Genomic DNA, 45867 nt, shown 5'->3' with positions numbered 1-45867 from the left:
TTGTCTACATAGGTTTGTAATGACTTTAACTGCGCAATATTTACAGCATCAGTATCTGCACTACCCGCTGCAACTCCACCAATTTGCCGTGTTTTCTCCTTAGAGACATCACCAACACTGACTGCACCGTAAGTACTTGTCCATGCAAAAGTATCATCTGTTGCTGCTTTATGTAAAAGAGGGTCATAGCCTTTAACACCAGCCGCAACGTTAGCTATAGAATCAGCACCTAAAGCAATAGCGTGATCTGCATTTGCCTCTGAAGCCACACCAATAGAAATGCTGCCATCCTCTTTTGCCGTTGCTTTATATCCCATAGAAATAGAATATTGTCCCAATGCGTTTGAACCCGCACCAAAAGCAGCTGCATATTCTTTCCCAGCAGTTGCAAAATCTCCCACAACGGTTGTAAAATTAGCCTCTGCTTTTGTAATGCTTTCACCATCATTATATTTGTTACCTATTGCGATACTATTTGCCCCCAAAGCTTGCGCTCCATGGCCTATAGCTATGCTATCTACTCTTGTCGCCTGTGCCTTATGGCCAATAGCAACACTTTCCTGTCCTGCTGCATTTGCCAGCCCACCTAAAGCAACAGAAGAATCTCCCGTTGCTTCTGATCCTACACCTATAGCAATGCTTACCTTTCCAGCTGCAAGCGCCGCAACACCAAAGGCTTGTGACCCTCCCGTAAGGGCCGTTGCATTTGCACCAAATGCTGTTGAATAACTCCCCTGGGCAGAAGATCCGCAACCGGTGGCAAAAGAATAAACACCAAAAGCCTCAGGCAATATATTCGTATCACCACCAGTCACAGATCCCATATAACCGATATTCCCACTGGTTTGCCCATCCTCAGTCCAAACTTGTTTATTATTACTCTTACTATAAGGAGAAAAATTTCTAAACTTTACTTCTTCGAGAAATCTCCGATATTCTTCTTCTGCAGTTATTTTTTTTCCCTTACGTTTCTCAACTCCTCCCCGACCAATAACATTATCCGCACCGCAAAAATCATCATCACCAGACAAAACAATACTGCCATGACTACCTTTAGAATAAGCTACTGCTGGAGAATTCTGACTGATAACCTTTGCTGCTGTTATCGCCAGATTCGAAGCAAATACATGTGAAATATTTGGTAAAAATATAGCAGCCGTACTCAATAAAAAAACTTTAACAAAAGAAAAACGAGAGACTTTAAAATTACTCGCTTTTTGTATGGCATACAATTTTTTCATAACAAACTTTCCCTCCAATGTGAAAATCTGAAAACACATTCCAAAACATAAAAAAGACATATTTTTCTGCTAGTTTTTCTCTTAGGTGAGATTTGTGACCTGAGAGAAGTTATTCGAATAAAAGTCTTTTTCTGTGTTGTGTTTGTCCTTTCTGTAATGACGTCTAAATTGTGTGAGTTAGTGATATGCTTATAGGGACATAAAAAGACACATTTAGAGTCTAATAAGTATTTGTTAAGTTTAAAAGGATTTCTACGGTTTTGGTATTAAAAGCATTTTACTTACTAGATGTTTGGTCTTAATAAAAGCTTCCAGAAAGGGTTATATTCCGTGTGGTTTTGTTTCATATTTTTATGAAGCAGTGCTATCTTTTAGTTAATTAAATGAAAAGCTAATATTAAAAAATATCATTTTTTTAGAGATATGAGTTCTCTAGAGTTAATTTGTTATCTTTTTTGACGTGATGCAACAATGTAAATATGTTGTTAGTCTTTTTAATTTCTATACGTTACTTATTTATCTCCCTTTTAAATTTTTTTCAATCAAAATGAGTCTTATTGAATCATTATCGCCTATCCAGTATAATAGCAAGCAAAAATACAACTTTTAGCAAAATGGATTCTAACTGTGTCTTTTTTTTCAACAAATGAAGATTAAAATGTTTTTATAATACTTAGAGCTCGTAGTAGTATAATTAAAGTTTATAATTACTTATAGCTCAATAATATTGTTTGGATCTATAGAGCCGTCGCCYTTCTTAAAAAAGAAGAGCGAAGGATGTTTTTGATAAAAGAAGTGCTTTCTATCTTTAATTTAATGTGATCCTAAATCCAGCACCTACGCCCCAATGACCTCCAGCACTTGTGATAGATAAATTAGAACGCATCTTTCCGCTTTCAGACATATAACCAGCACCAACAGCAAAGGCAGACTGGCTACGCCATATCCCTGTACCAAATGAGAAGCTCAATTTTCCAGGTGTATCATCATAACTTAAATTTGACACTGCTAAACCAATGGCAGCTGCCTKTCTGGCTTCCTTGCGAACATCCGCAATGKCATAACTTAACGTCTCAAACTTCATATCTGTATAGGACTTCGACTCTTCAATACCTTTGTTCACTATACTATCAAMATGCTCATCCGTATATTTCTTCGATTCATCAAGAACTAATTTCATCTGCTGCTCCGTATAATCATGCAATTGACCGCCTGTAACAGCTTCTTTCAAGCCTTCTGATATTTTCCACCATCTGCTACATGCTTAATTTTACTGTCTTGTCCTTTATGATGCGTGTCATAAGCTTTTTTGTATCCCTCCAATTTAAACCACTCGAGAAAATACTCTGTTCAATATCATGGATACGATTATTGATATTTGTCATGCTTTCTTTAACACCTTCAAATTCAGATAATGCATTTTGTTTTATTATTCATCTGCTTGTGATGTTTTTCATTAAGATAAACTTTCGCCCCTGTTTTAGTTTAAGACAAGGGCGAAATGATTTTGCTCAATGTATTTTGTTGATTATCAATTCAATGTCATATTGAATCCCGCACCTATACCCCTGTGACCACCAGAATTGGTGACAGATATATTAGACAAAAGGGATCCGCTCTCAGATGAATAACCAGCACCAAAGGCAAATGCAGATTGGTTACGCCATAAGCCGGTACCAAATCCAACACTTAATTTTCCAGGTGTTTCATTATAGCGTAAGTTCGCCACTGCTAAACCAATAGCCGCTGCTTGTCTTGCTTCTTTTCGCACACCCTCAATGCTGTAATTTAAAGCCTCAAACTTCATATCCGTATAAGATTTCGCTTCCTTAATAACATCACCCATCGTGTTATTTAGAATGCTATCGAAACGCTCATCCGTATATTTTTTCGCCTTATCAAGAACTAGATCCATCTGCTGGTTTGTCTTCCAAAGTTGATCACCATTAACAGCTTCTTTCGAACCTTCTTCTACCTTACCATCCGCTACATTGTCTAACACTACTGGATCACTTGCACTCACACCAGCTAATGTAACTTTATTGATCTTTTCACCCTTTTCAGTTTTATCATATTTAACTGCATCATTCATAACCGTATTTTCAATATTTTTTACCTGTTTATCAATATCGTTGACATGGTTTTCAATCTCTTCAATTTTCTGGTTCATCTTCCAAAGTTGACTACCATTAACGGCGTCTTTCGAACCTTTTGAAACATCTCCATCAGCTACATGCGTAATCTTACTGTCCGTTCCATTGTGACGAGTGTCATAAGCTTTTTCTGTCTCGTTCCAATTTAAACCACTCGATGAAACAGTCTGTTCAACATCATGAATACGATTGTTGATATTTGTCATGCTGTCGTTAACACCTTCAAATGCTGATGCAACATTCTGATATTTTTTCCTCTGCTGTGCCATCTTTCTTAACTGTCTTAAGCGTAAAGGTTGGAGCAGTCCATATGCCATCCTTATAGCCTGCATTACCACCAAAATAACTAGCAAGCTGGTTGCTCATGAGATAAAGCTGGTTACCCGTAATCGCATCGATTGAACCTTCAGAAATGTCACCATCCAAAAGATGCGCAATCTTGCTATTGGTTTTTGCGCCATCATTTTCATGTTGAGCACTAAAAGCTTTATCAGTTTCGCTCCACAATAAGGAATCGCCTTTTACCGTGGTAATCGTATTATTAACCTCTTTGGTAATCTCATTTTTAAGGTTCGTGAAAGAACTACCAACTCCTCTCAAAGCATCAGATACATTATGATAAGTCTCACTTTTTTCCTTACCTTCAGCGTCAACTGTATTAACTTTAAAGGTAGGAGCGGTCCATGCGCCATCTTTATATTCAGCACCACCGCCTAAGTAAGAAGCAACTTTATTATTTGTCTCAAAAAGCTGTGAACCAATAACGGCTTCATTTGAATCTTCAGAGAGCGTACCAGCTTTTATGCCTGTAAGAGTACACTTATCATTTTTATTGTTAGCAATATCGATTTTATCACCACCTGTATCCTTACCAATGGTGATGTGTTGCGTCTCAGCGTCTTGTTTTACGAAGCTAGTGGCGGCTACTTGTTCTTTGACATCTTTTTCAATTTTTTGCAGTTGTCCAAAATTCACCGCATCGGTCACATCAGTACCAGCTGCAACTCCTGTCATCTTTTTACCGCTAGCATTAATACCCTCAGTCGTTATTTGAGGACCATTTGCGATTTTCAAGCCTTTTGTATCTAAAATATTCTCACCTACTGTTACACTATCCAGCGTAATGTTTTTTGCGAGATCAAATTTTACCTTATTATCGCCTTCGCCTTTGGTAATTTGGAGATTTTCACTGCCAGCAGAAAGATCTACCGTATCCTCTATCCCTACAACTTTAGCATTTTTACCATCAACAGATAGTTTCCAGCCTTTGTCTACATAGGTTTGTAATGACTTTAGCTGTGCAATATTAACGGCATCGGTCTCTTCAGTACCTTCTGCGACTCCACCAATTTGTCGTGTTTTCCCCTTAGAGACATCACTAACACCAACGGCGCCGTAAGTACTTTTCCATGCAAAAGTGTCATCTGTCTCTGCTTTAAGAGGATTATAGCCTTGAACACCAGCTGCAACGTTAGCTATAGAATCAGCACCTAAAGCAATAGCGTGATCTGCTTTTGCTTCCGAATAAAATCCTATAGAAACAGCGTCCTTTTCTGATGCATATGCACGATGACCAACAGCAGTTGCCCCCTCTGCCAATGCCTTAGAAACTGCACCCAAAGCTGTTGAATAGTCACCACTAACAGTGGTATAATCATTTTCCCCGTGTCCTTTTTCATTATATTCAGAACCAAATGCGGTATTGCTTTTCCCCAAGGCATGCGCCATGCGGCCTATAGCTATGCTATCTTCTCTTGTGGCTTCTGCCTGATCACCCATAGTTATGGCGAATTTTCCTGCTGCTTTTGTATTCGCACCAATAGCAATCGCTTGCAATGCTTCCTTCGTTGCATATGCATTGTACCCCATAGCAATTGCCTGATTCGCATAACTATGCGCTTGAGTACCGAAAGCTATTGCAAACTTAGCACCTGCAACTGTTTTAGTTTTTTCATCTTCAGAAAAGACTACAGTAGAACCTATCGCAATACTATTCTTACCCCCAGTAGATAAAGCAGTGAAACCAATAGCCATCCCCTGTTCAACTTTAGCCTCTACTACTAGCCCTACAGCGATACTATCATGAAGCTTTGCATGCGAATTAAAACCCAACTCAAGAGGGTGACCAGCGTCATATTTTTTAGAATTTATAGCTCTTGAAATCACTCTTTTCTCAGAAAGCATATCGTTTAAAAAATTTTTATCATCCACAGAAGCATTTACTTTTGGTGTCAGTACCGTATTCAACACTGTTAAATAGTCTTGTGATACATTAATAGTCCCTAAATAACCGCTAGAGTCATCATAAACAGAGATAACACTTTGTGGAAACACCCAAACAGTAGCATCCTTTATGTTTATAGAAACTTCCTCTTTTGTTTTGGAAAAAACAGGAGAAACACTCGATAAAATTGCTACTATTGAAGTCAATGATAAGACTTTAATAAAAGGAAAACGAGAAAATTTTGAATCATTTCCCGCTAATTTTGTATATAATTTTTTCATAAAAAAATCCCCCAATGAAAAAAATTAACTATAAACACAAAAAAGACACATTTAAACGCTAGAGTTTTTTTGAGTTTAGTTTTTTGCATATTCAAGATATGATTGAAAAAGTAAAGAAACTACGTGCTTAGATGTTACAATGAATGCGTTTTGCTCTTTGTTATCTTTCATAAGATAAGTAAGGTTACTTTTTCGTATATTGGTTAAAATTTGTTTAATTTTTACACTCATTAATTATTTTTTTCAAGAAGAATACTGTTTTCTTATTTTTGGTTTCCTTATTTCGTTTAAAAAGCAAGTGTTGGAATGATGGAAAAGAAGGGGCTCTTTCTATTTTTGCGGAGTGCTAAAGCAAGATGTATTTTGCGTAAAATGAGTGAATTTATAAGATGGGGAATTGTCTTGAAAATGCCTTAAGATGGGGGGTGATCGATTTTATCTTGATAAAAGCCTCCGGTCACAAAAGGTAACCAATAATGAAATAAGTTACTACAAGCCGACTTAATGTATCATTTTTGTCACTACCTTCAGTAAAATTAAAAATATATTTTTCCTCAGAAGAGAATAGCTGGTAAATTAATTTTGTTGAGAATAAAGAGGAATTCATTTTTCCTGCTTATGGAGTTGTGGAATTTAAAAGTAGAAAATAATCAACACGTAATTTGTAAAAAATTGCATTTTTAAAAGTTCATTTGCTTTACTGAGGTCTTACAAGTTTTTTCTATTTTTTAGACCTATCTTTACCTATCGATTTATAGCTTATAGCGTATTTTCTACAGACGTAAAAAAATCCACCCCTGTCTCATAAGACAAGGGTGAATAAAATTTTTCGTGTGTTTGGTTTATTATTATCAGTTCAGGGTCATATTAAATCCTGCACCTACACCCCAATGACCGCCGGAAGTGGTGACAGATACATTAGACCGAATATCTCCCTTCTCTGATGTATAACCTGCACCAAAAGCAAAGGCTGATTGACTGCGCCATAAACCAGCACCAAATCCAACGCTTAATTTTCCAGGAGTATCATTGTAGCGTAAGTTAGATACTGCTAAACCAATAGCTGCTGCTTGTCTTGCCTCTTTGCGCACACCTTCAATGGTGTAATTTAAAGCATCAAACTTCATATCGGTATATTGTTTGGACTTATCAACAGCTTCGTCAATCGCATCAATCCTAATATTATGGATCTTTTGATCTGTATACTGCTTGGATTCATCGAGAACAATTTTCATCTGTTCTTTGGTGTAGTCATGGAGTTGACTACCATTGATAGCTTCTTTTGATCCTTTCTCAATTTTACCATCAGCGACATTATCAATCGTAACAGGTTCACTAGGATCGCCACCTTTCAAAGTGATTTTATTGGTTTTTTCACCGTCTTCATCTCTGTCATAGCGAACAGCATCCTCCGCAATATCGTTGACTTTATTATTAAGATTATAAACTTTTTTACTAACATCGGTCACTATATTACCAATATCATTCACGGTATTGGAAATGCCATCAACCTTATTTGAGATTTTGTTAACATCTTCTTCAACCTTTGTAACACGTTCATTGGTTTTCCAAAGTTGTCCACCATTAACCGCATCTTTGGAACCTTCAGCAATCTCACCATCAGCTACATTGATAATTTTATTCGGCTCACCATTACGCTTAGCGTCATAGGCTCCTTCATCCTTATTCCACTTTAAAGCATCTGAATCGACCTTGTTGATGACATTCTTAATACTGTTGTTCATATTTGTCATATTTTTATTGACCTCATCAAAAGCATCAGCAACATTATTGCGCTTTATCTCAGCAGTCGTACCATCAACATTGATTTGAACAATCTTGAACGTAGGATCTGTCCATTTGTCATTTTCATATTTAGCACCACCACCGAAATAAGAAGCAAGCTTGTTGCTCATGAGAAAAAGCTGGTTACCTGTAATAGCATCAGTTGAACCTTTAGCAATTTCACCATCCAAAAGATATTTCAATTTGCTATTGGTTTTCTTGCCATCTTTTTCATGACGCGCAACAAATGCTTCTTCATTCTCATCCCACAGTAAAGCATCTTTAGAGATACCCTTTATGCTTTTATCAAGTTGAGCTTTATTAACAGCTTCATCGTCATTTTCTGCTTCCTTCACGCCAGAAATCTTGCGTGCTACCTTTTCATATCCTGCAATATTGATTTCAGTGCCAGCTTTATCCTTACCAATAGTGATAAGTTGCTGTCCTTCGTCCCATTTAACAAGACTATTTTCTTTTAAATCAGAAATCTTATCATTAATCTTATGGATAGAAACATTCACACCAGTGAAAGCGCTTGTAACATCATTATATTCTGTTCCATCAATAAGGAAGGCTGGTTTGATACCGTTCAGTACATCTGTACTGCCACCAAAATAATTTGATATATTTTGTGTAATATTGAAAAGCTGTGAACCATTTATGGCATCTGTTGAATCTTCTGAAATATTACCATCCGCAAGGAACTTAATCTTGCTCTCTGTCTTCTCTCCATTTGTTTTATGAAGCGCAACAAATGCACCTTCCGTTTCACTCCACAGTAAAGCATCTTGAGATAATTTATCAAATTTACCATCAAACTTCTGGTCTACATATTCTATATGTTTATTCACATTTCTGACACTTACATCAAGCTCTGTCAAAGCCGATCCAACATTAGTATGTTCCTTCTTTTCTACTGTACCATCTGTAGAAACTTTAGATACAATGTACGTTGGTCCTGAGAACTTGCCATTTTCAAATGCTGCATTCCCACCAAAAAAATTTGCAATATCTTTGGATATCTTATTAATCTGGCTGCCATTAATGACATCACGAGAATTTTGGGAAATTGTGCCCTCTTTTACACCTGTAATCTTTTCATTACCAGCATCAATACCATTTACAGTTATTTTAGGACCACCATCAACAAATCCAAAGCCACTATCATCCATAATGCTGTTGCCTGTCGTGACACTCGTCAATTCAAGTTTATCATTCAAAGTAAATGTGACTTTATTTTCATTACTTTTTTCAATTGTGATATTTTTGTGACCACCATCACCTTCAGCAGTAACAAAATCTACTGTACTACCAGCTTTAACATCTGTAGGATTTTTCCCATCAACAGAAAGTTGCCAGCTGCCCCCGTTCTGTTCTACATATTTTTGCAGCTGCCCAAAATTCACTGCATCGGTATCTTCTACCCCTGCCGCTACTCCTTTGATCGTTTTATCTCCAGCATGAATGCCTGTAACAGTTATGCTAGGCCCCTCACCATTTTCAAATCTAAAGCCAGCAGCATCCATAATGCTTTCTCCTGCTGTGACAGTCATTACATTAATATTATCAGCTAAATCAAATTCGACAAAGTCACTATTACTATCTCTTGTAATCCTGATATTTTCTTTACCTTCTTTATTAGCTGGCAGCAAATGCACTATACTATCTGGACCTATTTTCCTAGGAACTCCATTATCAACAGCAAGCATCCAGCTTGTTTGAGCTGCATCTCTTACAGCTTTTAGCTGTTTATAATTTACAGCATCGGTATCGCTAGTTGCATCTGCAACGTTTATGATTTTTTTATTACCAGCATCAATACCTTCCACTGTCATACTTGGAGTATTCTCACCATTCACATAAAAGCCCTTAACAGTCATGCTTGAACTGTTTTTACCACTATCCACAAAAAAACCATCACCACTCATATGGCTTTGTCCTGTAGTGACTTCAGTCAATTTAAGCTTATCATTCAAAGTAAATTCAATGTTATGCTCACTATCTGCAGCGTTTTTTGCAATCTTTAAGTTGTCTTTTCCTACTTCGTTTTCACTTTTCACTGAAAAATCTACGGTATTTCCTGCATTAACTACTGTATCATTGTTACCATCAACAGAAAGCTTCCAGCTGCCCCCGTTCTTTTTTACATAGTTTTTCATCTGGCTATAATTTACTGCGTCATAATCTTCAGTTGCATCTGCCACATTTGCAATGCCTTTATCTCCAGCATCAATACCATGAAAAGTCATTTTTGGACCATTCTTAAAAATAAAGCCTTCATTACTCATTCTGCTATTGCCTGTCGTGACACTTGTTACTTTAATATTCTCAGCCAAATCAAATGTGACATTATTATTACTTTTTGTAATCTTGATATTTTGTGTATTATCGGTGCCTTTAGCAGCAATAAGATCTACTGTACTACCAGCTTTAACATCTGTAGCATTGCTACCATTGACAGAAAGGCTCCAACCTTGTTCTGCAATTTTTTTTACATTATTTAACTGCTTAAAAGTCACTGCCTCATCATCTTCAGTTGCATCTGCCACTCCGGTAATGACTTGATTGCCAGCATAAATACCACCCTGAGTCATGCGCGGACCATTTTCTCCATCAAAAATAAAGCCATCATCACTCATTTTGCTCATGCCTGTCGTGACACTCGTTAACTTAAGATTATCATTTAAAGTAAATTCAATTTTATGTTTATTGTCTTCATTGCTTTTTTCAATCTTTAAGTTATCTTTTCCTTCATCTTGTCCATTTTTCACTGAAAAATCTACGGTATTGCCTGGCTCCACGTTTGTAGGATTTGCATCATTAGCAGAAAGTTTCCAAACGCCTGTAGCCAAATCTCTCACAGCTCTTAACTGCGCTACATTCACAGCATCAGTATCTTGACTTCCTGCTGCAACGCCTGTAATTTGCCGTGTTATTGTAGCATTACCACTCTTATCAACTTCACCAACGCTAACAGCCCCTGCAGTGCTTATCCATGCTTTACTAGAATCTTCTGACCAACCGTTTATTAGAGGATCATACCCCTTGGTTTTACTTTCTCTATTAGATAGAGAACCACCGCCTATTGCAACACCATCCTGAACAGTTACCTGTGCATTTGCACCAATCGCGATGGAATCTTCCATTTCAGCATATGTATGCGACCCTATAGCAATGGAATTTCTAGCCTTTGCTGTTGCTTTTCTTTGCGGATCCACTCCTTCTGTTCTTTCAGACTTGACGCCCCCTATTGCAATAGAACCTGACTCTAAAGCTTCAGCTCGTGCTCCTATAGCAATCGCATATTCCTTTTCTGCTTTTGCCTCTCCTCCTAAAGCAACAGTATCTTTACCAGAGGCTGTTGCAAGACCACCAAAAGCAATAGAAGATTCACCCGATGCTTCTGATCCTATGCCTATAGCAACCGTTGCTTTACCACTTGCAAGCGCGGAAACACCAAAAGCTTGTGAACCACCAGTCTTCGCAGTTGCGCCAGCACCAAATGCCGTTGAATAATTCCCCGTTGCAGAAGAACCACAACCCGTCGCAAAAGAATAAACACCAAAAGCTTCAGGCATAGCACTTTGAATCCCCTGAGTGGCTGTTCCCATATAACTAGCACTGTTGGTCAATACCCCATCACTAACCCAAGTAACCTTTTCAGTGGTCGTGCCATAAGGCTGACGACCACCGGATTCTTTCTCACCAACAAATCTTTCATATTGTTGCTCTGCAGTTATTCGTTGACTATCGCTAACGCTTTGCTGTTGCTTGCCACCACGTCCAACAACATTATCTGCACCACAGTAATTATCATCACCAGCTAAAACAACACTGCCATGACTACCATATGTATACGGAACAGTAGCACCACTGTCACTAAAATTAGCCGCTCCTGTAAAAGCAAAATTAGCAGCGAAAACAGGGGAAACACTGGATAAAAGTGTGGCCATTGCCGCACTGAGCGAGACAGCTTTAATTAAATTTGGTGTGGAATATTTTTTTCTCATAAGAACCTCCTCCAACAGAGCTCAACATCATTACAACGCGCAAAAACACCCATGACAAAGCCCTCGAGTTTGCGCACCCCAAAAAAACAATAAATTAAGATAAACTTACCCCTCCGATACCGATATTTATCGAGCATCAGCCTAAAATCTTTGCAACAACATCGAATCTAGAAAAGTCCCCAACCCTTTTAGCTAGAGGGATTCAAGCTAAAAATAAATAAAAACACAAGACTTTGAAAATATACTGTTATCTCCATTCAAAAACACTGCAATTTATCTCTTAACAAAAATAGTTTCACTAAAAAGCAATTCTACTTTTCAAATAAAGCGCTGCATCAAAATGGCAAGAGTGTAAAAAATAATTTTTTATAAATTTGCAAAAATACTTCTTAATAAAATAGCTGTTCTTATAAACATAAATTTATGATTTTTTTAACTTATAGTATAATGTAATAAATTATGATCATCATAACCTCACTCTTTGCTGCAAGGTAATCTACCTAAAAATATAGTGCAGCTTTAAAAGAGATCTTTCTTAATATGATGAGGCACGTTTTATGAAAAGTTTCAATGTGCTCATATCTCATCTTCATAAAAAGATAAAAGGTGCTATATATAAATGAACCTTTGTTCTTCTCTCTATATATGTCTGTTACTCTTCTATAGGAACCCAATATAGTCTCGGCGCCATAATGGGATTAAAGCTATATTGCCTTTTATGAACCATTTTATCTGTATCAGAGCAATATCTTGATTTATAATGATAATTTCTTTGTATAGTGAATAAAAGCCTCGAAGATCGTGAGATTTCCCCATTTCAAACCTACTCATATAGTAGAAAATCAAAAAAGTTCTTCTTTTTAAAAGGGCTGTTCGTTCGTCTCTTGTGAGGTTGCTCGATGCGCTTGCTCAACTTCGATTTTACGCTTTAAATGTAATTTTAAAAGTGGCAGGGTGGCTTCGACTTCTTCTATATCGTTGAGATTCTGAATAAGCTCTTGCAATTTTCCATAAAGCTCTGCTGCTAATTCCGCTACATCTTCAGGAGAAAGTGTTATGTTTGCATCATGGTAGGTTGTATAAGCTAAATGTCCAAGCTTTTTCATCAGCCCAACAGGAATCGTTTGCGGTTTTAAACCAGCTGCTTTCGCTTTTGCCATATCCGAAAACATCTCGCCATTACCCGTCACAAGCCAATCTAATGAAACACCACAAATTTCTTGATATTTGCAAAGCGCAGAGGCTGTAGGTTCACTGATCCCCGTTTCATAAGTTCCTATAGAGCCAGCAGTAATACCAAGATGTTCAGCAAACTGCTTACGCTCTGTGAAACCAAGAGCGTGACGCACGTCACGAAAACGTTTTGCTAACTCAGTTTTAGGTTTTGCTTCCGGACGAGCCAAAAAATTACTCCAAAACCAATATAATTGTTGGCTAAATAATTATATTGGTTTATATCTATCCTTACTGCTCCTTAAAAAAGCAGTTATCACATACATAACCCCACAAAAATGGATGTTGCAGCATCCGTTTAAGCAGGAGCGAAATTTATGACAATCACACAAAGAGAACAACCGCCATAGTATTTTGCCAAGATCCCCACTTTCATACCCCCCTAGGCAAAACGCGCGGAATTTTACCAAATATCAACCTCCAGTGTCAAAAACATTTGGGCCTATTCTCACGAAAAAAAGGCACCTGCCCTTGCCTATTATATACCTGTCGAGCAAAGTCCCATCAACCGCTCTCTCAAAAAGCACAATCATGTGTCTTAGAGCAGTAAAAGCTTAATACAGCTTTCTTCATTGCGTGCTGTATAATATACCATTGAAACCTTATTACAAAAATATGCATATGCAAATGCACTTCCTATATTTTTTATAAGATAAAAAGTTTATCAATCTCTAAAAATCAATATAAAAGTAGCAAAATAATTGCACTTCTACAAAAAATGAGATTATCATACATTCTTAAGAAACTGAACGTTTACAAACTGTGTCTGCTTATTGTAGATATTAATGACACTGATTTAGCTGTGATTGGCAATAGAGATTTCAGAGTGTTTTCTTTATCGTCAAAATATTCCTTCTCTACACAAATTAAAAGCCTTTTGGCAATGTATTTTAAATGCTATAAGTTCCATAGTAAACACATTGCCATCCATATTTACAATTGGGCACTTCAAAATCGTGGAGTGATAAAATTTTTAATAGACATTGATTTAAAAGCGCATATTTTGCAGAAAATTGATAAAACCATGAGGTCCGTATACATGGCAATTCTGAATAATGGTAGTGAAGTGATACTTAAACATACCAAAGCTGCACAAAAAACCACAACGTGGAGGAATTAGCATGACCTCTTTATGCGACAAAGAATTATCCGATACATTGGTAGGTCTTTATGACGACTATCAACGTGGTTTCGACATTGGAGAAGAGCTTAAATTGTGTGTGGATTTAGCTTTATCTCTTGAATTGGAACTCAGTATTCTCCGTTTAAGTGAAACAGATGCGCTTTTAAAAAAAGAGATTGTGCAAACCTTGCATCGTCGCAGAAATGCTCATTCCAATGAAGATGAAATTGATGCAATTTTTCGTATGGATTTTGAAAAACAAAAATAATGCAATACTCCCCCCGTATATAAGGTAAGAGAGCACTTTGATTTTCTGCTGTGCTTAAACCAAAAAAACTTTTAAGTTTTGCGTCTTTACCTTGTTATAAAAGCCAAATGCATTAAAGAAACGTATCATTCCTTTTTGGTTATCATCAAAAAATAAAGAGTATTTTATAACAATATAAATCTATGCTTGCTTCATTAAAAGCAGCAAAACTTTCACATTCCCTCCTTTAAAAGCAAAATATGAAATATGCCGCCTCGTAAATGTTTATAAAATAGCGTATAGTTTTACTAAACTTCAATGTAATTTATCGTTTTTCATATTTATAAAACAGTACGATAAATATTCCCACAAGCACAACAATGCTTTGAAGAAAATAGATCGATTGAGGTGATATGCTACTGCTATCGCTTGCCATAATGAGGATAAAACATCCAGACAGACCATTAAAACTTGCCTGCAATCTTCCTTGGCATTCAGGATCACAAGACAATTGTGATAAAGAAATTGAAAGAGCCCAACTCGAAAGTCCAAATCCAATTATAAAGTAAACAGGAAAAACAACAAAAGTATGTGTATTAACAGACAGAATGATAAGCCCAATAGCCATAAAAGCTAATAAAAGTGCCAATGTTTTTCTTATGGATAAAACTTTACAAAGCCCAGTTATCCGCGTTTAAGACCTCTTGTGTATAAGGAACCAGAATAACAGGAATTGTCATTAACAGCATCATAATAATCATTTGGCTTATATAAGGCATAAAAAGAACTGGATTCTGCTTAAAATAATGAAGAGCTGCTATATAATTTTCCCACCAGTTTTGCTCGCTTTGACTTTTAGACCTACGGGCTTTAGGTACTTTCATTGCAAAGTTAAACAAACCAGCAATAATAAAAAATATACTGCCTATCAGAAGTGTTCCTTTTGTTCCTGCATAGGCAAGTATAAATCCACTCAATCCTATACCCATGATAGTGCCAAGTTCATAGACCATATCAATAGTCGCATTTGCATTGACGAGCTGTTTTTTAGGAACAATACTTTGAATTAAAGGAATCGCTGATGGCATATAAAAAGAAATAAAAATACCCAAAAAAGCAGATAAGATCATCAAATCAATTGCTATACCAAAATGCCAAAGCATTACCCAACCCACAATTATAAAACCTCGCGCTAGGTTTGAAATGATAATCTGTCTTTACGATTATATCTATCTGCCAATATGCCAAAAATAGGTGCAAAAAGAATGCTAGGTGTCCAAAGAAAAAGCATCATTAACGCTACACCACGAATTGAATTCGTCTGATGGTAGGCAAGCCATGATAATGCAATATAATTGAGCCCATTTCCAAATGTAGCAAACAAACCGCTTAAGGTAAAATAAAGAAAAGTTCTATTCTCGAATAGAGTAGCGCGTTCTTTCAAATTCGCAACGAACATAAATCATTCCCTCATACACACTTCATTCAGCATGCAATATAATTATATTTTAAAATATATATTTAGCCCTTAGTTTTGTTCATTAAATCTAAGAAAACACTCTAGGTGTAATGTAGGGTAATCTTAAAATACTGAAGATTCATAAATATTTCTACCTTCATTGCGCGTTACACTAGCACCATAGACGTAAAAAATAGCGCTTAAATGAGTTATTTTAACTGTAACAACGACAAAGCGAATAGGAGATTTCATTTTTACGATAGAGTATTTGAGATTGGCGATCCCCGCAAGCAGGTTATAAATTTAATGCTCATAAAAGGCATTCAAGTGGTCATCGTATCAGAAGTGAGACAGATTTTTAAAGAAATGTATGGAATCTCGGAGTGATTTACGCAAAAAAATAGGCTTTTAAAATGCATCTTTTGAGGCAAAAAATTTAAATATCAACCCTATATAAGATGTCAAAGAGCATCCTTTCATTTAACTTTCTTTTAGAATTTATACTTGACATAATGGACAAAGGAGAGCTCCTTTATGTACAGCACAATTTGTGAAGGGACCACATCACATGCTACAAACCATTCAACCGCAAAGTAAAAAATTTGATGGATTAGCTGATGATTATGATCGCTATCGTCCACGCTATCCTCTCCCTTTATTTAAAACCATGCTGCTTCCCTTTAAAAACAAAAAGCATTTGTCTATCGTGGATGTAGGTGCTGGGACAGGCATTGCATTAGAGGGAATTGTTAAACTTCTAGGAAAGGAACACCAATATCATGCGATCGATGTATCAGCAGATATGATTAAACAGGGTCAAAGAAAATTTCCTTTTGTGCAGTGGTATCACGGTAAAGCTGAAAGTCTCTTGCCCCAAATCGGCAAGGTTGATCTTATTATTGCAGCGCAAGCGTTTCAGTGGATGGATCGCCCTTTGTTGCTTAGCACTATCTCAAGCCAACTTCGCGCTGGAGGTGCCATGGCGGTTATTCAAAACAATCGCGATTTTCAAAATAGTCAATTTCTAGCCGCTTATGAGACATTATTAGAGGAAATGAGCCCTCACTATTCGCGTTATTATCGTAATTTTGATTTTTTACAAGAAATGCGTGATGGTCTTCGAGTAAATCCAGAAAAGGTTTCTTTACATACACACAATTGGACGATGACAGTCCCATCCGAAGCTTTTGTAGGAATGAGCCGCTCTTCAACGCAAGCGCAACGTGCCATTGCCCACCATGGAGAAAAATATTTGCAGCAATTGGTTACACTGACAAAATAATATGAAGTGCAGGGAAATTTGGGACTTTTGTATCGAAGTGAACTCTACATTTATACAAAATAATCCTACATCTATGGTTTTCGCCATTATCTTTCAATTCATTATAACACTCCCAACAAATGAAGACAGCCTCCCCAAATGGTTGTATAAAATCCGCCTAAAACTGTACTCATACCCCTCAATCTAAGACCATAAATCATTTCTGCCTGATAATGAGGTTTTTGCCACCCTAAAATTTAAACTTATCGCAACAATGATCAAGAATAACCTCACCACCTTGAATTAAACAGGGTTAGCCTTGAGAATACAAAATATAGCTCCAAGCATAGTTGTGCTTATCATCTGGTAAAGTAATCCTTTATCCGCAAGTACACACTGCAAAATACTCGCCTGCCCCGTTACTCAAACCACTGAAAAAGACTATCATTACAGTAAATGTCAGCGTTCAAATTTTCTCGATCAAAAAACTTGACATGTCCAGTCATAAGTGTACTCATAATTCGTAAACATATATGCTGGTTTATAATACTGCGTATTTTAAAAGTGTCGATTTAGAGACGCAGAAATGGGGGGTAATGTGCGCAAACAGATGATGTTTCGCTTTTATGAGCTTGTTGTCCTGCTCTATCTTTCTGATATGGTTCTCTGCTTAAGTAACCTTTGGAATGCTTATCGCATAACATCCTCATCGATTTTCCTAGGTGTAACCATGGCTTTGAAACTCTTACACCCTATCTTTCGAAAAAAAGTGGCCTTGTACACATTAAAACCTCGCTGAGATTGAGAGATTTATACAAAAGACGCATCATCTATAGCCTTCTTTTGTTGATCGCTCTTTTTCATTATGTCGACTCCCCTTTTGGTTTTATTGCGGTCTCTATCTCTATTGGTTATCTCTCTCTGATTACCTTAAGTACGCTGGAGACTTATAATACTAAACTCGCGCTTAGTAGTTATATTAGCGCCCAAAAGGCTTCCCGCATTATGCAAACAGTGGTGCAGATTGGTGCCTTTTTGGGAGCAGCAGTAAGTGGCTATCTCTTAGAAGCCACCAACCCAAAAGGGGTAGCATCTGAAATCGGCTATAATGGTTTGATTGCCGTCATTTGCGTGTTTGATGTTATCGTAAGCCTTGTGGCCAGATATATTATCTTTCGTGATGAATATAGTTCCGAGTGCACCACGAATGTCTTGCCACCTATCATCGATAAAGAACCAATGCTTATACCGCAAGCAGATGGGCTTTCCCTAGAGCTTAAACTTTTATGCGTCTGCATAGGCCTTATTGGCTTTCACATTTGTGCCTATAATACACTGGTAACCATTCTTTTTCAGAGTGTGAAAAATTTTGGCTCTGAATATTATGGACTGTGCAGTGCGGTTGCGGGTGTAGGGGCTTTTTTGGCTGCTTTTATAAAAATCCCACGCTTTGAATTTATCTTCCCAGCCCTTATGTTGGGTTTAGCTGATCTTATTTTTAGTACCACACAATCGCCTTATTTGGCTGTGGTCTTTTGCTTTTTTATTGGCTTCTCGATGAAGCCCATGCGGATTAACGCCCGCAAACATATGATTGAAGCAACAAAAATAGAAACTCAAGCAGAGCTGGTGGGAAGCTATAGCGGCATGCTTTATACTCTCTCTCAATCGGCGGGTTATGTTATCCTTGGTTTTCTTACAAGCTCTACCCTTATGGGGCCTCAAGCAGCCATTTACCTTCTTCCCCTTATCGGGCTTATAATCTTTATTTATGTTCTTTTTCTTTCATCCCAGCGGACCAAAACATGAGCAAAACCATTCTTATTGTCGACCCTTTCTCCACGGCTGCCCTCTATCCCCCTGCTTTGCAAAAATTAAGCTATGCCTGTTACGGTGTTATCTCTCAACAAGCACCTTTTTCACACTATACGCTCTCTTATCAGGGTAAGGGCATGGCAGAAGCAAAACTTCATAGTGTCGATGAGATAAAACAGCGCTTTCCAGTCGGCACGATAAAAGCTGTGGTAGCAGGTGCCGAAGGAGGTATTTATTGCACAGAACAATTGGCCGCTTATTATGGTTGTCCTAGAAACAACCCCTTGACCACCGATTGGCGGCGGAAAAAAGCAGCAATGCAAAGGCGCCTTTGTGAAAAAGGTTTATCCTATATTCGATCAAAAATTCTTACAAAAGATGATTGTGCTCTTGATGATTTTGAAAGCTTCAGTAGCTATGTGGTAAAGCCAAACGATTCTGCTGGGAGCGATGGTGTTTTGTTTTTCTCTAGCCGTGAAGAAGTAGCAACGTGGGTCTCTGAAATTGATTGGACACAGAAAAATATTTTTGGCACACCTAACGAGGCTTATTTGCTTCAAGAAAGATTGGTGGGAGAGGAATACATCGTAGATGCCGTTGTAAAAGGAGGGATTATAAAGATATGCGCTTTATCGCGATATAAAAAGGGTATTCATAATGGAAGTGCCTTTGTTTATGAATCACTTGATGTGCTTGATGCTCAAGATCCCCTTTATGCCGCTCTTATCTCTTATGCAAAACAGTGTATTTGCGCGATGGGGATTGAATATGGACCCGCGCATATGGAAATCATGCAAACCGCTCTCGGTCCAGTGATGATCGAAGTAGGAGCCCGCCTCCACGGAGGAATTGCACCCACTTTGTTTGCGCATTGTTATGAAAATGATTTACTTGAAAGCTCCGTTAACCTTATTGCGGGGATGTTTTCGCAAACACAAAGTCGTTTTAAGAAAAAAGGGCGTATTCTCTTTCTTATCAACAAGATCAACGGTCATATCATAAAAGATGTTAGCCTGTGGCAACAAAAACTTCATTCTTGGGAAAATGTGGTTCATTCTATGCTCTTTTTTAAAGAAAATGAGCCTCTACCCTTAACCATCGATTTAAATACCTGCCCAGCCATTATAGCAATTTGGGGACAGAGTGATGATGAATTATCGGCTTTGGAAAGGATAATTCGTAGCAATCTCTTATAGAAAAAATATCAATTGAAAATAATAAAAAAGCCTAAAAATGTCGTATTTATAAGACTATGCCATCAAGATAATGGAGTTCATTTAAGGGTACAAGATAAATAAAAAAATAAGTAAAAATAATCAATGAAACAAAAATTCCCTAATTTTTATATAACCCATTGATTTTACGATAAATGGCGGAGAGAGAGGGATTCGAACCCTCGATATGGTTTCCCATATACACGCGTTCCAGGCGTGCGCCTTCAACCACTCGGCCACCTCTCCAGAAGTCTCGCACTATACCCAGAAAGAAATAACGTGCAAGCCTAAATTATACATTCAAAATTCAAAAAACAAATTTATTTATTAAAATAAAAGCTGATATCTATTGAATAACAAGCACATCCTTTCTTTTTAAGACAAAACTTTTTCCGTGGATAGTTATGTACAATACAAGAATGGGTATAAAAAGCTTATCAGCAATCATAAGCTTACTTACGCACCTTCTGCTTTATGAAAAAACATTGCTTTTAAAATTGACATACGGTCTATGCTTTCTTCACAACGAAAGAATTAAACATCTCTTGCCTACCAACTTTGATTGCCCCAATAATAAATAGAATAATAACGATATAAATTTCTTATATTTCTAACATTAAAATTGTTTCATCTAGATATGAATTTCATTTCAACAAAAATCATTTTCAACCTTCTTTTCTCCCCCCAAGAATGAGGATTCTTAACCACAACAAATCTGATTTAAAATTGCTCTCTCTTAAAATGTGATCTATCTGCTCATCACGTTTATGTTTCACTTTATAGGCAAAGTTTGAATTTATAATGATAAATTATTTTTACATCATTATACCCTCAAATAGCGTAAAGTTTTTTCTTCATTCACCTCTTTCATATTGAATGAATTAAAATCACTTGCTTGTACACCATAATAAGCGGGATGGTGGTATGTAGAAAAAAACATCTAAGAGAGGATAAATGCCTCTTGTGAATTTTCTCAAATAAAACAAGCTGTTACAATATGGGAGCTAGAAAATAGAGTGATGGTGCAAATTTGCTCCTTCATAAGCGTAAAGAGAGGAGCTTGATGGGCTTACCATTATACCATTCACCGACACCCACCTGAAATAGGCTTGGGTGTACGAATGTTTTTTTAACAAAACCATGAATGAGCAATCCAATGGCGTTTCATTTTACATAAAGGATGTGCCCCCATTAAAGACGTGAAAACAAAAGTGTGAGGCAATGCGTAATCTCCATTATTTTAAAAGATATTGCTTTGGACACTTTTGAAAGCCGTAAAACAAAATTAAAAGGTGATGGTAAAGATGTTAGTTTGCATCTTTACGCCTTCATCCCCTCACAAAATTAGATTGTCTGCCTGTTTTAGAGATTACACAAAAAATGCTCCACAATACTAAAGATCTAATGACTTTACACTATGAGCGCATTCTTTCTTCTTAACGTTCTTTACCACCGGATATCCTTGCTTAGAGCGCGTACAGCTCGTGCAGTTTCACATTGTAGTGCTTTTCGTGCTAAAATTTTCATATCTTCAAAACTATGAGTCTGCAAACACGCCTTTACTGGAGAAATATCGCAAGATATCATAGAAAGCTCATTAATTCCCAATCCAGTCAAAATCATCGCACCAAAAGGATCTCCAGCCATACCCCCACATACACTAACCCAACACTTATGTTGTGCTGCTCCCTGAATAGTCTGATAAATCATACGCAAAACTGCTGGATCAAGGCTATCAGCTTCAGACACAAGGTAAGGATTTTGCCGATCAACAGCCATTGTATACTGTGTTAAGTCGTTGGTTCCAATCGAGAAAAAATCAACATGGGCGCTCAACACATCTGCCATAATGGCCGCTGCTGGAACTTCGATCATAATACCAAATTTTAATTTTGGTGCATCAATATCATTGCGAATTTCTTCTGCAATCTTTTTTATAGTAATAATCTCTGAAACAGACATCACCATCGGAAACACAATCCATAGATCTCCGCCCTCTTTTGCTGCTCGATATAAAGCACGTAATTGAGGTACCAAAAGATCACGCCGACGTAATAAAAGCCGCGTTCCTCGAACACCTAAAAAAGGATTATCTTCTTTAGATAAATGTAAATGCGTAACCTGTTTATCCCCTCCAATATCGAGCACACGAATAATTAATGGCTTATCTCCTACAGCTGCAATCATGGCCCGATATATATCAAATTGGACTTCTTCATCCGGAATATGCGGATTCTCTAAAAATAAAAATTCTGTGCGCATGAGACCAACACCCTCTGCCCCCAAATCAAGTGCAATAGGAACCTGATTTGCATAATTGACATTAGCCATGATACGAATTCTTTGACCATCTGTCGTTTGTACTGGTAATCTATACGCACTTATCTCACTAACACGTTTCTGCGCAACAGTATCAATATGCCTTTGAGCATCTTCAACATCTTCAAGCGTAGGATCAAGGTAAATGAATCCGTTATCGCCATCAATAATAGCCTGAATATTAGACTGAACCGCTAAAATATCATCACCCGCAGCAACAACCATCGGAATATCAAGAGTACGGGCCAAAATAGCTGTATGAGAGAGCGGACCTCCCCATGCTGTTGCTATTCCTTTTACTTTTGTACAATCAAGTTGTGCAACATCAGAAGGAGAAAGATCATTTGTAACCAGAATAACACCACTTGGAATATCATTTAAAAAGAATGATCTATAGGATGGATTTATTTCACCTAAAACACGACGACCAACATCAACTAAATTAACAGCACGTACTGCTAACAAAGGATTATCCACCTTAGAAAACATATCTGAAAATTGCCGAACTGCTCTATCCCAAGACCAAGCAACACCATGACCTTCTGCTATGAAACGACAAGCTTGAGCTATGAGATTTTCATCTTCAAGCAAAACCATTTGTGCAGAAAAAATCGCCGCTGAATCCGCTCCCATACGCACTGTAATATCAGAAATAACAGATGCCATTTTTTGTTTTGTTTTTGTAAGAGCATTTTCAAGACATGCTGCACCAACCGAAAAATCAATTGGCTGGTCTATTATGGAAATATCATTTTGCTTTAAAACAAAAATCTTACCAAACGCTAACCCTGAACTTGCTCCAATACCAGAAATGCCTTTTTGCATGGAGCGTGGATACCAACCATGAAAAGTCTTTGTTTGAGATTCTATTTCTCTAACCACACATTTTTCACTAACACTCACTTTCTTTACAACAGAAATAGCATCCTGAAGAAGTTTTGCTCCTTCTGCAGCATCTGTGGAAAAAATCAGAACATCACCGTTTTTTGCGCCTAATTGTAATAAACCAACCAAATTTTTCATTTCAACGGCACATTGACCATGGCGAACTCTGATAGAGTTTTGAATCTTTTTCGCAAAATCAACCCAAAGAGAAGCTGGTCGTGCATGAAGACCACTTGGATAATCTAAAGCCCATTCCTGACACACCGAAAGATCACCAATAAAAGTTTTTTCTTCCTTTATATCTTGATCAAACAGAATTGTAACAATTTGCTGTTTGTCTGTAGTTGTTGCAAGTATTTCAAGTTGTTTTTTATCAAATAAAAGAGATGTCAATTTTTTACAAATTTCTTTATAACGATCTGGATATGCGGCAATGGCAATAACCAAATATGCTTTCTTTCCATCTTGCCACTCAACACCCGCAGGAACCTGTATAACAGCAACAGCATCCTTGATAATTAAATCACAATTTTCAACCAAACCATGAGGAATGGCTATACCATTCCCAAGCCAAGTATTCGTTATTTCTTCACGTGCAAGCATGCTTGCCAGATAACATTTGTCAACTGCGCCAACCTTCACAAGCAATTCAGCAGCAGCATAGATTGCATCATTTTTATGATTAAAAGCAGCTGCAAGTTGTACAGATTTGATAGACAAGATTTCACTCTCGGTAAAATCTACATTCATTGCTTCTGCTTTCTCAAATCCCATCATAAATTCAAACTGCCTCACATTTGAATACAAATATCCCTGATAAACTTTATTTCAAAGCCACATTTTCAAAAATACAAGATGTACACAACACTACGACTTTTTGTTTTACGTAATAGAGCTAAGTGAGGTGCTTAAATATATCAATATAACCGATAAAACAATTGGATATAATAATCCCGCGGATTGCTTAAAATCATCATAAGAAAATCTGACTCTTATATTCTTACTTTAAAAATACAAACTTTCCAAAGACAAAACCTCGATTTTCAAAGCCCCAATCATCTGAAAAACTAGTTTTAAAATGCTCCATCTCCCAAATTATTCAAAATAACTTGTCATTATTCTCCCTGTAAGAAAGCATTCTCCTCAATCATCTGTAACATCAGATGACATTTTAACTCTTCCTCCAAGTTGATTTAACTTACTGTCCCTCTTATAAATTTATTACACCATTTAAAATTGCTCTATGCAACTTACTCTCTTTAAAATTCTGTGTGGTTCACCCTACAATACTAATCCCTCAATCATATAACATTGATATATTTTAAGCTAATCCTTTATTTCAATCAATATCGTAAACACATAATGCTCTCTGTCGCACATTTGCAAAATATGCACATGTCCCAATACTATCATCAACCACTAAAACTCAAAAAAACTCTATAAATAATCTTACTTTCTAGACATTTAGACAAATGAGATAAATAAAGGACAAAAATGAAAAGCAATTATTGCTTTAACCTTAGCTCTTATGCTAGATGATCTTCGACTATACACAATAAATAGTGAAATTAGAAGAAATCCTCTCAAAGATTGCTTATTAGCATATTAGGTATTTTTATATCTTCAGCCATTCTTAAAATATAACTTCACTCTCGATTGATTGAAACGCTCTAATACATCTCCCTTTAAAGCAGCTTTAATCATTCAGTCTTATGGATTTTTATCCCTTCTTTTTTAAAGAATGTCCTCACCTGCCCCCATCACCCACACACATGGCTATAAAAGATTCATATTTATAAAATAATTGCATTAAATTTCTCAATAATTTTCCTAAAACAAATTGCCTCTTTTATAAATAAATCACTCAGCTCTTCTTTATGCATAAAAAGAAAGTAAATTCTTCTCACTATTATAATACATAAATTTACCAACAAATTCCATCATAACATCAATACCTTCAATGCAAACACAACACAGAACAAATTCTCCCCTTCACTGAGAAAATTCATTTCCCCAATTCTACCTTTTTCGTTTTTCGTATACTTTCTAGATTTATCATAATATCAACGCAAAAAGGGAAAGATAACATTCTATCTCTCCCTTAATGTTTATAAACCACAACTACAATTCAGTGAAATTCCAGTTGATTGCTAGAAAAAATGCTACAGATTACTCTGCTGCCTCTACCATAGGAATGACTGAAACATAGGAACGATTACCCGCTTTCCGTTGAAAAGAAACCTTCCCTTTCGATAAAGCAAAAAGCGTATGGTCTTTTCCCATGCCGACATTGTCGCCAGGATGCCAACGTGTACCACGCTGACGGATGATAATATTTCCAGCAATAACGGTTTCACCACCAAATTTTTTAACGCCTAGACGTTTCGATTCTGAATCGCGACCATTACGCGAGGAACCACCAGCTTTTTTATGTGCCATAGACGCTCTCCTTTAATCTTTCTTACTCTTTGATGCTACAGCCGCTTTCTTCTGCGATGCTGTCTTTTTTTCAACTGTTTTTTCAGCCTTCTTCTCAACAGCAGTATCTTTTGTTTCTTTTGCTGCCGTTTCTTCTTCTTTTATGGGTTTTGCAGCTGCTTTTTTAGGCTTTGAACCACCCATTAAAATTTCTAAAACACGCAGTGTTGTAAATTCTTGACGATGACCACGTGTACGTTTAGAATTTTGACGACGGCGCTTCTTAAATGCGATAATCTTGCGCCCATGTGCCTGTTCTAAAATCTCAGCCGTCACCACTGCATCAGCAACAACAGGTGTCCCAATAACCGCATTACCTTCTTGCCCAACCATCAATACGTCATTGAATTCAACAACATCACCCGCATTTCCAATAACTTTTTCAACTTTTACTACTTGGTTAGCAACAATGCGGTATTGCTTACCACCGGTTTTAATGACTGCGAACATTTTTTATCCTTCCGTTCACTCCAGCTCTTATTTAATTTTTACCTTGAAATAAGGGAAAATAGGCTGCTTTTTATCAGTCGTAATCAATTCCAAAGAAGGATAAACCTTCCTCAACACAAATATGCGCAGATTTCTCCACGCTCATATTTCACATATATGGAGGAATTTCTATTCTCTGTCAATAAAGTCCCATAAAAAAGAAAAAAAGGTTGTACCAAAAACAATTGAAGGTTATCTACCCATCATATACTATAATTTAAATAGTGCCGATTTTTATTGCACTTCATATGGAGAGGTGGCTGAGTGGTTGAAAGCACCGCACTCGAAATGCGGCATAGGGGTGACTCTATCGAGGGTTCAAATCCCTCCCTCTCCGCCATTAACTTAAAACGAATTTGTCTATGCTCACTATGATATAGCTTAAAACTCAGCATTTCTGGGATTCTTGTTGTTTGCAATTGACCAATGCGCGCCAATTTATGCTTGTCATTATCTATCCCTAGAAATTGATATTGGACTTCCATGAAGTTTATAATTTCTAAGCCTTTTAAGTAAATAGATAGCTCTTGTAAAATAAATAAAGGCGCGCCAAAACTATATGAATATATAGAAGCCATATAATGCAGAAATAGAAGATCTTCTCATAAGATACCTATCTCCTTCTGATAGCGCAGCATTTAAAGACCTTTTTCACATGGAAAGTTGTTTCACAAATACTGTACAGGAGCTGTAAAATCTGTTTTTTGCTCTTTTTATGATTTTCTATTATCAAAATCCAATGCAAAAAATAAGGGAGTGCAGAGTAAAATAGAGAATTGTCTCATATTTCTCTCTCACTCTACCTTTGCTTAAGTTTGTGCAGACACTCTTATAAAATTATATTTATTTTGCACGTCTTGCTTGAATATGGGCAAGCAATCCTAATGTTGAACTATCGCGATTCTCCGCTTTACTTTCTCCACGAAGAATGGGGAGTAACTCATTTGCTAATTCTTTACCAAGCTCAACACCCCATTGATCAAATGAATTAATATTCATTAAAATACCTTCAACAAAAATACGATGTTCATAAAGCGCAATGAGACGACCGAGTGCAAAAGGCGTTAATAAATCTTGAACCAACGTAATACTGGGACGGTTTCCTTTAAAACTTCTATGAAGTGCTAAGTAATCTGCTTCACGTTCATCAACGCCATTTTTTATCAAGATATGCCGAGTATCTTCAATACTACGCCCTTTCATCAAGGCTTTTGATTGCGCTAAACCGTTTGCGAGCAATATCTCATACATAGAATGTAAATTTTTCTCATGCCCTTTTATAAATAAAATAAATTCTACAGGAACAACATCTGTTCCTTGATGCAGAAGCTGAAAAAAAGCATGCTGGCTATTTGTTCCTGAATCACCCCAAACGATCGGACCACTTGAAAAATTTAATGGTTTTCCATCCAACGAAACTTGCTTCCCATTTGATTCCATATCAAGCTGTTGTAAATAAGCTGGAAAATGTATTAAGCGCTGTGCATAAGGAATGATAGAACGTGATGAATAACCACAAATAACACGATGCCAGAACCCTAAAAGAGCAAATCGAATAGGAATATTTTTATGCAAAGGCATGGTTTTAAAATGTTGGTCCATTTGCAAAGCACCATTGAGAAATTGGCGAAAATTTTGCCCCCCTATTGCAAACATAACAACAAGCCCAACGGCGGACCAAATTGAATAACGTCCTCCAACCCAATTCCAAAATTTAAAAACTCTTGCGGAATTTATGCCAAATTCTGCCACTTTATCAAACGCACTCGAAACAGCAACAAAATGCGTGTGAATAGCTTCTTCCCCTAAATGTGAACAAATCCACTGGCGTGCAACTTGAGCATTTACAATTGTTTCAGCCGTTGTAAAAGTCTTAGAAGCAATGACAAAAAGCGTTGTGGCTGGATTCAAAATAGAGAGAGTATCAGAAATATGGGCGCTGTCAGCGTTAGAAACAAAATGGCAACGTGGACCATCATGATAAGGTTTTAAAGCATATGTGACCATTGCAGGACCAAGATCAGAGCCCCCAATACCAATATTAACAATATCACTTATTCTCTTTCCACTGCTTCCTTTATAGCTGCCATCACGTACCTTTTCAGAAAATCTTTCCATATCTTCAAGGACATCTTGAATATCAGGAATAAGATCATAACCATCCAACATGAAAATTTCGTCAGCAGGTAAACGCAATGCAGTATGAAGAACGGAGCGTTTTTCAGTTGTATTAATAGCTTGACCCGAAAACATTGCATCACGCCTGCCTAACACATTTGCTGCGACAGCTAAATCATCTAATAGTTGCAATGTCTTAAATGTTACACCACATTTTGAAAAATCGAAAAGAAGATCATCAAGCCTGAGAGAAAAATGAGAAAAACGCTGGTCATCCTCTACAAAATGCCGACGAATATCATAGACCCCATCCTTTTTAGCATGGCTTTTTAAAGCTCTTAATGCAGCTTCAAAAGCCTTTTCATTGCGAATCGAAAAGCTATCTCCCATGCGCTTATCCTATAGGGTTATTGATAATGAAATCTATGCCCAAACAATAACAAAGCAAAAAAACATCTCCTTGATTGCTCACTCTTTTCACTGCGCACACAAAAAATGAAGGAATATAAATATAAACGTAAAAAAATAAGATCTAAAAATGATATTTTTACAAGAATAAAACTTTCAAATCTTTTCTACTCGATACATCGTTTAACTTGATTGAGTTCTTTTGTTAAGCGCAAATCTTCTTCTGCTTTTGGTCTTATAAAACGCCCTAAAAAAAGATAAACAACTGGTGTAACGTAAAGCGTAAAAATAGTTGCTAAACCTAAACCACCAACGATAACCCAACCTAAAGCTATACGAGCTTCTGCTCCAGCACCTTTGGCTAAAACCAAAGGAATCCCCCCTAAAATGGCACAAATCATTGTCATACAAACTGGACGAAGGCGAATATTTGCTGCTTCTTCTACAGCTTCACGCACGCTTCTTCCCTTATCACGTAATTGATCTGCAAATTCAACAATCAGAATACCATTTTTTGCCATAACGCCAATTAACAAAATTAATCCAATTTGACTGTAAATATTAAGACTCACACCACTTAAGAGCATAGCAATTACAGCACAACCAATCCCTAATGGAACAGTGGCCATGATAATGAATCCTGAAATAAAGCTTTCAAACTGAGCCGCTAAAACCAATAAAATAATCAAAAAAGCAATACCAAAAACAATCATAAAATTGGAAGATGTTTCACTCATTGTTTCAGCTTCTCCTAAGGGAACCACGTAGGTTCCTTTCGATAACAAAGGAGAAGCAATTTTCTGCACAGTTTGGTAAGCATCCCCTAAAGTGATACCTGGAGCAAGATTTGCACTTAAAATGACAGCACTCATGCGCTTTTCCCGTTTTAATTGGGGAGCGATAGCTTTTTCATGTAAATGTGCAATAACCGATAAAGGAACATATCGACTATCTTTGGTCTTTAAAAAAATATTTTCTAAATCACTAGGACTCTTCATAGGATTTTTACGCGATATCAATTTAACATCGTAAGAATGGTCATCCACATTAATGGAACCAACCTTTTTACCATCCAACATTGCTTGTAATGTATCACCCAAATTGGTGACATCAATCCCTAAATCGGAGGCTTTTTTTCGATTGATTTCAATAAAAAATTGCGGTTGTGTGGCATCAACAGTAAGACGTGGGCGAATAAAACGCGGATCAGCTTGTAAAGCACGCACCAACTTATCAGCAATGGGTTGTAATGTCGCATAATCATTGCCAAGAATTGCAAATTGTAACCCTTGCCCAATTCCTCTCACACCTAGAGAATTTCCCTGTGCAGCAAACACCAAAACTGCCGGAAATTGGCTAACCCTTGCGTTAACATCTTTAACGATTTCTTGCTGACTGCGTAAACGTTTATCCCAAGATGAAAGCAATAAAATTAAAAAAGCAGTATTGGGTGAACCGCCAATACCCGCGATAGAGTAATTATTAGCAATCTCACCCGTATCACGTAATGGCTGTAGATTTTCTTCAATTTGCTCTACCTGCTCGTTCAAATATTGTGTTGAAATACCTTGTGGTCCATTAATAACCAAAAAGATAAAGGCTCTGTCTTCTGCTGGCGTTAATTCCTGTTGCAACTTCGTATAACCTCCAACGCAAAGCGCTGCAAAAACAAGTGAAGCAAAAACAACAGCCCAAGGCTTTCCTAAACATTTATGCAAACTGTAAGTATATGCCTTATGAAAAAAAGAACCCCATTTATATAAAAAAGTAAAATGATGATGGGCTTTTTCTTCTTTTTCCTCAACATGTTCTTTGAGAAAACGTGAAGCCAACATAGGACAAAGCGTTAAGGCACCGACTGAAGAAAGCAGAATAGAAATTGCCAAAACAAAACCAAATTCTCTAAAAAGTCCTCCAACTTGCCCAGGAAGAAAAGAAATAGGGACAAACACAGCCACTAAAGTCAATGTTGTTGCGATAACAGCAAAAAAAACTTCACGGGTTCCTAATACCGCTGCGGCCCTAGAACCTATCCCCATATTGCGCCATCGAACAATATTTTCCAGAACAACAATGGCATCATCCACAACAAGCCCTGTTGCCAAAACAAGCCCTAAAAATGTGAGAATATTCAATGAAAACCCTACAAGATAAATAGCTGCAATGGTACCAATCAAAGCAACTGGAAGAGATACAGCAGGTATCAGCGTTACACGAATGTCTTTGAGAAAAAGAAAAATAACCAAGATAACGCTTAAAATAGCAATGAGCAACGCAACCTCAACCTCATGAAGGGCGCTTTTAATAAAAATTGCATCGTCACTAATAACGTCTATATGTACAGAAGAAGGAACTATACTTCTGAGATTATCAACAACGGCTCTCACGCCTGCAGAAATATTAAGGGTATTGGATTGTGCTTTACGCACAATACCTAATCCAATCCCTGTCTTTCCGTTGATACGGAGAATAACGTTTTCTATATCGGGTGACAAAGTCACATGCGCAACATCACCAAGATGTACACGAGGCTTTAAAACAACTTGTTCAAAAGATTCTGGTGTTGTTAAACGTGCGGTGGCACGGACAACTAAAGTTTGCTTAGAATTGCGTAATGATCCTACTGGCACATCCGTTGTCATATCAGCAAGAACACGTGAAATATCTGCAACAGTTAATCCATAACTTGCAAGTTTTGCTTGATCTATATCAATCTGAAAAATCTTTGCGCGCGCACTTGCGACCTGGACATCACCAACACCATCAACAGCAGAAATTGCATCAACAATCTGATCGTCTACAACTGCAGTTAAATCATCAATACTCATTGTTGGTGATGTTACAACCAAATACATCATGGCAGCAGCATTCGAATCTGCTTTAATGATCAAAGGGACATCTGCATTTTTGGGTAAAGAATAAGCAATGCGAGACAGAGCATCACGGATATCAGATGCCGCTACATTCAAATCAACACCGACATTAAAATTAATCTGCACACGGGAGCGTCCAAAAGAAGACGTTGAAGAAATCGTCTTAACACCTGAAACACGAGAAACAGCATCTTCTATAACTTTTGTTACTTCACGATCAATTGTTTCCGCCGACGCACCAGAAAACATCGTCACAACCGTTGTTACTGGCGTATCAACATCGGGTAATTCTCGCACATCAACATTCAACCATGCTGCAAATCCCGCGATGATGATCATGGCATTTAAAACAAAAGTAAAAACCGGTCTACGAATAAAGAAGGCAATGAGACCTCCTTGCTCTGCCTTTGACATTGGCTGTTTTGCATTCCATTCTTGGCTCATTGCATATCCGTTCCATAAACTGCTGATAATTGCTGTTGATGGGACTTTGGATCATCAATAATTACTTTACTTCCTGGATAAAGCATTTGCACCCCTTGAATAACAACTTGATCACCATTTTCTAAAGAGGCTTTCACGAAAACTTGATCTGCTTTATGCTGAATAATCGATACGGGAATAGGCTCTACTTTTCCTTCTTTCACACGCCAAACGAATGACCCTTTACTGTTCCATTGAATCGCAAGAGGATTAACGACCGGAAAAGAACCACCATGAAATTGCAAGGCAACAGAAAAGGACATACCAGACATGAGCATATCTTTTTCATTATTGATTTCAACTTGAGCATGAAGTGTGCGACTGTCTGAATCAACGACATTATCAATTGCATAAATATGCCCAACAAAAGACTTATCTGGCTGCGCTGTTAATGTTGCCGTTACCTTATCTCCTTTATGGATACGCGATACATATCGTTCAGGGACCCATATATCGACCAAAATACGTTCTCTATTCTCAATACGGCCTATTACAGTATTAAGAGTCACGTTATTCCCCACATCAACAGGGAGAATACCAACAACTCCAGCGATTGGTGCATAAATTGTTCGCCGGTCGAGATCTACCTCAGCATTCCGTAAAACCAAATTTGCATTATCTAACTCTAAGCGTGACGTAATTTCTTGAACTTCTGTTGCTGTATTGCTGGCTCGTAATTTAAGAATCCGCGAAAGCGTTAATGCGTTATTATCACGTTGTACTTTTGCTTTTGCAGCCGCTATTTCTTCCTTTTTAGAATCAAGCTTTGCAATCATGTCCCCCACTTGTACTTTTGTACCAGCAGATACAAAAAGCTTATCAATAACACCTGATGATAAAGGGGTTAAATCTACTTCAGAAAGTGCCTTTCCACTCCCAATAACGTTAAGGTATTCATAAAAATCTTGAGTTTTTACAAAATCAACAACAACATTTGTCGGTGGTTTTTCTCTTTTTCCTTTTGAAGCTTTATATGATACATTCGTTTTATCCACCATAGAAATGGGGTGTTCTGCACTCTGTTTTCCAGCCCAATAAGTAACTGTTAAAACGATAATTAACAACACCCATGGAAAGATCTTTTTTAATAACGCCATACATCTACCCTTACTGTATCATATTTACTTAAAATAGTTTTCAACAGTAATATCGGCGTTTTACATAACAACCAAACAGCAGGTATATATCTTACCCCCCACCGTAAAAACATATCTCATCTCTGGCCTAACTATCGTGCATAGACGAAAACGTCAAGTTAACTATCGTTCATATTGCTTTGTACGGGCACAACAAAAAACGACCCTATCAAAAATCTCAATGACCCCATAATATATGATAACTTTTTTTAATTTCTCATAAAAAAAAGAGATTTTTTTATGACGCCCCAAGTTTCACTTGCATTTCTTTGATGAAACGATTAGGAACCCTTTGTCTTAGACAATATATAAAATCGAAATGTGTGCACCCGTAGCTCAGCTGGATAGAGCACCAGACTACGAATCTGGGGGTCAGGAGTTCGAATCTCTTCGGGTGCGCCACATCGATAACCAATATCTCATAAATTCAAGCTTTTTGAATTCTTTTTATGGAATATATTTCTTGCCTATCTTTGATCTCTTTAGGCTTTTATTTCATTTTATTGTGAGTCGTTTTTTTAGCCATTTTAACAGAATGGAATGTTATGCGTTCTTCAATCTAAAGGTGTTTTATTAGCAATAATCGTAGCGATTGCGTGAATTGGTAAGTGTTGTTGCTTTCTTTTCTCAATCTATGCGCTTGTTTTTGATTTCTTCTGGATAACGCTTTTTAATCCGTTGGATAATTTTTTACGTGCTTATTTTTACCTTTTCCATCAATGAATCTTTCTGAACATTTCATTTCTGTCTGCTCCATATTAAGAAGAATTTTAGGTGAGCCACCACAAATTATAAGACATCAATATCGCATCAATATCGCTGCATAAAAAGTTTTTAAATTAATTCCCCAAAGACTTTTTTCTGATGTTCATCATGAGCTGATGTTGAGCGTGATATTGCAGGCTAGCTAAAAACTTATCGAAACTAAAAACATAGAGATTCTTTTTTTCCAAAAATGATAAAGCTCCTCTTGTCATCCTTTAGCATTATCTCTTGCGTAACACATCATTGACCTCTATGATACCTTACACTGTCTATTCTCTATGGATTCTTCTCATTAACCCATAGAATACAGATGCAGAATGTTAAAAAGCTCAGTTTAAAGAATTTTTCCATGCCTCAAACAGATATTGAAATTGCTCGCGCTGCTAAAAAGCAGCATATTACTGAAATTGCACAAAAAATTGGTATCACCCATGAAAACCTCATTCCCTATGGACATGATAAAGCTAAAATTTCTTCTGCATACATAAAATCGCTCAATAAAAATCCAGATGGTAAACTTATCCTCGTCACGGCTATCAATCCCACACCTGCTGGAGAAGGAAAAACAACAACAACCGTTGGACTGAGTGATGCTCTTAATTTCATTGGCAAAAAAACAATAGCCACTTTAAGAGAACCGTCTTTAGGCCCCTGTTTTGGTGTAAAGGGTGGTGCCGCTGGTGGTGGTTATGCGCAAGTCGTCCCAATGGATGATCTTAATTTACATTTCACCGGTGATTTTCATGCTATTACAGCAGCGCATAATCTTCTTACCGCAATGATCGATAATCATATCTATTGGGGAAATACTCTAAACATTGATCCACGTCGCATTGTTTGGAAACGCGTTCTTGATATGAATGACCGTGCATTACGCGATATCGTTATTTCATTGGGGGGTATAACAAATGGTTTTCCACGCCAAACAGGTTTTGACATTACTGTTGCATCAGAAGTTATGGCGATTCTTTGTCTTTCTGAAAATTTAGAAAATCTCACACAAAGACTCAAAAAAATTATTGTTGCCTATCGTTATGATAAAACACCCGTAACAGTGGCTGATCTCAATGCAGAAGGCGCAATGGCAGTTCTTCTCAAAGACGCCATACAACCTAATCTTGTACAAACAATTGAAAATAATCCTGTTCTCGTTCATGGAGGGCCTTTTGCCAATATTGCTCATGGGTGCAACTCAGTTATAGCAACAAAAACCGCTTTAAAACTCGCTGATTATGTTGTCACAGAAGCAGGATTTGGAGCCGACCTTGGGGCAGAAAAGTTCTTCAACATCAAATGTCGACAAGCAGGTATTGTACCAAATGCAACAGTGATTGTCGCAACGATTCGTGCATTAAAAATGAATGGTGGTGTGGAGAAGAATAGCCTGAAAGAAGAAAATATCACCGCTTTAGGAAAGGGTGCAGCTAATCTTTTACGACATATAAAAAACATGGAACTCTACGGTATCCCTTGTATTGTCGCAATTAATCATTTTGACAGCGATAGCGATGCTGAAATACGAACATTACAAAAAATAGTGTCAACAACTGGACATAAAGCTATTATTTGTAAACATTGGGAACAAGGTGGGAAAGGTGCTATAGAACTTGCACAAGAACTCGTCACCTTGATTGAAAAGCAAAATTCTAATTTTAAAGTTCTCTATCAAGATGATATTCCCCTCGTTCAAAAAATTAATTGTATTATAACAAAGCTATACGGTGGGCGTGGCGCCATCATCTCAGCTCCTATTCTTAAACAACTTGAAGATTGGGAAAAAGAAGGTTTTAGCACCTACCCTATTTGTATGGCAAAGACACCTTATTCTTTTTCTGCTGATCCCAAGCAATATGGTGCTCCTGTTGATTTTGAAATTCCCGTACGAGAAGTTCGTCTCTCCGCTGGAGCCGGTTTTATTGTTGTCATTTGTGGAGATGTTATGACCATGCCCGGTTTACCGCATTACCCTACCGCTGAAAAAATTTATCTTGATGAAAATGATCAAATACAAGGGCTTTCATAAGTTTATAGCCGTAAACTCTATCATTCATTATAAAAAGCATTTTATTACAAAAAGAATAGAATTTTAAAAAGCTATATAGACAAATGTCTTATTTATATGATATAAGCCCTTGTTCTTTTGAATATACCTCTAACAAGGACGTGGGTTTTTCCTATAATTTATGACACTGAAAAAAGCAGGATAGATAGTGCAAGTACTCGTTCGTGATAATAATGTTGATCAAGCGCTCCGCGCGTTGAAGAAAAAAATGCAACGTGAAGGTATCTTCCGTGAAATGAAAATGCGTAGTTATTATGAAAAGCCATCTGAAAAGCGTGCTCGCGAAAAAGCTGAGGCTATTCGTCGTGCACGTAAGCTTGCTCGTAAGCGTGCGCAAAGAGAAGGTTTTGTCAGTAACGGGCGAATTGCTGTGGTAAAGTGATATACTTTTGATACATCAGAGAATTGCATAAGCAATAGAGTATAATCTACCTCCCAATTTTATCTTTATAGGCAATTGCAATAAGTTATTTGCCTGTGGTGTTTTTTGTGCAATATTGTTTAGTATTGTTATATAAACTAATGTATTAATGACCTGAAAGTGATAATTTTTTTATCAGAGAGATGAATTTTGCTTCACTTTTCTCATTTTCAAAAACAGATAACAAATGACACTTTAGAGATTTAAGCGACTTGTGTAAAATGTGGATTGAGTGTAAGGTATTTTGTTATCACTTTTCGCTATAATCTTACACCTTCTTTTTATCTCTTAAATAATTGTTTCTTATGTGCACGTTTGATGATAATGGCCTTTTTTTGTACTTAAATATTCTGCATCTTTCGAAGGTTTTAGATCTGATTGCAAAACACAAATAACAATCGCAATATGCGATTGTGTGTATAAGAATGTGAAAATACATAATTTTTTCTATTCACTTATGTAATTAACCTCATAAGCGTATTGAATAATCCTGCTTATTTTATTAAACTTTTTTATACTGAGTTGAAACAACAGAAAATTGAAAATAAATAGAGAAAACACTCATATTTTAATTATGAGTGTAAATGCCTTATATTACCACTTTTGATGAAGATGTTTTTACAATTTAAATAACGAATTAAAATTGATAACTTATTGATTTATCTTCATAAGTAATCGTCTTTCATATTAGGTAATAACTCTGAATACAGTAAATTCTCTCAACACCCTCTCATATTGAATCTATCGAGATTTTTGCTTGCACATCGGCAAGCGGGAGGCATCTGCAAATAAAAAAAAATGCTTCTTATGAATGCTCTAAATAATAGGAACTGATAACATTGAGAGCTGTAAAATAGAATGATGGTGCCAGTTTATAATATACGGATAAGCATTATCATTGCATAAGATCATCGTATAATAAATTTTATAGATTGGAGTATCATAGAAAATACCCCTGTCCAAATTAGCCCTTTATATAAGCTACTCTATAATGTTTCTCATATTTTTACACTTAAATGCTTCATGCATCGTATTCTTTTATCCATTCAAAACTGTCTTCTTAAGCCACACCATAATCCCTTTATTGAACAGTTTCCATATTCACAATATGCATAACTATGCTTTACTGTTTTAATATTTTTCTTATGCATAGTTCGCTAAAAATCAAATATTTATTTACAGTTATACTCTCATAAACACCATAAGCACTAAGGAATTCAAATGCTTGTTTTCTTTATTTTTCTCTTCTCGTAACAATTTTTTCATTGTTTAGATCTCGTTAACGGGCGATATGGCATAATTTTTATCTGTCTCCAATCTTATCTTCCAAATTTTAAATAGCCAATATATCACGAAATAAAGGAGTTTAGTGTGCAAAATTTTCGTTGGTTTCGCGTTTTAATGGTTGCATCATGTATCTTAATAGCAAAAGTCATTGTATTAAGTTCGCCGCGTTTGTTGCGCGCACAAACCCTTGATCAAAATTTAGGCGCCAGTGGTTTACCACTTCCGCGATTTGCTTCGATTAAACCCACTCGTGTTAATGTACGCGTTGGGCCAGGAAGTAACTATTCTATCATTTTTACTTACAAAAAGAAGGGATTACCTATTGAAATCATCCAAGAATATGATCAATGGCGCAAAATTCGTGATGCAGAAGGTGATGAAGGGTGGGTGTATCAATCGCTTTTATCAGGAAAGCGAACTGCTATAACTATTCCATGGCAAAAAGATAAAACAAAAAGGCTGATGCTGCGAAAAAAACCCGCCGACAACGCAGAACTTGTAGCAGAAGTAGAGCCTAACGTCGTTGGCAATATCCACCAATGCGATGGACAATGGTGCGAAATCACTCTTAATAATGTTCACGGATGGCTCCCTCAACCTCAATTATGGGGGATCTATCCTGATGAAAAAATAAAAGGTTGGTGAATGCTCAAACGCATTAAGTTTAATTCTTATTCCTCATTGAATATCCCTGCTCCCTATCACAAGATTGATTCTTTGGTCTTAATCGCACGATCAAATCAACATGTGAAATTTCCATACCCTCTGGTGGTTTGGGTAAATTCCCAATAATGGGAGACTCTCCCAAATTGCAAGGAATATCAAGAATACGATTTTTACCTTCTATATAAAAATGGTAGTGATCAGAGGTATTTGTATCAAACCAAGTCTTCGACCCCTCTACGGCAATAATCCGTAATAACCCCGCTTCCGTAAATTGATGAAGTGTATTGTAAACCGTTGCTAAGGATACAGGAACACCCACCTTCACCGCTTCCTCATAGAGCTCTTCAGCAGTAATATGACGATCTCCTTCAGAAAAAATCATATGTGCAAGCTCCAACCGCTGCCGTGTTGGACGTAAACCATTTTCACGCAAACGCTTTTCTAGCATAGAAGTGGAATAATATTGCACACCTTCTCCACACTCTTTTGTCGACTGTTGCTCTTCATTCATATCTAAATCGCCTGCACTCCCTAACGTATTACAAACCCAAATATCTTCCTGCTTCAATAAGATAACAATATAAAATAAAACGGGAACAGTACAGTGCAACCTTGTATTCCATTTTAAATAATTATTTATGTAGAATACATAAAAAAGGGCTTTTGTCATTAAAAATGATATAAAATCATTTCCCTCTCTTTAAAATTTGCTCTAAAAGTAGGTCAGAGAAAAGCGCAGAAATAAAGATATATGCAAATAAACGGAGTAACTATGGCTGAACAAAAGTCTCGCTACACTTATGAAGAGCTTCTAAGCTGCGCTCGCGGCGAAATGTTTGGTAGGGGTAATGCGCAATTGCCGGCACCGCCAATGTTGATGATTCATCGAATCACTCAAATCAGTGAAACTGGTGGCGAATACGATAAAGGAATGGTTCGTGCCGAATTTGACATTACACCAGACATGTGGTTCTTTAATTGTCACTTTATAGGCGATCCCGTTATGCCCGGATGTCTTGGATTGGATGGTATGTGGCAATTAACAGGCTTTTTTCTTGGTTGGTTGGGTGAACCAGGGAAAGGAAGAGCGATATCAACAGGTGAAGTAAAGTTATCAGGTATGGTAACGCCACAAGCCAAACTTCTTGAATATGGAATAGATTTTAAGCGTATTCGACGTGGAAATTTAGTCTTAGGAATAGCTGATGGATGGCTAAAGGCAGATGGCGAAACTATTTATAAGGCCAATGATTTGCGTGTTGCTTTATTCAAAGAAGACTGAAGGTTCTTTTCATCAGGAAAAATTTTTTACTATTCTGTATGGAATAAGGAGGTATGAATGCGTCGAGTTGTTATAACTGGAATGGGAATTGTCTCTGCGATTGGAAATGAACCCCAAGCCGTTTTAACCAGTTTATATGAAGCAAAATCCGGAATTTCTTACGCACCTCAATATGCTGAATTAGGCTTTCGTAGCAGAGTTTACGGTAAACCTGATATTAATATAGAAGAACTCGTAGATCGACGTGCTCTGCGTTTTCATGGACGTGGAACAGCATGGAATCATATCGCCATGGATCAAGCAATTGCTGATGCAGGTTTAGAGCCCCATGAAGTATCCAATGAAAAAACGGGCATTATTATGGGGTCTGGAGGTGCTTCAACGCAGTCAATCGTTGAAGCTGCTGACATTACACGCCAAAAGGGTCCAAAGCGTGTTGGGCCTTTTGTTGTGCCTAAAGCAATGAGTTCTACAGCATCTGCAACCTTGGCAACTTTTTTTAAAATAAAAGGGGTCAATTATTCAATCTCTTCAGCTTGCGCTACCTCCAATCATTGTATTGGGAATGCTTATGAAATGATACAATATGGCAAGCAGGATCGTGTCTTTGCCGGCGGATGCGAAGATTTGGATTGGACGCTTTCTGTTTTATTTGATGCTATGGGCGCTATGTCTAGCAGATATAATGATATCCCTCACAAAGCTTCACGTGCCTATGATATCAACCGTGATGGATTTGTTATTGCTGGAGGCGCTGGCGTTTTAGTTCTTGAAGAATTAGAATGCGCTAAAGCACGTGGTGCAAAAATCTACGGAGAAATCGTTGGATATGGTGCGACATCCGATGGGCATGACATGGTTGCTCCATCAGGAGAGGGAGCAGAACGATGCATGCGCATGGCCCTTGCAACAGTCAATAATAAAATTGATTATATCAATCCCCATGCAACAGCAACTCCTGTTGGTGATCCTCCGGAAATAGAAGCTATCCGCCGTATTTTTGGAGCAGGCGATCAATGCCCCCCCATTTCTGCCACCAAATCTCTAACAGGACATTCTTTGGGAGCCGCAGGTGTTCACGAAGCAATCTATACATTGTTAATGATGAATCACAATTTCATCTGTGAAAGTGCTCATATTGAAGAACTTGATCCAGCTTTTGCTGATATGCCAATCGTTCGTGAACGACGTGATCATCAACAACTGAATATCGTATTGTCAAATACTTTTGGCTTTGGCGGTACCAATGCAACGCTTATTTTTCAACGCTATGTATAAATGAAAGTTCTTAGTAATTGAAAAAAGTACGGTCTTACGGAGAATAATATGAAAGGTTTGATGGAGGGCAAACGTGGCCTTGTTATGGGAATTGCGAATGACCATTCAATTGCTTGGGGCATTGCCTGTCAACTCGCACAAGCAGGAGCTGAATTAGCGTTAACTTATCAAGGAGATGCTTTCGGAAAACGTGTTCAGCCGCTAGCAGATAAGCTTGGCTGTAAATTAGTTCTAGAGTGTGATGTTGAAAAAATTGAAAATGTTGACTACGTCTTTGAGAAACTTGAAAAAGAATGGAAAACAATTGATTTTATTGTCCATGCCATTGGTTTTTCAGATAAAAATCAGCTAAAAGGGCGTTATGTTGATGTTACAACACGTGAAAACTTTCAACGTACAATGGTTATTTCAGCTTATTCCTTTACTGAAATTGCTCAGCGTGCGGGCAAGCTTATGCCTAATGGAGGGGCACTTTTAACCCTTACCTATGGCGCTTCACAGCAAGTTGTCCCTAATTATAATATCATGGGGGTTGCTAAAGCTGCTTTAGAAGCTATGGTCCGTTATTTAGCGGCGGACTTTGGCTCACAAAATATCCGCGTCAATGCGATTTCAGCTGGTCCTGTTAGAACCTTAGCGGGTAATGGTATTGCAGCTGCGCGTGCGATATTTTCACATCAACGTCGAAATTCCCCATTACGTCGTACCGTGAATATTCATGAAATTGGAAAGTCCGCTCTTTATCTACTCTCTGACTTATCATCAGGCGTTACGGGCGAAATCCATTATGTTGATTCAGGCTATAATATCATGTCTATGCCAATACTTGAAGAATTGAAAAAAACTGAAGATTCTCAAGAAGGATAAAAAAACATCCCACTTTAAAAAATAAAATTGATCATCTATAAAGTGCTTTAGTCGCATATTGAGCGCTTTCTCTATTAGACGAACCTCATGGGGAAATGCTTCAAGTTCAATCTATTGACATATGATGACAGACAATTCTCACCAAGGAAACACAACCGGTTGCAGAAAAAAATTGTTACGAAATAGCAAACGGCTTGTTTCAAAATTTTTAATACCTCTGATCACAAGGGAAACCTAATTCTGTTGTAGTATTACGCTTTCCTTTCAACTTTTCGAGTCAAGGATCATCTATATATTTCTCTCAATCTGATCTTTATGAATATAACGCAAAGGATGCGTATGCTCCCTATAAGGATAAACAAACACAAAGCCAATTGTGTCATTGTTATTGTTTTGCAAAGTGTTTTATAAAAAGCCAGTCTATCTTTCCAATCCATTCTGCTGGAAAGTTTTATATTTTATGGAGTTATTTTTCTAACAAAGCCCATGTTTTTTCTGCTGCTTGTCAATCAACATCCAATCCTAAAGCCGCAATATATTGAGGACAAATATTAAGGCGATTTAGTGCTTTCTCTACTGTTGCAGCTTTTGTGTGCCAGATGGGAGCAAATGTGTTGCGTATCTCTGTTTGATTACTCTCTGAAACGGGAAGACAACCTAAGAATATAAAACATTGTAGGAACTCTCTTCCGGCTTTGCTATCATCCTTTCATTCAGCTGTACGATTTTCAAAAAAGTATTTACAGCAATATTTTTTAAATAATAAAGATGATGCTTTCCCTCACGCCTTTGTTTATCATGTATCTTTTTGGGATCACACCCCTCATGCAAAACAGAACACCCTAAATCCAATACACTTGGGTTGCCGATTCACGTGCTTTTTTAAAGAGACATCTTTCTCCCAAATCCATTTCGCGACGGGAGCAACCGTGAGTAGAACCATAAAACCATTTGCATACCCCCATCTTTACACTTATGAAGAAAAACCTAGCACCATCGTTATATTTGCTTCCCAATGTAGCAACAGTTTTTAGAACTTGAGACGGTTCATAAGAGGTATTTTTAATCGTTTCTTAATCGTTTTTATCTACACGGCTTTTCCCGCTTGTAACGTGCAAGAAAATGATTTTCGTTGATCAACATAGAGAGATTTGAAATGAGAGAATCTCACGATATTCAAGTTTCTAATTCAATATAAACAACTCAATCTTATTTTTATAATCACATTATTTTTTCAGTTTAAAAGACAGTCACAAATACAATAATACTTTCAATTTCAAACCTTCACATTTGAATCAAAAAAATCACTTTTTTGCATATAAAAAAACAGGATTGATATGAAGAGAAAAGAAAAGGTATAAATATCTTTACTGAACCGTTTCAAGGACCAAAAGCTGCCTAAACTTTGTAGGCTGGAAAAGTGTGTGATAACGTCGGCTTTTTCTTTCACAAACGTAAAGATGGGAAAAAGAATGGATTTTGTGTATTTCACAGGGATTTTCATTATACTTTATAGTACCACTTTTGAATGAAATTGCGTGCATTGAGAGATGCCTTTTTTAAAAAGTACATGAATGAGCAATAGTATTTTGTTTTGCGTGAAAGGCATACCCCCATTTAAAAACGAGAAAAACAAAAGAATGAGCTAACCTCTGTTATTTAAAAGATATTGCCTTAGATACTTTTGAAAATCGTAAAGCTAAATAAAAAATGATGGTAAGATGCGAACTATACTTTTAAAACTTCATATCCTTCCTAAATTAGGCTATATTTTTGTTTCAAAGATTACACAAACAGAGATACGTGATACCCTCCCCCCTACCTAGCATATAAAAGCTATGACATGCAGCAAATAAGATTGGAAATTAGATGATAGCAATAATATTTCCAGCTTATACCTTATATAAATAAGTAGCTACTCTCCAATGAATTTTCTATTATTCTGTTTGCGAATATCATTGTGAGAGGCATTTAAAAGAAAATTAAAATATCTCTTTCATTACATTACATAAACATATGTAAACAGAAATGACAATTTATTTTCAAAGAGATGCTTAACAAGCACCAAAACTTTTATATTGCAACTATATTTCATAAAAATCGAATGATATGAATCTGTAATTTGCTGAGGGTAATCCTCTTATACAATAATCAACACAATCTATTTTATATTTCTATCATAGGCTGTTTCTATTTTTTATGATTGGAATTATTTAAAAATACAGGATCGTATTATATTTCATCCTTGAGAGTGCGACTTAGTAATGTGTTAGCCGCTTCGGTTATGTTTTTACCACAATAGAGAATTTGATAAATTTGTTCCACAATAGGCATTTCTACCCCAATACGTTGTGCTAACGTATGTACTTCCTTGGTATTTAAGTACCCTTCCACAACCTGACCAATTTGTCTTTCCGCTTCTTTTATATCTATTCCTTTACCAAGAAGTATTCCAAAACGGCGATTGCGCGACTGATTATCAGTACATGTCAAAACCAGATCACCTAAGCCTGTCATTCCCATAAATGTGGAAAGCTCAGCACCCATAGCGCCCCCTAAACGACTGATTTCAGCTAATCCTCGTGTGATGAGAGCTATTCGTGCATTTGCCCCAAATCCTATACCATCTGATATCCCTGCACCAATAGCAATCACATTTTTGACGACTCCCCCTAATTGAACACCAATCATATCTGAGCTTTTATAAACTCGAAAACTTTTGTCACAATGAAAAAGTTGCTGCAATTCTTTACCAAACTCAACATCAGAAGCTGCTATCGTCATTGCAGTAGGCCAACCAATAGCGAGTTCTTTAGCAAAAGTTGGTCCAGAAAAAACAGCTAAAGGGATTTTTTCACCTAAAATCTCACGAGCAACTTCTTGTAAGAAACGTCCACTACCATGTTCTAAACCTTTCGTTGCCCAAATAACCCGTGAATTTTTACCCAAATAAGGCCGAATATTATACAACACTTGATGAAATACATGGCTTGGAACAACGATTAGTATATTATCACTTGCTGTTATTGCAGTTTCAAGCGAAGCTTCAAGGAATAAATTTTCAGGAAATCGAATATCAGGTAAATATACTTGATTACAGCGTTGTTTTTGTAATTTTTTGATGTGTTGAGAATTATATCCCCAAAGTAAAACATTATGACCATTACGAGCAAGAGCAATCGCTAATGCAGTACCAAAAGAACCAGCACCAATAACTGTCATTGCAACGGTTTTCATTAAATTTTCTGATTGTTCTCTCAATTGCCGATTTCAATTGCACGTTATTATTATAAATAACTTCAATGCTATCTTTAATATAAACCCTGTAAAACTGACACGTTACTTCTTCTCAGCTTTATCTCACACAACATAAAAACTTGTTTCTCACACTCTCTTTTTTTGTATCAAATTGTAAAAGTATCATCCTTTATATATTTTACAAATAGCTATTTGTCTCAAAAATTAAAGCTTGATTAAATACTCAATGGGCCGTCTTGTCAAAAATAAAAGTGCATTCAAAATCATCACACTTATTCCCCTGCTTAGCCTCCTCTTCATATCCTACGAATCTTTGCGGCACCCACCCGTAGAGCTAATACATGCCGCATCAGCTCTACAGATATTTCCCACTCCTATTCTACAGGAGCGTGCATACTTGGAACTTGCTCCATAGGCATTTCTGAACCAGGTGCTTGATCTACAGGAGAGTGCATACTCGGAACTTGCTCCATAGGCATTTCTGAACCAGGCGCTTGATCTACAGGAGAGTACATACTTGGAACTTGCTCCATAAGCATTTCTGAACCAGGCGCTTGATCTACAGGAGAGTACATACTTGGAACTTGCTCCATAGGCATTTCTGAACCAGGCGCTTGATCTACAGGAGAGTACATACTTGGAACTTGCTCCATAGGCATTTCTGAACCAGGCGCTTGATCTACAGGAGAGTACATACTTGGAACTTGCTCCATAGGCATTTCTGAACCAGGCGCTTGATCTACAGG

20 protein-coding genes, 3 tRNA genes and 6 pseudogenes are annotated in these 45867 nt (G+C 37.1%); 12 read left to right on the top strand and 17 right to left on the bottom strand.

Annotation, left to right across the window (positions count from 1 at the left end; all coding sequences use genetic code 11):
• From HWX04_RS04240 to HWX04_RS04220, 6 genes and pseudogenes are all read right to left on the bottom strand, one after another.
• A pseudogene (locus tag HWX04_RS04240) lies at window positions 1-1241 on the bottom strand (hypothetical protein); the annotation flags it as partial.
• An 808-nt stretch (window positions 1242-2049) separates the two neighbouring features.
• Window positions 2050-2510, bottom strand: a pseudogene (locus tag HWX04_RS04235) (YadA-like family protein); the annotation flags it as partial.
• Window positions 2498-2626 carry a hypothetical protein gene (locus HWX04_RS08815; RefSeq protein WP_281356835.1) on the bottom strand — a complete coding sequence of 43 codons (129 nt, stop codon included), beginning with the start codon at window positions 2624-2626 and terminating at the stop codon, window positions 2498-2500. The gene HWX04_RS08815 and the pseudogene HWX04_RS04235, both read right to left, overlap by 13 nt.
• Window positions 2627-2772: 146 nt before the next feature.
• Window positions 2773-5689: pseudogene (locus HWX04_RS04230) on the bottom strand (Vomp family autotransporter); the annotation flags it as partial.
• 1061 nt (window positions 5690-6750) lie between these two features.
• The gene (locus HWX04_RS04225; RefSeq protein ID WP_175868966.1) at window positions 6751-11694 is read right to left on the bottom strand and encodes a Vomp family autotransporter; all 4944 of its coding nucleotides are present in this window, start codon (window positions 11692-11694) and stop codon (window positions 6751-6753) included.
• Window positions 11695-12554: 860 nt separating this feature from the next.
• Window positions 12555-13097, bottom strand: a complete 543-nt coding sequence (locus tag HWX04_RS04220; RefSeq protein WP_175868965.1) for a helix-turn-helix domain-containing protein — start codon at window positions 13095-13097, stop codon at window positions 12555-12557.
• A 951-nt stretch (window positions 13098-14048) separates the two neighbouring features.
• On the opposite strand from HWX04_RS04220, the gene HWX04_RS04215 reads away from it, so the two are divergent.
• A complete protein-coding gene (locus HWX04_RS04215) occupies window positions 14049-14318 on the top strand; it encodes a hypothetical protein (protein WP_175868964.1) in 270 nt (89 codons plus the stop codon).
• Between the two features lie 304 nt (window positions 14319-14622).
• Here the strand turns inward: HWX04_RS04215 and HWX04_RS08870 are convergent.
• Window positions 14623-15756, bottom strand: a pseudogene (locus HWX04_RS08870) (MFS transporter).
• 568 nt (window positions 15757-16324) lie between these two features.
• Here HWX04_RS08870 and HWX04_RS04205 point away from each other — a divergent pair.
• From HWX04_RS04205 to HWX04_RS04195, 3 genes and pseudogenes are all read left to right on the top strand, one after another.
• A pseudogene (locus HWX04_RS04205) lies at window positions 16325-17101 on the top strand (class I SAM-dependent methyltransferase).
• A gap of 759 nt (window positions 17102-17860) precedes the next feature.
• Window positions 17861-18826 (top strand): MFS transporter, encoded by a 966-nt coding sequence (locus HWX04_RS04200; RefSeq protein ID WP_246257407.1) that lies wholly within the window; start codon window positions 17861-17863, stop codon window positions 18824-18826.
• On the top strand, window positions 18823-20028 hold the full coding sequence (locus tag HWX04_RS04195; protein WP_175868963.1) for an ATP-grasp domain-containing protein: 1206 nt from the start codon (window positions 18823-18825) through the stop codon (window positions 20026-20028). Before HWX04_RS04200 ends, HWX04_RS04195 begins: the two co-directional genes overlap by 4 nt.
• Window positions 20029-20202: 174 nt before the next feature.
• On the opposite strand, the gene HWX04_RS04190 is transcribed toward HWX04_RS04195, so the two are convergent.
• The 4 genes from HWX04_RS04190 to rplU all read right to left on the bottom strand — a co-directional run bounded on the left by HWX04_RS04190 (window position 20203) and on the right by rplU (window position 26178).
• A tRNA-Ser gene (locus HWX04_RS04190) sits at window positions 20203-20292 on the bottom strand.
• A gap of 1200 nt (window positions 20293-21492) precedes the next feature.
• Window positions 21493-24027 (bottom strand): phosphoenolpyruvate--protein phosphotransferase, encoded by a 2535-nt coding sequence (gene ptsP, locus HWX04_RS04185; protein WP_246257406.1) that lies wholly within the window; start codon window positions 24025-24027, stop codon window positions 21493-21495.
• A gap of 1392 nt (window positions 24028-25419) precedes the next feature.
• Window positions 25420-25689 carry a 50S ribosomal protein L27 gene (gene rpmA, locus HWX04_RS04180; protein ID WP_139412700.1) on the bottom strand — a complete coding sequence of 90 codons (270 nt, stop codon included), beginning with the start codon at window positions 25687-25689 and terminating at the stop codon, window positions 25420-25422.
• Window positions 25690-25701: 12 nt separating this feature from the next.
• Window positions 25702-26178, bottom strand: a complete 477-nt coding sequence (gene rplU, locus HWX04_RS04175) for a 50S ribosomal protein L21 (RefSeq protein WP_175868962.1) — start codon at window positions 26176-26178, stop codon at window positions 25702-25704.
• A 289-nt stretch (window positions 26179-26467) separates the two neighbouring features.
• Here rplU and HWX04_RS04170 point away from each other — a divergent pair.
• Window positions 26468-26557, top strand: a tRNA-Ser gene (locus HWX04_RS04170).
• 503 nt (window positions 26558-27060) lie between these two features.
• Here the strand turns inward: HWX04_RS04170 and pgi are convergent.
• The 3 genes from pgi to HWX04_RS04155 all read right to left on the bottom strand — a co-directional run bounded on the left by pgi (window position 27061) and on the right by HWX04_RS04155 (window position 33196).
• The gene (gene pgi, locus HWX04_RS04165) at window positions 27061-28725 is read right to left on the bottom strand and encodes a glucose-6-phosphate isomerase (protein ID WP_175868961.1); all 1665 of its coding nucleotides are present in this window, start codon (window positions 28723-28725) and stop codon (window positions 27061-27063) included.
• A gap of 185 nt (window positions 28726-28910) precedes the next feature.
• A complete protein-coding gene (locus HWX04_RS04160; protein WP_175868960.1) occupies window positions 28911-32060 on the bottom strand; it encodes an efflux RND transporter permease subunit in 3150 nt (1049 codons plus the stop codon).
• On the bottom strand, window positions 32057-33196 hold the full coding sequence (locus HWX04_RS04155) for an efflux RND transporter periplasmic adaptor subunit (protein WP_175868959.1): 1140 nt from the start codon (window positions 33194-33196) through the stop codon (window positions 32057-32059). Before HWX04_RS04155 ends, HWX04_RS04160 begins: the two co-directional genes overlap by 4 nt.
• 364 nt (window positions 33197-33560) lie before the next feature.
• Here HWX04_RS04155 and HWX04_RS04150 point away from each other — a divergent pair.
• The 4 genes from HWX04_RS04150 (at window position 33561) to HWX04_RS04135 (ending at window position 38415) form a co-directional block, all read left to right on the top strand.
• Window positions 33561-33637: transfer RNA gene (locus HWX04_RS04150), tRNA-Arg, on the top strand.
• A 712-nt stretch (window positions 33638-34349) separates the two neighbouring features.
• A complete protein-coding gene (locus HWX04_RS04145; protein ID WP_175868958.1) occupies window positions 34350-36023 on the top strand; it encodes a formate--tetrahydrofolate ligase in 1674 nt (557 codons plus the stop codon).
• Window positions 36024-36210: 187 nt separating this feature from the next.
• The gene (gene rpsU / locus HWX04_RS04140; RefSeq protein ID WP_175868957.1) at window positions 36211-36444 is read left to right on the top strand and encodes a 30S ribosomal protein S21; all 234 of its coding nucleotides are present in this window, start codon (window positions 36211-36213) and stop codon (window positions 36442-36444) included.
• A 1410-nt stretch (window positions 36445-37854) separates the two neighbouring features.
• Entirely contained in the window at window positions 37855-38415 is a 561-nt protein-coding gene (locus HWX04_RS04135; RefSeq protein WP_175868956.1) for an SH3 domain-containing protein, read from the top strand.
• A gap of 19 nt (window positions 38416-38434) precedes the next feature.
• On the opposite strand, the gene irrA is transcribed toward HWX04_RS04135, so the two are convergent.
• On the bottom strand, window positions 38435-38947 hold the full coding sequence (gene irrA, locus HWX04_RS04130; protein WP_175868967.1) for an iron response transcriptional regulator IrrA: 513 nt from the start codon (window positions 38945-38947) through the stop codon (window positions 38435-38437).
• Window positions 38948-39208: 261 nt separating this feature from the next.
• On the opposite strand from irrA, the gene fabA reads away from it, so the two are divergent.
• From fabA to fabI, 3 genes are read left to right on the top strand one after another with little or no spacing between them, the layout of a single operon-like run.
• Window positions 39209-39718 carry a 3-hydroxyacyl-[acyl-carrier-protein] dehydratase FabA gene (fabA, locus tag HWX04_RS04125; RefSeq protein ID WP_175868955.1) on the top strand — a complete coding sequence of 170 codons (510 nt, stop codon included), beginning with the start codon at window positions 39209-39211 and terminating at the stop codon, window positions 39716-39718.
• A 57-nt stretch (window positions 39719-39775) separates the two neighbouring features.
• The gene (gene fabB, locus HWX04_RS04120; RefSeq protein WP_175868954.1) at window positions 39776-40996 is read left to right on the top strand and encodes a beta-ketoacyl-ACP synthase I; all 1221 of its coding nucleotides are present in this window, start codon (window positions 39776-39778) and stop codon (window positions 40994-40996) included.
• A gap of 48 nt (window positions 40997-41044) precedes the next feature.
• Window positions 41045-41863: an enoyl-ACP reductase FabI gene (fabI, locus tag HWX04_RS04115; protein WP_175868953.1), complete on the top strand. Its 819-nt coding sequence runs from the start codon at window positions 41045-41047 to the stop codon at window positions 41861-41863.
• Between the two features lie 2232 nt (window positions 41864-44095).
• Here the strand turns inward: fabI and gpsA are convergent.
• Together gpsA and HWX04_RS04105 are read right to left on the bottom strand one after the other, a co-directional pair.
• Window positions 44096-45100 carry an NAD(P)H-dependent glycerol-3-phosphate dehydrogenase gene (gene gpsA, locus HWX04_RS04110; RefSeq protein WP_175868952.1) on the bottom strand — a complete coding sequence of 335 codons (1005 nt, stop codon included), beginning with the start codon at window positions 45098-45100 and terminating at the stop codon, window positions 44096-44098.
• Between the two features lie 395 nt (window positions 45101-45495).
• Window positions 45496-45867 (bottom strand): annotated as a pseudogene (locus HWX04_RS04105) (cytochrome o ubiquinol oxidase subunit IV); the annotation flags it as partial.

Origin of the sequence: Bartonella gabonensis, from assembly GCF_903679515.1 — a bacterium.
In the GTDB taxonomy this organism is placed as follows: Bacteria; Pseudomonadota; Alphaproteobacteria; order Rhizobiales; family Rhizobiaceae; genus Bartonella; species Bartonella gabonensis.
The sequence above is the reverse complement of the archived record's forward strand: the minus strand, read 5'-3'. Positions and strand labels throughout refer to the sequence as shown.

Bases quoted from the DNA above. Each gene is read 5' to 3' on its own strand.
- irrA (WP_175868967.1), bottom strand. From the start codon at position 38,947: ATGAATGAAGAGCAACAGTCGACAAAAGAGTGTGGAGAAGGTGTGCAA.
- HWX04_RS04145 (WP_175868958.1), top strand. From the start codon at position 34,350: ATGCCTCAAACAGATATTGAAATTGCTCGCGCTGCTAAAAAGCAGCAT.
- fabI (WP_175868953.1), top strand. From the start codon at position 41,045: ATGAAAGGTTTGATGGAGGGCAAACGTGGCCTTGTTATGGGAATTGCG.
- fabB (WP_175868954.1), top strand. From the start codon at position 39,776: ATGCGTCGAGTTGTTATAACTGGAATGGGAATTGTCTCTGCGATTGGA.
- HWX04_RS08815 (WP_281356835.1), bottom strand. From the start codon at position 2,626: ATGACAAATATCAATAATCGTATCCATGATATTGAACAGAGTATTTTC.
- ptsP (WP_246257406.1), bottom strand. From the start codon at position 24,027: ATGATGGGATTTGAGAAAGCAGAAGCAATGAATGTAGATTTTACCGAG.
- HWX04_RS04215 (WP_175868964.1), top strand. From the start codon at position 14,049: ATGACCTCTTTATGCGACAAAGAATTATCCGATACATTGGTAGGTCTT.
- rplU (WP_175868962.1), bottom strand. From the start codon at position 26,178: ATGTTCGCAGTCATTAAAACCGGTGGTAAGCAATACCGCATTGTTGCT.
- HWX04_RS04160 (WP_175868960.1), bottom strand. From the start codon at position 32,060: ATGAGCCAAGAATGGAATGCAAAACAGCCAATGTCAAAGGCAGAGCAA.
- pgi (WP_175868961.1), bottom strand. From the start codon at position 28,725: ATGGGAGATAGCTTTTCGATTCGCAATGAAAAGGCTTTTGAAGCTGCA.
- HWX04_RS04225 (WP_175868966.1), bottom strand. From the start codon at position 11,694: ATGAGAAAAAAATATTCCACACCAAATTTAATTAAAGCTGTCTCGCTC.
- HWX04_RS04155 (WP_175868959.1), bottom strand. From the start codon at position 33,196: ATGGCGTTATTAAAAAAGATCTTTCCATGGGTGTTGTTAATTATCGTT.
- rpmA (WP_139412700.1), bottom strand. From the start codon at position 25,689: ATGGCACATAAAAAAGCTGGTGGTTCCTCGCGTAATGGTCGCGATTCA.
- gpsA (WP_175868952.1), bottom strand. From the start codon at position 45,100: ATGAAAACCGTTGCAATGACAGTTATTGGTGCTGGTTCTTTTGGTACT.
- fabA (WP_175868955.1), top strand. From the start codon at position 39,209: ATGGCTGAACAAAAGTCTCGCTACACTTATGAAGAGCTTCTAAGCTGC.
- HWX04_RS04195 (WP_175868963.1), top strand. From the start codon at position 18,823: ATGAGCAAAACCATTCTTATTGTCGACCCTTTCTCCACGGCTGCCCTC.